A 53,373-nucleotide genomic window follows, 5' to 3' on the forward strand; every position below is an offset into this window, starting at 1 on the left:
GCGGCCCTCGGCACCCCCGGTCCGCACGTCGCACCGCGTGCCGCGGCGACCGCGGCGGCCCAGCTGGCCGCCGCGAGCGTTCCGGCGGGCGTGACGCCGGCGTCGACGCTGGTGACGGGCCCGGTGCTGCCGGATGAGGTGTCCGCTGCGGCCGACCGCAGCGCGCGGACCGCCGACGTGCTCCGGCGCCTCGACGAGGCCCAGGCCGGCCTGACCGCGCTGCGGCCCGGCCTGCCCGAGCCCGCCGTGCCGAGCGTCGACACGATCCTCACCGCGCTCGGGCGCGGCGGGGCGCCGGCGGCGACCGAGGCGCCGGCGACCGGTGGGGCGTCCGCGGCGGGGGAGCAGCAGCCCGCGGGGGAGACCGCCGCCGAGCCGGCCGCGGCCGAGGACGCGGAGCAGGAGCGGAGCCTGCCCGAGCTCCTGGCCGAGCTCGACGGTCTGGTCGGCCTCGCCCGCGTGAAGGCGGAGGTGCGCCGCCAGGTCGAGCTGCTGCGGGTCGAGAAGCTGCGGGTCGAGGCGGGCCTCACCCGCCCGACGCTGACGCGGCACCTCGTGTTCGTCGGCAACCCGGGGACCGGCAAGACGACGGTGGCCAGGCTCGTCTCCGGCATCTACCGCGCGCTCGGGCTGCTGAGCACCGGGCACCTCGTCGAGGTGGACCGCTCCGAGCTGGTCGCGGGGTACCTCGGCCAGACGGCGATCAAGACCGCCGAGCTGCTCGAGACCGCCGTCGGCGGCGTGCTGTTCGTCGACGAGGCGTACGCGCTGACGCAGTCGAGCACCGGGGCACCCGACAGCTACGGCCAGGAGGCGGTCAACACGCTCGTCAAGGAGATGGAGGACCACCGGGACGACCTCGTGGTCATCGTGGCCGGGTACCCGGTGCCGATGGCTGAGTTCGTCGCCGCCAACCCCGGTCTGCGGTCGCGCTTCTCCACGACGATCCACTTCGAGGACTACAGCGACGTCGAGCTGGCCGAGATCTTCGCGCTGATGGCGGACGCGGCGGACTTCACGCCGACGGCCGAGACGCTCGACCGCGTCGTCGAGATCTGCTCGGTGCAGCCGCGCGACGCGACCTTCGGCAACGCCCGGTTCGTGCGGAACCTGCTCGACGCCGCGATCGCTCGGCACGCGTGGCGGCTGCGCGACGTCGAGCAGCCCACGATCGAGGAGCTGCGCACGCTGCTCCCCGAGGACCTGGTCGCCGGCGACGAGGAGGCCGGCGACGTCGACCCGGTGGTCGTGACGGCGCAGCCCGCACCCGAGACCCGGACCGACCCGATCGCCCCCGAGGAGGACGTGTGACGTCGCCGACGCCAGCACCACCGGTGCCGCAGGCCCCGCCGCAGCCGGGGGCGCCCGCGCCCGTCCCGGTGCCGCAGGGCGCCGTGGTCGCGGCGCCGCAGCCGGCCCCGTCGGCACGGCGCACCGCCGACTCCGCGACCCGCGTGACGCGGCTCTCGCTCGCCGCGACGGTCGCCTGCCTGCTGGCCGCGCTGCTCGGGTTCCTCGGAGCGCAGCAGCAGGCGGGCGGCATGAGCCGCGCCGCCGACGGCGCCGACCGCGTGCTCGCCGTCATGGAGCTGCGGCAGGCGCTGCTGGAGGCCGACGGCGCCGCGACCAACGCGTTCCTCGTCGGCGGGCTGGAGCCGCTGGACCGCCGCGAGCGGTACGACGAGGCGATCGAGCGCGCGTCGGTGCTCGTCGTGGAGCTGTCGCAGGACGCCGGCCGCGACGCCCAGCTGATCGCCGGGCTCAACACCGACCTGGCGACGTACACGAGCCTCGTGGAGGCGGCCCGCGTCAACAACCGGCAGGGCTTCCCGGTGGGTGCGGCCTACCTCGACCAGGCGTCGACGCTGGTGCGGGAGCAGATGCTCGTCGACCTCGACACGGTGCTGGAGATGGCCGCCGACGACGCCGCGGGCGCGTTCCGCGCGGGCGGGTGGGCCGCCCTGGTGCTGGCGGCCGTCGTCGTCGGCGCGGTCGTGCTGGTGCTGGTGCAGGTGCGGCTGGCCGCCATGACGCGCCGTCGCCTCAACGCCGGGCTGGTCGTGGCGACGCTGCTGCTCGTCGTCGCCTTCGTGGGCGGGGCGATGGTGTCGCTGCGGGCCGCCGAGCACGCCGCCGACGTGCGCACCGACGTCTACCGGCCGACGCTGGCGGTCGCGCAGTCGGCCGTGCTCGCGGCGGAGGCGCGCACGCTCGAGTCGTTCACGCTGATCAAGCGGGGCTCGGGTGCGCCCTACGAGGCGCTGTTCGTCGAGCGGACGACGGCCGCCGCCGACCTGCTCGACCGCGAGCGGCAGCCCGGGCAGCGGCTGTCGGCGCTGCTGGAGGACTGGCTCGAGGGTCACGCCGAGATCCGGGCGCTCGACGACGGCGGCGACTGGGAGGAGGCCGTCGAGCTGGCGGTCACCGACGACGAGGGCGGTCCCAGTGCCGCCTACGCCGCGTTCGCCGAGGCGGCGGACGTCACGGTGGCCGAGGGCGCCGCGCAGGTGCGTGCCGAGGTCGGCGGGGCCGGCTCCGACGCGCGCCGGGCCGCGTGGCTGGCCGCGGCCGCCGGCCTGCTCGGTGCGGTCGTGGCGTGGCGGGGCACCGCGGCCCGCCGGGAGGAGTACCGATGAGCCGCCGTCCGCTGCGCAGCCGTCTGGCCCTCGCGCTCACGACCGTCGCGCTGGCGACGGGCCTGGTCGCCTGCTCGACCGGCTCCGGCGCCGACGACCTCGGTCTCGCGGCCGCGCCGAGCGAGGAGCCCACCGAGGAGCCGACCTCGGGGCCGACGGCGCCGCCCGTGGAGTGCGATGACGCGCTCGCCTCCTACGAGCCGTTCGAGACCCAGCCCGCTCCCGACGAGCTCCCGGCCGGCAGCACGATGGCCGAGATCCGCGAGCGCGGTGCGCTGGTCGTCGGGGTGTCCGGGGACACGCTGCTCATGAGCGCGCGCAACCCCGAGACCGGCGTCATCGAGGGCTTCGACATCGACATCCTGCGCGAGATCTCGCGCGCGATCTTCGACGACCCCGACCGCCTCCAGCTGCGCGTGATCACCTCCGCGCAGCGGCTCGAGGTGCTGGAGTCCGGCGAGGTCGACCTCGTCGCGCGTACCTTCACGATCACGTGCACGCGCTGGGAGAGCATCGCGTTCTCCGCCGAGTACCTGCACGCCGGGCAGAAGGTGCTCGTCGCCGAGGGCTCACCCGCGCAGGGCCTGGAGGACCTCGCGGGGCAGCGCGTGTGCGCGCCGCAGGCGACGACGACGCTCTCCCGGCTGGAGGAGTACCCGGTCGAGGCGGTCGCGGCCCCGACCCACAGCCAATGCCTGGCGCTGTTCCAGCAGGGCCGCGTCGACGCGATCACCGGTGACGACACGATCCTGGCGGGCTTCGCCGCCCAGGACCCCTACGCCGTCGTGGTGGGGGAGGCGATCTCCGACGAGCCCTACGGCATCGGCGTGCCTGCCGAGAACGTCGACATGGTGCGGTTCGTCAACGGCGTGCTCGAGGAGCTGGTCGCCGACGGCACCTGGCAGGAGCTGTACGAGACGTGGCTCGGCGTGCTCGGCCCGGCCCCGGAGCCGCCGACCCCGGTCTACGGGCGGGAGCCGTGACGGCGCCGCCCGCGGTGCCGCGGCCCGCCTCCGGTGCGTCCCCCGGTCTGCCGACGCCGCCCGGTCGGCTCGGGCAGGCGGCCGGGCGCGAGGAGCTGCTCGCGTTCCTCGCCGCGCTCGAGGAGTGGCTGGACCGCACGCGCGGCGAGCTCGACCGGCTGGATGACGTCGCGCAGCGCGCGACCGACGTCGCGGCCCACGCCGACGACGTCGTGCTGGCGATGGCGCTGTGGCAGGCGCTGCGCACCCGGACCGACGCGATCCTGCGCGAGTGGGACTCCGGTCGCGCCGACACCGCCGCGCGGGAACGGATCTCCGGGCTGATCTGGGGCCGCCTCGGCTCCGGTGCGCTCGACGTCACGCTCCCGGAGGGTGCGCGGCTGACCGGTGCGCTGATCTCCCAGCTGCGGGAGTGGCTGGCGATCGACCCCTCGACCGTCGAGATGGTCGCGCGGCTGCGTCGCGTGCAGGCGGACCTCGTGCGCTGCGAGGACCTCGCACGCGCGCTCGGCCGCCCCGAGGAGACCGAGCGGGTCGCGGCGCTGCTCGCCCGCCAGCAGCGGCTGCTCGGGGAGGCGTCGCGGGGCGCGGACGTCACCGGGCCGCTCGGCGAGATCGAGGCGGACGCCGCGCGCGCCCACCGGGACCTGCTCGTCGCGACGACGCGCTCGGGAGAGCTGCGACGCGACCGTGCCCGGGCGGCGGAGCTGCGCGACGCCCTCGCGGCGCGCCGCCCCGCGCTGCTGGCGCTGCAGAGCCGCTGCCGTCGGGAGATCCTGCACCCGCCGCGGCTCGCCGTGCCGGACCCGGACCGGCTCGGCGACGTGCCGCAGGACCGCGCGGGCGTCGACGCCTACCTGCACCGCCTCGACGCCGCGGCCCGCGCCGTCGACGCGGCCGAGGAGGCCTATGCGGCGCCGCTGCGTGAGCGGGCGTCGCTGCGCTACCGGCTCGCGCAGGCACAGGCGCTCGCGCAGGCCCACGGCCGCGACGCCTCGCCGACCGTGCGGGCCGGTTGGGCCGAGGCGTCGGAGGCCGTGACGACCACCCCGTGCGACGTCCCGCTGGCGCGCGCCCTGGTCGCGCAGTACGAACGGCTGGCCGCCCCGCTGGACCTCGGTCCGCGGCCGGGCGGCGGAGGGACATCGAGGGGAGAGACCCTGTGACGGCGTGCACCCAACCCGGCTGCACCGGCACGTACGAGGACGGCTGGTGCAACGTCTGCGGCTCGCCCGAGGGCGGTGGCGGCACCGCGACCGCGACACCCGCGGCGACGGGCGCGTCGCCGTCGGCGGTGCTCGGCGCGGGCGTGCCCGAGGCGCCGGGGTCCATGGCCACGCAGCCCGTGCGCGAGCTCCAGCGCGGCTCGACGCGCACCTCCTCGGCGCGGCTGGCGTCGGCGGCGATCGGCTCGGCGCGCACCGGGACCCGCCACACGCGGCGCGTCGGCACCGGCTCGACCCGGCTGCGCTCGCACCGCCTCGGCGCCGGCATCACCACGGTGCCGCCGGCCCCGGTGCCGGACCCGCTGCAGGCGATCATGACGGTGCCCGAGGTGCCGGAGCGCAAGCGCTTCTGCTCCTCCTGCGGCGGCCCGGTCGGGCGCTCGCGCGGCGACACGCCGGGCCGGACCTCGGGGTTCTGCCCGAAGTGCGGTGCGCGTTACGACTTCGAGCCGCGGCTGCACGCGGGCGACGTCATCGGCGGGCAGTACGAGGTCGTCGGCTGCCTCGCGCACGGCGGTCTGGGCTGGATCTACCTGGCGCGCGACCGCAACGTCTCCGGTCGCTGGGTGGTCCTCAAGGGCCTGCTCAACGCCGACGACCCGGACGCCGCCGCGGCGGCGATCGCCGAGCAGCGCTTCCTCGCCGAGGTCGAGCACCCGCTGATCGTCGAGATCTACAACTTCGTCGTGCACGACGGCGCCGGCTACACGGTCATGGAGTACGTGGGCGGCACCTCGCTCAAGGAGATCCTCACCGACCGGCGCGAGAAGAACGGTGGCGTCGTCGACCCGCTGCCGGTCGACCAGGCGCTGGCGTACGTCCTCGAGGTGCTGCCGGCGTTCGCCTACCTGCACGACCACAACCTGCTCTACTGCGACTTCAAGCCGGACAACGTGATCCAGCAGGGCGAGAGCGTCAAGCTGATCGACCTCGGTGGCGTGCGCCGCGTCGACGACGACACCTCGCCGATCTTCGGCACCGTCGGGTACCAGGCACCCGAGATCGCCGAGCTGGGCCCGTCGGTCGCGTCGGACATCTACACGATCGGCCGCACGCTCGCGACGCTCGTGCTCGACTTCCGCGGCAACACCACCACCTACGCGCACGCGCTGCCACCGGTCGCCGACACACCGGTGTTCGCACGCTACGACTCCTTCTACCGGCTGCTGGCGAAGGCCTGCGCACCCAACCCGGACGACCGGTTCGGCTCGGTCGACGAGCTGCGCGTGCAGATGCTGGGGGTGCTCCGCGAGGTCGTCGCGACCGACCGCGGCCCCGGCAGCCCCGCGACCACCTCGGCGGCCTCGGCGCTGTTCCAGGCGCCGACCGTCGACGTGCCCGAGCGGCCGCTGCGGTGGGACGAGCTGCCCCAGCTCGAGGTCGACCCCTCCGACCCGATGGCGAGCTTCCTCGCCGGCGTCAACGTGGCGGACCCGGTGGCGCGGGTGACGGCGCTCAACAAGGCGCCCGAGCGCACGGTCGAGGTGCGGCTGGCGCTGGCGGAGGCGGCCGTCGCCGCCGGCCGTGTCGACGTCGCCCGCAGCGTGATCGCGGAGATCCTCGCCGACGACCCCTGGGAGTGGCGGGCGGTGTGGGTCGGCGGCCTCGCCGACCTCGCCGCGGGCGACGCGAACGCCGCGGTCGCGTCGTTCAACGCCGTCTACGGCCAGGTGCCCGGCGAGCTGGCGCCGAAGCTCGCGCTCGCCACCGCGTGCGAGACCAGCGGCGAGCTCGACGTCGCTGAGTCCCTCTACGTCGTGTGCGCGCGCACCGACGCCAACTACACCGCGCCCGCCGCGTTCGGGCTGACCCGGATCCGCGAGCGGCGCGCCGACCTCGACGGCGTGCTCCGCGCGCTCGACCTCGTCGCACCGACCCGTGGCTCCTACCCGGTGGCACGGCTGCAGCGGGCCCGGGCGCTCACGGCCTCGGGCCGCGGGCTGCCCGCGCTCGACGACGCGCTGCGCAGCCTCGACGGCGTGCAGCTCGGACCGGCCGAGCAGCTCGAGCTGCGCATCCACGTGCTGCACGCGGCGCTCGACGCGGTGCAGCGCGGACCTGCGCCCGTGGGCGCGCACGTCGCGGAGGTGCCGGCCGACGAGCGGCATCTGCGCGACGCCCTGGAGACCGCCTACCGCGAGCGCGCCCGGCTCGCCTCGACGAGGCAGGAGCGGGTCGCGCTCGTCGACCGCGCCAACGCCGTACGGAACTGGACCCTGTGGTGACCGAGACGACCGACCCCGACCCGCGGCCCGTGCACGACGAGCAGGAGGACCCGCCGACCGTGCCGACGGCCCCGGTGCGGTCGGCGACCCACGACCGCGACGCGTCGTCCTCGGCGGCGGATGACGCCGACCCTGGCGGCGCCGAGGGCTCCGGGGACTCCGGGGCCGACGGCGATGCCGAGGGCACCGAGGGCACCGAGGACGCGGCCGACGTCGTGTGCCCCCGGTGCGGCGCCGCAGGCGCCGCCGGGTCCCGGTTCTGCGAGGAGTGCGGTGCCCCGATCGACGGCGAGCCCGACCCTGCAGCGCAGCCCGACGGCACGGGCGCGGCCGACGAGCTGCCCGAGACGCCCTCACGGCCGTGCGTGCGGTGCGGCGGCCGCGTCGCCGACGACGGCTACTGCGAGGAGTGCGGGGCACCCGCGGTCTCCGAGCGCGACCACTTCGAGGTGACGGCGAGCCCGACGGTGGGCGGCGTGTGCGACCGCGGCGTGGTGCACGCGCGCAACGAGGACGCGCTGGCGCTCGGCGAGGCCGGCGGTGTCGTCGCGCTCGTCGTGTGCGACGGGGTGTCGAGCGCGCCGGCCTCCGACGCGGCCAGCCTCGCAGCGAGCGAGGCGGCCCTCGCGACGCTGCTCGGCGGAGCGCCCGGCGGCGAGCGGGAGGTCGACGCCGAGGGCGCCGCGCGCACCAGCGCGTGGGCGGCGCTGCTCACCGAGGCCGCCGAGCGGGCCAACGAGGCGGTCGTGGCGGTGCCGACGACGCACGTCGACGACGCGCCGTCGTGCACCTACGTGGCGGCGGTGGTCGACGGCGCGCGCGTCGTCGTCGCGTCGGTGGGGGACTCGCGCGCGTACTGGCTGCCCGACCGCGCCCGGGCGGTCCGGTTGACCGTCGACGACTCCTGGGCCCAGGAGATGGCCGAGATGGGCGTGCACGTGAGCCAGGTCCGCGGCTCGGCCCACGCGCACGCGATCACGCGCTGGCTCGGTGCCGACGCACCCGAGCTGCGGCCGCGCCACGACACCGTCACGGTCGCCGAGCGCGGCTGGCTGCTGCTGTGCTCGGACGGTCTGTGGAACTACTGCGAGGACGCCGACGAGCTGGGCTCGCTCGTGCGCCGGCACGCCGCCGAGCACGACGGCGACGCGACCGCCACGGCCCGCGCGCTCGTCGAGTGGGCCAACGCCCAGGGCGGCCGCGACAACGTGACGGTCGCGCTGGCACGGCTGGGCGGGTGAGCGCCGCCGGTCCCCGCGACCGACCGGCTAGCCTGCCAGCAGACTCCAGACACCGAACAGGAGAGACGATGGCCCAGTTCACCGCCGAGGTGTTCCAGAACGAGTTCCTCGCCGAGGGGAGCACGGACGTCCACGCCATCGTGCGGATGACCGCCACCGGTGCAGGCACGCCGGAGGCCGGGCCGATCGACGCCGGCGAGGTGATCATGATCGACACCTCGGGCTCGATGGCGGGCGCGAGCTTCGCCGCGGCCCAGCACGCCGCCCAGGTCGCTCTCGACGTCATCGAGGACGGCACCTGGTTCGCCATCGTCGGCGGCAGCCACGTCGCCAACCGGGTCTTCCCGTACCCGAACGCACCCTCGTCGATGGTGCGCATGGAGCCCGCGGCGCGCGCCGAGGCGAAGCGCGCGATCGGGATGATGCGCGCCGGCGGCGGCACCGCGATGAGCACGTGGCTGCAGCTGGCCGACCAGCTGCTCGGCCTGCTGCCGCCCGGCACCAAGCGGCACGCGATCCTGCTCACCGACGGCAAGAACGAGTCCGAGCCCAAGCACCACCTGACCGCGACGCTGGAGCGCCTCCAAGGCCGGTTCCGTTGCGACGCCCGCGGCGTCGGGTCGCGCTACGAGGTGGCCGAGGTCCGCGAGATCGCCTCGGCGCTGCTGGGCTCGGACGAGCTGATCCGCGACCCCTCCCAGATCGCCGACAGCTTCCGGCAGATGCTCGGGGAGTCGATGGCCCGCGGCATCCCGGAGGCGCAGCTGCGGGTGTGGACACCGCAGGGCGCGCAGCTGCTGTTCGTGCGACAGGTCTCGCCCAAGCTCGACGACCTCACGCCCCGACGCACGGTCGTCAACCCGCTCACCGCCGGGTTCCCGACCGGCAGCTGGGGCGACGAGAGCCGCGAGTACCACGTGGCCGTGCGGGTGCCCTCGAAGCCGGTCGGGTCCGAGCAGCTCGCGGCGCGCGTGCAGATCGTCACCGGCGACCAGGTGCGGGCCTCGGGGCTCGTCAAGGCGATGTGGTCCAGCGATGCCAACCTCACCGCACGCATCAGCCCGGAGGTCGCTCACTACACCGGCCAGGCCGAGCTCGCCGAGGCGATCCAGCAGGGCCTCGCCGCCAAGGCGGCGGGCGACGAGGCGACGGCGACCGTCAAGCTCGGCCGCGCCGTCCAGCTCGCGCGCGAGACGGGGAACGAGGAGGCGACCACACGGCTGCGCAAGGTCGTCGACATCGAGAACGAGGAGCAGGGGACCGTGCGACTCAAGCGGCACACGGACAGGCTCGACGAGATGGCCCTGGACACCGTCTCGACCAAGACCACGCGGGTGCGGCGGTGAGCGCGGTCTGCCCCCAGGGGCACATGTCGCAGTCGGAGGACTACTGCGACACCTGCGGCGCGCCGATCGGGGCCGCGACGCCGACGGCCGCGCCCGCGGCGCCCCCGGAGCCGCCGGACCCGCCGCAGCCGCAGGAGTGCCCGCACTGCGGCGCGTCGAACGCCCCCAAGGCGCTGTTCTGCGAGAACTGCGGCTACGACTTCACCACCGGCACCGCGCCGCAGCCGCGCGAGGCCGACCCGCTCGACCTCGGCGCCCCCGGGCCGACGGCAGCACCGGCCGCGGCAGCCCCGGCCGCGGCGCCCGAGCCCGACCGTCCGGAGGAGTCCGCTGCGGCGGCACCGGTGCCAGGGTCGCCGGCCGAGGCTGTCGAGACCGATCCGCCCGAGGCCGGCGAGGAGGAGGCGGACCCGGGTGAGAGCCACTTGCCGACCCCCGCGACGCCGGGTCCCGACGCCTGGGTGGTCGAGGTCTGGGTCGACCCGGACTGGTACGCAGCGCAGAAGCCCGAGGACCTGATGCCGCCGCCGGGCTCGCCGCGCGTGGTACCGCTGCGCGAGGCGAGCGTGCTGGTCGGGCGGCCGTCGGCGTCGCGCAACATCCGGCCGCAGGTCGACGCCGGCGCCGACACCGGGGTGTCCCGGCGCCACTGCCAGCTGAGCACCGACGGGCAGCGCTGGTGGGTCGAGGACCTCGGCTCGGCCAACGGCACCTACGTCGGTGCGACCGGGGCGGCGCTGCCGACCGAGCCGCTCGAGGTCGGCGTCAGGCACGAGCTCGCCGACGACGAGCGCGTGTTCATCGGCGGGTGGACGCGCCTCGTGGTCCGCACCGCGCTGCCCGGCGAGGTCTGAGCGGCGTCAGCGAACCTGCCCGGTGGTGGCGGCCCAGTCGCTGCCGTAGGTGCAGAACAGCCGCGCCTGCTCGGGGTGGGCCGACGCCGCGGTGGCGCGGCTGAGCGCGTCCGCCGAGGACGCGCCGCCCGCGAGGTGGCGGTGGTACGCCGTCATCAGCTCCGCCGCGGCGTCGTCGGCGACCGGCGCGACCGCGGCCACGACGCTGCGCGCGCCGCACGCGAGCAGGCTCGACGTCAGCCCGACCGACTCGTCGCCGGGGCGCATCATCGCGCGACCGGTGTCGCACGCGGAGAGCACGACGTGCGACGCGCGGACCCCGCGCCGCTGCAGCTCGTAGGCGAACAGCGGGCCGTCGTGCATCGCGAGGGAGGAGAACAGGGCGTTCTGCTCGTGGTGGTGGCCGTGCGCGGCCGCGTGCACGACGTCGGCGTCGACGAGCGCGTCGACGAGGTCGGCGCCCGACGCCGGTGCCACGGCGCGCGCGCCGTCACCCCAGCTGCCGGCCACCGCCGCCGCCTCGGCGCCCGCTCGGTCCAGGTCGGGGCCGGCGAGCGCGACGACGGCCGGCGGCACCGCCGGCCGGGGAGCCTCGGCCAGCCACGCCGTCAGCGACGGCGTGACGACCACCGGGCGGTCGTCGAGGCCGGGGAGCAGCCGCCACGGCACCGACCGCAGCACGCGTGTGCCGACGACCAGCAGCCGTGAGCGTGTGCGGGGGACCGGGAGCAGGGCGCCGAGCTCGGCGGTGCGGCGCCGCAGCGAGCGGCGCACGACGGCGTCGAGCCCGCCGGGCAGCCGCCGCCCGGCCATCGCCAGGTCGGCGAGCAGCAGCCGGGTGTGCTCGGCGACCTCGGCGGCATCGGCGAGGTCGTGCAGCCGGGTGCCGTGGGCGTCGATCGTCACCGCGCGCAACCGGTCGTCGGTGGCGAGCAGGCTGAGCACGTCGGTGTCGGTCGCCGCGGCGTGCGCGGCGACCTCCGCGGCCAGGGCGGGCCGCCGGGGACGCACGTCGCGACCGAGGTCGGCGAGCTCCCACTCGCGGTGCCGGATGGCTCGCTCGAGGTCGGCGACCCGGGTGGCGAGCTCGTCGGTGCGGGCGTCGTCCGCGCTCGTGAGCAGCTGGGTGCGCAGGTCCCGCAGCCGTGTGAACAGGTCCTCCAGCTCGGAGTCCGCGTGGGGCACGAGGCTCGGCAGCCGGCTGGTCGCAGCGCGCCACCGCTCGGTGGCGGCGAGCACCTGCTGGGGCGAGCCCGCCTCGAGCGCCATCCCGACGTCGAGCCCGACCAGCCGCTGGGCGTGCAGCGCGAACGCTGTCCGGGCGTCGAGGCTGGCCGGCCTGTCCTGCTGGGCGGCGAGCCGGTCGGCCGCGCGCCTCAGCCGGCGCCGCGCGCTCGCCCGGTCGCCCGCGGCGAGGGCGAGCCGTGCCGCCAGCCAGTCCTGGCGCAACCGCCCCGACGGCGCCGCGGGCGCACGGCGGGCACGGGCGAACAGCTCGCGCGCACGGTCGAGGTCGCCACCGACCAGACTGGCCTCGGTGGCGACGAGCAACGCGTCGAGCCGCACCGACCGGGACTCGGTGGGCAGCCCCTCGAGCCGCTGGGCGAGCCGCCGGGCGGCTGCTGGCGTGGTGCCGCGCGCGAGCGCGGCCTCGGCGCGCAGGATCTCGCTCTGCACCCACCAGCCGTCGGCGCGGCGCCGCCGGAACAGCCGTGCCGCCCGGCTCGCGGCCTCGCGGGCGCGGTCCGGGCGGCCGCGCAGCAGCTCCAGCCGCGCGGTGTCGACCAGCACCTCGCCGACCTCGTGGCGCAGGCGGTGCTCCGACGCGATCGTCAGCGCCTCGTGCAGCAGCGGCGCGGCCTCGTCGGCGAGCCCGGACTCCAGCAGCACGCGCGCGTAGTCACGCTTGGCGGTCGCGCGCGCGACGTCGACGGCCATCCGGTCCGCCTCCGCCATCGTGCGCAGCGCGGTGGGGACGTCGCCGGTGAGGAAGTGGGAGTACCCGAGGTTGTGCCTGGCCTTGAACTCCAGGTCGGGGCAGTCGGCGGCGACCGCGAGCTCGATCGCGGTGCGCAGGTCGGCGATCGAGGCGCGGTGGTCGCCCAGGTACTGGCGCGCGGTGGCGCGGTTGAGGTGGACCGAGACCAGCTGGCGGCGCGTCAGCCACGGGTTGTGCCGGCCGATGGTCGCGAGCAGCTCGACCGCGACCCGCCACTCGCCACCGCGCGCGAGGAAGCCCGCCCGCTGCACCGCGCTGAGGGTGCGTACGCCCTCGCCCTCGGGTCCGTCGAGGAGGGCGTCGGCCTCGCCGAGCACCTCCAGGGCCGGGCCCAGGCCGTGGCGCTCGAACACCGGCGAGGAGAGCGCGACGACCGCGGCGCCGCGCAGCTGCCGCTCCTCGAGCGTCGCGCCCGGGCGGGAGAGCACCCGGATCGCACGCCGAAGCAGCTGCTCGGCGGTGGCCGGACGACCCATCGAGTTGGCCGCGCGGGCCTGCGCGATGAGGTCGGCGGCCGGGGTGTCGGCGGCCATCGGTGCCCTCGTCGTCGGGGTGGTGACGGGACCACCCTAGGCCGCCGGTCATGGCCGCGCAGGGGCGCGACGCGTGGCGTCCGGGCCGGCTGCGCGCGGCGCGACGGCGCGACTCAGACCTCCATCGACGGCGTGATGACGGGCTTCGCGTCGGCGTCCTCGCTGCGGAACACGAACTGCACGAGCCCACGGGGGACGCTCGGGAACGCGAAGCGGCCCTCGTCGTCGACGGCCGCGGTGGAGGAGCGGTCGCGCTCGCGCAGCTCGGCGGTCGTCGCGGGGCCGTCCACCCAGCCGTCGATGCGGGACGTCTCGGCGTCGAGGTGGGTGATCGTGACGACGACGGAGACCGACTCGCTCGTGAACGTGACCGTGTGCACGCGCGTGTAGTCACCGGAGCGGGCGCCGGCGAGCTCGGCGGGCAGCCGCTCCAGCTCGGCGATCTCGGCGCGCAGCGACTGCACGGTGAGCGCGAACTTCACGCGCTCGTCGAGGTCGGGCGGCATCGGGTCGGCGACCTCGAGCGCGCTGCGCAGGGTGTCGAGGATGGCGACGTCGACGTGGTCGAGAGGTGCGCCGAAGGACGAGGCGTTCATGACGGGGCTCCCCAGCTCGCGTCGGACAGCAGGGCCTTGCGGAGCGCGGCGAGGCAGCGGCCGCGCGTGGGTCCGATCGAGCCGACCGGCATCCCGAGCGCCGCGCTGATCGAGGCGTAGTCGGGCCGGTCGGCGAAGGCGATGACCTGCAGCAGGGTGCGGCAGCGGGCGGAGAGGCCGCTGACGTGCCGCCACAGCACCCGCTGGTCGTCGGACATCTCGGCCAGCCGCTCGGGCGAGAGGTCCGGCGCGGGGGTGTCCTCGTCGAGCTCGCTGGGGATCTCGCGGCGGTCGCGCGTGGTGCGGCGCCAGCACTCGCGCTTGACGGTGACCAGCAGCCACTGCAGCAGCGCCTGCGGGTCGGCCACGCGGTCGGCGTGCTCGACCAGCTTCAGCCAGGCGACCTGCACGACGTCGGCCGCGGTCTCCCGGTCCGCGCCTTGGCTGCGCGCGGTGCGCCACAGCAGCGGGTCGAGCAGCTCGACGACCTCGGCCATGCGGCCGACGTCGCCGTCCCGGTAGGCGCGGAACGCGCGTCCGGCGCGGACGGCGAGCGAGTCGGGCGAGGTGTGCGCGGTCATGGTGCCTCCTGCCGTCCGTCCAGCACGGCCGCGACGGCGGCGCGCGCGTGGTCGGGTCCGGTGCCGCCGGCGAGCCAGGCGTCGTCGGCGGCGAGCGCCGTCGCGATCTCGGCCGCGACGACGGGGGCGGCGAACGACGTGCCGCTCCAGATGGCGAACCCGGAGCTGAAGTCGTCGCGGTCGATCGTGCGGCGGTCGCCCACGACGACGGTCGGGGAGAGGCCGCCCTGCAGCGCCGTCGGCACGGTGCTGACGATCGCGGCGCCCGGCCGGTGGGTCGTCACCCACGGGCCGTCGTTGGTGAACAGCGCCACCGAGGTGTTGTCGGGGTTGCGGGCGCCGACGCTGACGATCGGTGGCGGCCCCGAGTCGGGCACGGCGGCGCCGCGGGGGAGCGCGAGCGCGGCCGGGTAGAACGGGTCGTCGACCGCGCTGTTGCCGGCCGCGGCGACCACGGCGACACCGGCCTCCGCGAGCGCGCGGAGCAGGCGGGCGAGCGGGCTGTCCGGCCGGCTGTCGTCGCCGTCCTCGTCGTAGTAGCCCATCGACAGGCACACGACGTCGACCAGGCTGTCGACGTCTCCGCTGCGCAGCGCCTCCTGCTGACGGTGCAGGATCCGGCGCAGCGCGGTGTGGACGAGGTACTCCTCGACGACGCCGTCGGCGCCCAGCACCGGGACCGACAGCAGCCGGGCGCGCGGGCTGCGCTGCCTGACGACGCCGGCGATGAACGTGCCGTGGCCGGCGAGCGGCCCGATCGCGCCGGTGAGCTCGTCGATCACGCCCGTGTCGCGGCCGTCGACGACGAGGTCGTCGAGCAGCGGCTCCCAGCGCTCGACGTCGGGGTCGTCCTCGGGGAACCACGGGTGCACGCCGATGCCGGTGTCGACGACCGCGACGACGGGTGCGCGCCGCGGCTGCGGGGCGTGCGTGCGCGGGTCGGGCGCCTGCCACACCACCGGGGTGCGGCCGCCGACGCCCGCCGACCCGTACTCGGCCAGCCCCTGGCCGCGCCCGCCGAAGGGCACCGGGTCCCAGTAGGGGACCGGGTCCCAGTACGGCACCGGGTCCCAGTACGGGACCGGGTCCCAGTAGGGGTCGGCCGCGGTCATGACGTGGTTGAGCCCGATGCGGCCCTCGAGGTCGGGGTGCTCGGAGAGGACGTGCTGGAGCACGCGCCAGGCGTCGACGCCACCGTCGACCCGGTCGTCGCACGGGGTGAGCGTGACGCGGGTGCTGCGGGGCGCGCGCGCCTCCTGCATGCCCTTGCGTCCGGCACCGCTGGGGGCGGCGGCCTGTTCGCTCGGCCCGTGGCACGAGCAGCTGACGTCGACCTTGCCGGCGAGGAGCCCGCGGAGCGCGACGACGGCGTCGTCCTCCTCGGGCGTGCGGGTCCCGGTGACCAGCAGCGAGTCGCCCACGTACGCCGTCGGGCGCAGCCGTCTGCTGCCGCGGCGCACGGCGCCGGCGGGGTCGAGCAGACGCACCCGGAGGCGCTGGCTCGCGGAGCGGCGCGGCCGGGGGAGCGGGGCTGAGTAGGTCGGGTCGGACATCGTTCTCCGGGTTGCTCGTGGTCCGGCGCCCGCGTGCGGCAGGGCGGCGGGTGACCCCGGCGGCGGGGTCCGTCGGTGAGGAGGAGCGGGTGCTGGTCTCGGTGATACACCAAAGATGCGCGGCGCGGGCTGTATCAGCGTCGCGGGTCGGTGCTCCTTGCCGTTCGAGACAGCAGGTCGGGGACTGTCGGGCCGGTGTGACGACCCGCAGCGACGTCGGGACACAGAGCCGGGGTCGGCACATCCATGGGGCGGGGCGCTCGGAGGGGGCGCCCCGCCCCCGGCACGACCGGGGCGCGTGCGGGTGCGTGCGGCGGGTCGGCCGCCGTCGCCGAGATCACGCGCGCGTGCGCGTGCCGAGGGCAGGAGCACCGCCTCCGCTGCGGTAGGCTCTTCGAGGCCTCACGGGGCCGACGGGCTGTGGCGCAGCTTGGTAGCGCACTTGACTGGGGGTCAAGGGGTCGCAGGTTCAAATCCTGTCAGCCCGACCGATCGGGCCCTGATCTGCTCTCGCAGGTCAGGGCCCGTTGTCGTGTCCGGGCTGGTGCCCCGCCCGGGCACGCCCGACGGACTCAGCCGGTGTACGCCGTCATGCGGATCGACACGAGGAGCCCGGGCACGTCCACGCCCAGCTTGACGCCGTACCGCGCGGGCGGGTCGGAGGGGAACCAGCGCGCCCACTCCTCGTTGAAGCCGGCGAAGTCGGCCGGGTCGGCGAGCAGCACGCCGACCTCGACGACGTCGTCGAGACCGGCGCCCGCCGCCCGCAGGATCGTCTCGCAGTTGGTGAGCGCCTGCCGGGTCTGCTCCTGGATGGTCTCTCCCGCCATGCTCCCGGTGCTCGGGTCGATGCCGACGGTGCCGGACACGAGGACGAACGGCCCCGCCGCGACCGCCTGGCTGAAGAGCGGCGAACCGGGTGCGTCCGGGGTGGCGATGATCTGGCGTGGCATGGGGTCCTCCTCGACCGGTGACAGCACCCCCGGGCAGCGCTCCCAGTCTGCCGCAGGTCCCGTCGGCGTGCCCCCTCCACGGGAAGGCGGCGTCGATCGTTCGGAGGCGGCTGCTCAGCGCTGCCCTCAGCCCGACGCAGGCCGGGAGTGCGGCACCGTCTCGACCGTGCGCCGGAAGGTCGGGACGGCCACCGCAGCGTCACCAGGTGCATGCCGCTGAGGGCGCTGGCTGTGATCACCATGCTGGCGACGGCACCGAGCGCCCAGAACGTCGATCTGGGCCCGGGTGGATCGATCACCGTCCGGCGCGCGCCCCGGACACTGCTGGACCAGCTCGACCTCGTCTGGCTCATCGCCTCGCCGCACGTGCCGCGGTGTGGCGCTGGTCGTAGCGGATCACGAGCAGGCCGTGGGCCGCGAGCGCCTCGCACAGCTCCGGGCGCCACCAGTCCACCGAGCAGGACGTGCCGGCCAGCAGCAGGAGCGGCTCACCGGCTCCGTACGGCTCGACGTCCAGCCGTGCTGGCCCGACGTCGACGAGCTGTGCCGTCCGGTCCATCCGTGCCTCCGCGCGCGTCATGAGCCGACGCGCGTCCGGCGCCGGCTCACCTCCTCCTCGCCACGCGAGGAGCGGGGCGCGGCGACGCGCAGGTGCCGGTCGTCACCTACCGGCGTCGAGATCCTCGGGACGGTCGGTGCCGGCGACGCCGCGCGCACGGCCGAGCAGCGCCGCGACGGCGCCTGCCACCGCACCGACCAGCGCACCGGTCGCGATGCTCGACAGCACGGCGAAGAACCGGATGACGCCCTCCTGCGTCGCCGGGTCGACGTCGGCGAGGTTGCCGCCCAGGCGCGGCGGGTCGCCCTCGAATGCCAGCGGCCACAGCGACTGGTGGATGATGGCCACATCGAGCCCGTAGCAGAGCCCGATCACGACCAGGGTGGCGAACGGACGACGGATCCGCGCGGCCAGCGCGACGACGACCCAGACCAGCGGTGGCACCGCGACCAGCAGCGCGTTGACGAGCGTGCCCTCCTGGACGAGGTCGAGGTCGTGCAGCACGGCCCGCGGCACCCCGAGGAAGGCGAGGCCGGCGATCGCCGCCCAGGACAGCCCGAGGCCGTCGGTCCGGGTACGTGGCGGCGTCGGGCGGTCCTGGGTCATGCGGCGACGGTAGGGGCGGCGGCTGCGGGGCACATCCGCCGGTGCACGACGTCCGGCTGTCGCCTCCTGACGAGCGGGGGCGACGTCGGGAGGCGACAGCGGCGCCGCCGGCCGCCGTCCGTGCCGCCCGTCGATCTCGGCCCCGGGCGGTGGGCGTAGGCGGTGGGCGCCGCAGCTCAGAACGCTGCCGGCGCGTGGTGCGCCGGGAGGCGGCCGATCGGCTCGGGCTCCACGGGCAGGCCGAACGCCCCCGCCACCACCGGCAGCGCGGCGCCGTCGTCGCGGCGCAGGCCGTCGAGGCAGATCGTGCGGCCGTAGCCCGGCACGTCGATCCAGAGCTGCGGGCGGGCGCGCGTGCCGCCCTCCCACGGCTCGTCCCAGACGACGTGGCGCGCCGTGGCCTGGTGGTAGCGGAATCCCGCGAGGCCGCCACGTGCCCGCTCGATCACGACGCCGTCGCTGAACAGGTGCACGCGCGCGCGCCCGTGCCGCGCCCGCGCGACCGCCGCGGCGACGCCGAGCACGCCGAGCACCGCGAAGGCCAGACCCATCACGCCCAGCAGGAGGAACGGGACGAGGTCGCCGTCGGGGCGCCACGGGGCGTGCTGGTACGCCGTCACCAGCGGCCAGGCGGCGGCCGGCAGCAGCGCCACGGCCGTGAGCGCGAAGGAGCGGTCGGCGCCGCCGTTCACCCGCAGCGACTCCCGGTGGCTGCCGTAACCCTGCGCCTCGGCGATGCGGGCGACCCGCGGTGTCAGCTCGGTGCGCCGTGGTGCCGTCATGCTCCTCCTCGCGTCGGCTGCTCCGCAGGCTAGACCAAGCCAAGGTCAAGCGTCTATCTTTGATCGTCCAAGTGCTGGGAGCTGGAAGGAGCCGCGCATGACCACGACGTGGCCCGGGAGCCCGCAGACGTGGTGGGACGACGTCGCCGACGTGCCCTCCGACAGGTGGGTCCCTGGCCCCGAGGACCTGCCGACCTGCCGCACCCCGGAGGAGGTCGGCCGGAGCTACGCGGTCGTCGCGCCGCTGGTGTCACGAGCGGCCATGCCGATCCTCGCCGCCTTCGTGCTCGGGGCGGCCGTGCCGGTGGCTCTCACCAGCCGCATCTGGTTCGACTGGGCGTCGGTCGGTGCCGTCCGCCAGACCGCGGGTGTGCTGCTCGTCGTCCTCCTCGCGCTCGCGACGGCGTACGCGGTCGCCGCCTTCGTCGTCGGCGAGGTACGGCTGCGCTGCGCGCGGCCGGAGACGTTGCGGCGCGTCGCGCGGCAGCTCGAGGGCGAGCGGCGTCCCGTGTGGGGCGTGCTCGCCCGCCGTGTCCGGGTCAGCCGGGGCACGAGCGGCTCCGACACCGGCCCGGACGACCTGCTCGTGGTGCTCGACCTCCGGGTGGCCCGACCGGTGCTGCAGCGCCAGCTCGCCACGGTCGAGGCCTGGCTGGACGCCGTGAGCGCGCAGCCGGCTGCCCCGACGGCCCTCGCCGCGGCGTTCTCCGGCCGCGACGCCGTCCACGCCGTCGAGGCGTTCGGCGAGCCGCTGCGGGGTGTGTGGCTGTGGCGCAAGCGCGCCGTGCTGCCGCGCGAGACGCTGGGGCTGGCGCTCGTGGACCCGCGCGAGGTCGCCGCGTTCACCCGCGACGACGCCGTCTTCCTCCGGCGGACCCCGCGGGAGGTGCTGCGCCGGTCGCGACTCGACCGCGACTGACCGGACCCGCGTGCCGGTGCGGCCCTTCCGAGCGCCGATACTGAGCACAGGTGGCCCGGCGACGCCGGGGCGGGAGGAGGTCGACATGTCGAGAGCCGCAAGCGAGGTGCCGGCGACCGCGCGCTCCCAGACCGACGTCGTCATCGACGCGATCAAGACGATGCTGCGCACGGGTGAGCTGCGACGCGGCTCCCGGCTGCCGATCGAGCGCGACCTCGCGAGCAGGTTCGGGGTCTCGCGCAGCTCGCTGCGCGAGGGTGTCCGCGCGCTGGCCGCGCTCGGGGTGCTCGAGGCCCGGCAGGGCGACGGCACCTATGTGACGTCGCTCGACCCGGCCACGATGCTGAGCCCGATCGGGTTCTTCGCCGAGCTGCACGAGGAGTCGAGCGCCCTCGAGCTGCTGGCGGTGCGCCGGGTGCTGGAGGCCGAGGGTGCGGCACTCGCGGCGACGCGGCTCGGCGAGCCGGAGCTCGCCGAGCTCGAGTCGATCCTTCGCCGTGTCGACGACATGCTGGCCGCCCCCGAGGGGCTCGACCCCGAGCGGACGATCGAGGCCGACGTCGCGTTCCACAGCGTCATCGCCCACGCCAGCGGCAACTCCGCGCTCGCCGGGCTGATCGACATGCTCTCCAGCCGGACCGTCCGCGCCCGGCTGTGGCGCTCGACCAACCACCCGGAGTCGATCCGGACGGCGCACCAGCAGCACCGCGGGATCCTCGCGTGCCTCGTGGCGCGTGACCCGCTCCGGTCCCGGATGCGCATGTCGACGCACCTGCTCGACGTCGAGGACTTCGTCGCCGCGCACCAGGCGGAGACCGAGGCCGCCCACCAGGCGGAGACCGAGGCCGCACCGGCGGGCGAGGATGCCGCTGCCGCCACGCCGGAGGGCGGACACCGCTAGCCCGCGACCTGCTCGGCGCGCGCGCCCGACCGCGCGGACAGCCACCACACGAGGGCGGCGAGGGCGCTGGCCACGGCACTGGTCAGCGGCACCGCGCCGGCGCCGGCCCGCTCGAGCGCGAGGCCGCACAGCAGCGGCCCCGCGACCGCGCCGACGTTGAGGGCCGCGGTCGCGAACGAGCCGCCCAGCGTCGCAGCGCCGTCCGCCTGCGCCATGACGCGTGCGATGAGGACGCTGCCGACACCGAACGACAGCGCGCCCAGGAGCGCGGTGAGCAGCCAGATCGCCACGCCGTCGGTGGACCCGGGCACCATCGCGAGCCACCCGACCACGAGCAGCGGCGTCCCGAGACCGACGGCGGTGCGTCCGTACCTGTCGCCCAGCCGGCCGGCCGCCGTGACGCCGCCGAACGCCCCGACGCCGAAGGCCGCCAGCAGACCCGGCGTGAGTGCCTCGGGCAGCCCGGCACGCGAGGTCGCCAGCACCGCGAGGAAGGTCAGGGTGCCGAAGGTCGCGCTGTTGACGAGGACGGCGAGCGCGAGCGTGACCTGCAGCCGCGGACGCCGCAGCACCGCCAGCTCATCGAGGGCGCGGGCGGGCTGCGCACCGTCCCCGGCGGGGCGGGTGGGGGTGCCGACGGCGACCGCCACCAGGGCGGGTGCGCTCACCGCCGCGATCGCCCACATCGTCGCGCGCCACCCGAGCTGACCGCCGAGGAGCGCGCCGGCCGGTGCGCCCGCGACGAGGGCGAGGGTGACGCCCGCCAGCACGACCGCGAGCCCGCGAGCGCGGCGCTCGGCGGGCACGACGGCCGCGACCGTGGAGAGCGCGACCGCGAGGAAGCCGGCGTTCGCGACCGCGGCCACGACGCGGGTGGTGAGCAGCACCGCGAACGCGTCGGTGACGGCGCCGACGACGTGGGCCAGGACGAACAGCAGGAGGAACGCCGTCAGCGCCCACCGAGGTGAGAGACGACGCGCGAGCGCCGCCATCACGGGCGCGCCGACGACCATGCCGAGCGCGTAGGCCGAGGTCAGGCCGCCGGCCTGGCCGAGTGGGACGCCGAGGTCGGCGGCGAGGGCCGGCAGCAGGCCGGCGAGGACGAACTCCGAGGTGCCTTGCGCGAAGACCGCGAGGGCGAGCAGGTAGAGAAGGACGGGCATGGTCGAGCTCCGGGACGACGAGGGGACGGGTGCGCGGTGGCACGCACGGCGCCTCGGGGCACACGTCGACGTCCCGTCGCGCTGGACGCGCTGGACGGGGGAGCGTGGCGTCGGGCTACCGGCGTGCCGGCAGCCCGCGATCGTCTGACTCGGGCGACCCCATGGGTCCGACCGTACCGAGGTCGTCACCCGAATTTCGCGGCCGTGCCCAGGCGGCGCCTGCCAGCGGCCGGCACCGACTAGTGTCGCGACATGTCGCAGCCGACGACCGTGCGGGTCCGACCGGCCGCGCCGGCGGACGTGGCCGAGATCGCGCGCATCTGGCACGAGGGTTGGGCCGACGGGCACGCCGGTCATGTGCCCGAACAGCTCTACCGGCACCGGACGGCGGCGAGCTACCCGCCGCGCGTGCAGCAGAGGCTGCCCACCACCTGGGTGCTCGAGGTCGACGGCGGCGTCCGGGGGTTCGTCGTCGTGGTCGACGACGAGGTCGAGCAGGTCTACGTCGACGCACCTGCGCGCGGCACCGGGGGAGCCGGGCTGCTGCTCGCCCACGCCGAGAGCGAGGTCGCGGCGGCCGGTCACACGCGCGCGTGGCTCGCGGTCGTCGCGGGCAACGCCCGCGCACGTGCGTTCTACGAGCGTTCCGGGTGGCTCGACGTCGGCCCGGTGGACTACCCGGCCGAGACGGCGACCGGCACGGTCGTCGTGCCCTGCCGCCGCTACGAGAAGACCCTGACAGCCTGACCGGGCGGGCTCAGGTCGCGAGCGTCAGCCCCAGCCAGCCGGCGGCCAGGCACACCAGCAGCATCCCGGCCGCGTGAGCGCCGGCGGCGCGGCCGCGGCCGTCGAGCAGCAGCCGCGCCGCCTCGACGCTCGCGGTCGAGAACGTCGAGTAGCCGCCGAAGAAGCCCACCCCCAGCACGGTGGCGAGCGGGCCGGCGTCGGCCGCCGCGCCGAGCCACCCGGTCAGCAGACCGATCGCGAGGCACGCCGTCACGTTGACCACCAGTGTGCCGACGGGGACCGACAGACGGCTGCGTCGCTCGATCGCCGAGTCGACGAGGAACCGCGCGGCGGCACCGAGGCCGCCGGCGAGCGCGAGCACCAGGACGATCACGACGGCCGCCCCCGCCGTGCGCGCCGCGCCGAGCCGATGCCGAGCACGGCGGCCGCCACCCCGACCGCGACCGACGCCAGCGCGTACGCGACCGCCGTCGGGACGGCGTCGGCGCCCGCCCGGGCGAGGGTCTCGAGCACGAACGTGCTGTAGCTGGTGAACCCGCCGAGCACACCGGTGCCCAGGAGGAGGCGGACGGTGCGGCGGCCCTGCTCGCCGAGATCGCTCAGCACCAGCGTCTCGAGGAGGGCGCCGAGCAGGAACGAGCCGAGCACGTTGATCGCGAACGTCGTCCACGGGAACCCACCGGGCGGGGGAGGTGCGGCGGTCTCGACGAGGGCGCGGACCGTGGTACCGACGACTCCGCCGGCGGCGACGAGCCCGGCCCGCGCGAGGATCGCGCGCGCTCCCGGTGCCGGCGCTCGCCCGGTCGTCGCGGTCATGCCACGTCCCTCCTCCGGAGCATCGGCCCGTGCCGGGTCGCGATCGTAGCGGGCGCACCGCGCGCCGCCGGCGGTGCGGTGCCGCGCCGCTGTGCTTGACTCCGCACGTGCAGCACCACGAGGACACGCTCGCCGCCTACGTGGCCGCGGTGTCCGCCTCGCCGGAGACGGTCGCGGTCGTCGCCACCGGCTCGGCGGCTCGCGGCACCGAGCGGCCGGACAGCGACGTCGACGTCTACCTGGTCGTCACCGAGCCGGCGTTCGCCCGGGCGGAGGCGGCCGAGCGGCTCAGCTACGTCGACGCCGAGGTCGCGACCTACGACGGCGGCTACGTCGACGTCAAGGTCGTCACGACCGACTACCTGCGCCGCGCGGCGGTCGACGGCGACGACCCGGTCCGTGCCTCGTTCCGCGGGGCCAGGGTGGTGTGGACGCGCGTGGCGGAGGTGCACGCGCTGGTCGCGGCGATCCCGGTGCTGCCCGAGGAGGTGTGGGAGGACCGGGCGGCGTCGTTCGTCGCGCAGATGCGGCTCTACGGCGGCTACTTCCTGCGGCAGGGTGAGCAGCTCGGGGAGACCTACCTGCGGCACTGGGCCGCGGTGCACCTGGTCGGCTCGGCGGGACGGGCGCTGCTCGCGCGCGGCCGGGTCCTGTTCCAGGGGCACAAGTACCTCACGACCCAGCTCGCGGCGCTGCCGGACCTGCCCGACGGCTACCTCGCCCTGGCCGAGCGCGTGCTCCACGAGCCGACGGCGGAGCACGGTCGCGCGCTCATGGACGCCGTCGAGGCGCACCACGCCTGGGCGGTCGGCCGCGAGCAGACCTTGTCCCGGTTCGTGCGCGAGAACGAGCTCGCCTGGCTCACGCGCGTGCCGCCGCCGGAGTTCCGCTGAGCCGCAGCACGCGGGCGCCGTCCCGCAGCGCGTCGCCCACCTCGCGCAGCAGCGCCGACGAGCGCCGCCACTGCTGCCAGTACAGCGGGACGTCGACGACGGCCCGCTCGTGCACGTGGACGAGGTCGCCCGCCCGGACCTCGGCGCCGCACTCGATCTCCGGCACCATGCCCCACCCCATGCCGAGCCGGATCGCCTCGGCGAACTCCGCCGAGGCCGGCACGTGGTGCACCGGTGGCTCGACCGCGGCGCGCGTGAGTCGGCGCAGGCACCGGGCCTGCAGGTCGTCCTTGCGGTCGAAGGCGACGAGCGGGGCGAGCGCGAGCGAGGTGGCGTCGACGCCGTCGGCGAACCATCGGCGCGCGTAGTCGGGGGCACAGACCGCGAGGTAGCGCATGACGCCGAGGCGCTCCACCGAGCACCCGGGCACCGCGGTCGGGTCGGTCGTGACCGCGCCGACCGCGACGCCGCGCCGCAGCAGCGCCAGCGAGTGCGCCTCGTCCTCGCGGAGCACCTCGAGCGCGACCCGGTCCGAGACGCCCACCAGCGGCCGGAGCGCCCAGGTGTGCAGGGAGTCGGCGTTGACCACGATCGTCAGCGGGAGCGGGCCCGTCGGCTCCGGCGCGAGCTCGGCGCGGAGGTCGGCGGCCAGCTGGTCGAGCTGACGTGCGAACCGCACCACGGCCTCGCCCGCCTCCGTGAGCTCGACCGGGCGGGTCCGGTGCAGCACGGGTCGCCCGATCTGCGTCTCCAGCGCGCGGACGCGCTGGCTGACCGCGGACGGCGTGACGTGCAGCCGGCGGGCGGCGGCGTCGAGCGTGCCGGTCTCCGCGACGGCGACGACGGTCCGCGCGAGCTCGGGGTCGATCTCCATGAGCGCTCCTTCACGTGCTGCAGGAGCATGAACTGTACTCACGCCCGTGTGGCACGTAGCGTGCTCGCGTGCTCGTCGCCTCCGTCTCCGGCCTCCTCGCGGGGCTCTCCCTCATCGTCGCCATCGGGGCGCAGAACGCGTTCGTGCTCCGTCAGGGGCTGGCACGGCGGCACGTCGGGCCGGTCGTGGCGATCTGTGCGTTCTCCGACGCGGTGCTCATCAGCGCCGGGGTCGCCGGGCTGGGCGCGCTCGTCACCGCGGCGCCCGCGGTGCTGACCGCGGTGCGGTGGTTCGGTGCCGCGTTCCTCCTCGGCTACGCCGTCGTCGCGGGGCGCCGTGCGGTGCGCGGCGTGGCGATGGAGCGTCCCGACGGCGGCGCCGTCTCCGGCCTGGCGCCGGTGCTGCTGACGACGCTCGCGCTCACCTGGCTGAACCCGCACGTCTACCTCGACACCGTGGTGCTGCTCGGCTCGATGGCCGCGACCCACGGTGCCGACCGGTGGTGGTTCGCCGCCGGCGCGATGCTGGGCAGCGTCGTCTGGTTCACGGCACTCGGCGTCGGGGCGCGGCTGCTGGTGCCGGTGTTCCGCCGACCGCGGGCGTGGCAGGTGCTCGACGGGCTGATCGCGCTGGTGATGCTGGCTCTCGCGGTCCAGCTGCTCGTCGGCTGACCCGGCACCTCGCCCGCCCCCGGCGGCCGCCTGCTCAGTGGCCGGCGGGCGCGTCCACCGGCGTCGGGGGCCGGCGCAGCAGGGCGCCGAGCGGGATGGCGAGCGCCGCGAGCACGGCGCCGGCCACCAGCGCGGTGCCCACACCGCCGGCCAGCGCGGCCTCCGCCGTCGCGCCCGAGTCGAGCAGGCTGGCCTGGCGCGTCACCATGAGCACGACGAAGGCGGCCGTCCCCGCCGCTCCGGCGAGCTGCTGCACGGTGCCGATCGTGGCCGAGCCGTGCGAGTACAGCCGCGGCTGCAGCGAGCCCAGGGCCGACGTGAACAGCGGCGTGAAGGTCAGCGCCAGCCCGATCGAGAGCACGACGTGCAGGAGCAGCACGGAGACGGGGGAGGAGCCCTCGTCCAGCCGCGACATCAGGGCCATCGCGGCGGCGACGAGCGTGCAGCCCGGCACGACCAGCGGGCGCGGGCCCCAGCGGTCGAACAGGCGGCCGACGAGCGGCCCGAGCAGACCCATGATCAGACCGCCGGGCACCAGCAGCAGCCCGGTGCTCAGGCTCGCCAGGTGCAGCGCCTCCTGCAGGTAGAGGGGCAGCAGGATGACCGTGCCGAAGAGCGCGCCCATGAGCACGAGCATGAGCATGATCGCCAGCGCGAAGGTGCGGCTGGTGAAGGTGCGCAGGTCGAGCAGGGCGTCGTCGGTGCGCTGCAGCTGCCGCTGCCGGAGCGCGAAGAGCAGGAGCGACACGGCGCCGACCGCGATCGGCACGCCCGGGGAGACCGCGGGCTGCTGGTGCACGGACTCACCGATCGAGGACAGCCCGTAGATGAGGCCGCCGAAGCCGAGCCCGGAGAGCACGACGGATCCGACGTCGAGCCGCAGCCGGCGCGGCTCGGTGACGTTCGGGACCCACCGCAGGCCGACGACCAGCATCGTCACCACGAGCGGCAGCACCACCCAGAACAGCCCGCGCCAGTCCAGCAGCGACAGGATCAGACCGGACACCGCCGGACCGATCGCGGGCGCCACCGCGATGACGATCGAGATGTTGCCCATCACGCGCCCGCGCATCGTCGCGGGCACGAGCTGCATGACCGTCGTCATGAGCAGCGGCATCATGATCGCGGTGCCGACCGCCTGCACGACGCGACCGGTGACGAGCACGGCGAAGGTCGGCGACACCGCGCACACGAGCGTCCCGAGCGTGAACGAGGTCATCGCGGTGAGGAACACGGCGCGCGTGGTCAGCCGCTGCAGCAAGAATCCCGTGACCGGGATGACGACGGCCATCGTGAGCATGAAGGCGGTCGTGAGCCACTGGCCCGCCGTCGCCTCGATGCCCAGGTTGTCCATGATCGGGGCGAGCGCGACGCCCATGATCGTCTCGTTGAGGATCAGCACGAACGCGCTCGCGAGCAGGAGCGCGATCACCAGCCGCGACGAGGCGGGCAGGCGCTCGACGTCGGGGTTCTGTGCGGGGGCGGTGGGCGTTGTCACGGCGGACGAGCCTACGTCCGGCAGGCCCGTCGTCCACCATGCAATATTCGGGTGCCCGCCGCGCGGGACGGCCGGGCCGCGCGGCTAGCGTCGAGGCATGGATCTCCCGGCCCGTGTGGCGCTGCTGCTCGCCGCCCTCGCCGTGGCGGCGGCGCTGTGGTCGCTGCGGCAGCGGGGGAGCGGTCGGGTGCGGGCGGTCGACGCCGGCACCACGCTGCCCAGCGCCTGGACGCCCCGGGACGGCGCCGACCTGACGCTCGTCCAGATCTCGAGCAGGTACTGCTCCTCGTGCGCGCGCAGCGCACGGGTGTGGACGGCCGCCGTCGCCGACCGGCCCGGGGTCGGGTTCGTCGAGGTCGACGCCGAGGACCACCTCGACGTCGTGCGCGGGCTCGGCGTGCTCACCACCCCCACGACCTTGATCGTCGACGCCGCCGGCGCCCTGGCCGGGCGCGTGAGCGGTGCACCCTCGCCGCGGCAGGCCGCCGAGGCGCTCGACCAGCCGATCGGAGCAGCACGATGAGCATCACGCACGGTGACCGGGCCGCGGACGTCGCACCCGCCTCGGGAGGGATCGACCCGCGCGGGCCGCGGTTCGGTGCGGCGCTGACCGCGGTGCTGCTCGTGCTGGCCGTCGTGCTCGGGCCCGGTGCGGGCACGACCGTGCTGGCGGTCGTGGTCGCCTCGTTCGCGCTCGGCGCGGTGCGTGGTGCGCAGGGCACCTGGCAGGGGTGGCTGTTCAAGCGGCTCGTGCAGCCGCGGCTCGCGCCGCCGGCCGAGCGGGAGGACCCGCGGCCACCGCGCTTCGCGCAGGCGGTCGGTCTCGTCATCACGGGTGCGGGTCTGCTGCTCACGGTGCTCGGCCTGCACTGGGCGCTGCCGGTGTTCGGCGTCCTCGCGCTGGTCGCGGCCGTGCTCAACGCGGTCGCCGGGTTCTGCCTCGGCTGCGAGATCTACCTGCTGCTGGCGCGGTTCCGGGGCGCCCGCTCCTGAGCGACCCGCTACCGTCGGCGCATGCGCGAGCGGGTCCAGCACTACGACCGGCTCGACGCGACCGCGGTGCTCGCGACCGTCGAGCGACTGCAGCGGCGTATCGCCGCGCGGTTCCCCGAGCGCAACCTGAGCCGGGTCGCCGAGGAGCTGCAGGCCGTCGTCGCCGACGTCACGGAGCGGGCCGAGTCGCCCGACCTGCTGCTGCGCTGGCTGCGCGTCGCGAGCCGGGTTGCCGTCGCCGGGCTGGTCGTGCTGACCGGGCTCGTGGTGGTCGTGCTCGTGCGCGACCTGCAGCGGGCGCCGGACGAGGTCGACGCGCTCGACTGGGTGCAGGGCCTGGAGGCCGGGATCAACGACGTCGTGCTCGCCGGCATCGCGGTCGGCTTCCTGTGGCTGGTGCCGTCGCGGATGGAGCGGTCCCGTGCGCTGCAGGTGCTCTACCGGCTGCGGTCGCTGGCTCACATCATCGACATGCACCAGCTGACCAAGGACCCCTAGCGGCTCAACGCCGACTTCCGGCGCACGCCCGCGAGCGTCGACACCCGGATGACGGCGATCGACATGGCCAACTACCTCGACTACTGCTCGGAGATGCTCTCGCTGGTCGGCAAGGCCGCCGCGCTGTTCGGCGACCGCACCACCGACTCGGCCGTGCTCGACACCGTCTCCGACGTCGAGAGCCTCACCGACAACATGTCGACGAAGATCTGGCAGAAGGTCGCGCTGCTGCCGCTGGACGACAGCTGGCGGCGTCCGGGGCCGATCCCCGGCCCGGCCAGCTGAGCGCGGCTAGATGAAGCTGCGCTCCCGCTTGCGCTGCCGCAGCCGCTGACGCACCCACATCCCCATCCCGACGAGGATGAGCAGGAACACGATGACGAGCACCGGCACGAGGATCGCGAGCACCGTCATCGTCAGCGACGAGACGTCCTCGACCGTCGAGACCACGGGTGCCCCGGTGCCGGCCGTCGAGAGGTTGACGACGGCCCGTGCGCTGGCCTTCGCGACGTGCGTCGACAGCGCCAGCACCACGCCGATGACGAAGGGCCACACGGCGCTGCTGGTGAAGAACGCGCCCGGGTCGGTGATCGCGGGGGTCTCCGACGTCGAGCCGGCCGCGAACACGATGCCGCCGGCGGTCGGGCGGACGAACGTCTGCACCACGTCGTTGACGTGGTCGACGGCGGGCACCTTGTCCGCCACGACGTCGAGCAGCAGCAGCACGCCGAGGACGACGAGCACCCACCCGTTCTCCAGCCACAGCCACTGCGCGGGCAGCTCGACCGTGTCGGTGTAGCGGGCCAGCAGCCCGATCGAGAGCATCGGGATGAACGCGTTGAGACCGGCCGACAGGGCGAGACCGGAGCCGGTGAGCAGCTCGAGCACGTGACCTCCACCCTCCGGCGGAGCCCCTGCGGCCTCCGCGGCAGCCCGATTGTCTCACCGGGCGGGCCGGTGCGGGCGGCGCCGGTGCCCCGGCGCGCGACGGGGCCCGCCTCGGTGCCGATCACCTACCCTGTGCGTGTGGCCGAGGCGGAGCGTGAGCAGATCGACACCGCACCCGACCGGGTGCTCACGATCCCGAACCTCATCTCGCTCGTGCGGCTGCTCATGGTGCCGGTGGTGCTGGCGCTCATCCTCACCGAGCGCGACGTCGCCGCCGTGGTCGTGCTCGTCGCCTCCGGCGTCAGCGACTGGGTCGATGGCGTCATCGCCCGCCGCTTCGACCAGTCGTCCCGGCTCGGCCGGTTCCTCGACCCCTCGGCAGACCGGTTGTTCATCGTCGTCACGCTCGTCGGGATGGCGGCTCGCGGCCTGATTCCGTGGTGGCTGGTGCTCGTCGTGTTCCTGCGCGACGTCGTCGTCGGCGCCCTGCTGCCGTTCATGGTGCGCCGCGGCTACCCGGGCTTCCCGGTCCACCTGGCCGGCAAGGCCGGCACGTTCGCGCTCATGTACGCCTTCCCGCTGCTGCTGCTCGCCCACCTCGACGGCGTGGTCGGCGAGGTCGCGTGGGTGGTCGGCTGGGCCGCGGCCGGTTGGGGCGTGTTCCTGTACTGGTGCGCCGCCGCGCTGTACATCGACCAGTTCCGCCAGGTGGTCGCGGCCGACGCGAGGGCGAGCACGGCGACGCGATGAGCGAGCGCATGCTCCCGACGGCGACCGTCGAGCCGCGGCCCGACGCGTCGATGACGCTGCTGCGCGAGGTCATGGAGCGCCCGCTCGACCCCGGCTACGACGACGCCGCGCGTCGGCGGGCGGCCGGTGGCGGCTCGCCCGTGCGGCCGGCACGACGGCTCGCGGGCCAGCTGCTCGTGCTGCTGCTCGCCGCGGCGATCGGGCTGGGCGGCGTGTGGGCGGCGCGGTCGCTGCGCAACCCGCTGCCCGAGCTCAACGCGCGACAGGTCCTCATCGAGCAGATCCGGGAGCGCACCGAGATCGGCGACGCGCTGGCGGAGGGCAACGCGGCCCTGCGCGAGGAGATCCAGGACCTGCAGGAGCAGGCGTTCGGCGACACTGCCGCCGCCGCGGTCGCCGAGGCCCGGCAGCTCGGGGTGTGGGCCGGCACGAGCGCCGTCGTCGGGCCGGGCGTCGTCATCACCATGCAGGACTCCGACCGCGCGCAGCGCGGCGAGCCCGGGACCGAGGAGGAGCGGGTCACCGACTTCGACCTGCAGGTCGTCGTCAACGCGCTGTGGGCGTCCGGGGCCGAGGCGATCGCGATCAACGGCATCCGGCTCACGGGGGCGACGGCGATCCGGTCGGCGGGCGACGCCGTCCTCGTCGACCTGCGGCCGCTCGTGACCCCGTACCGGATCGAGGCGATCGGCGACCCGGACGGCATGCGCACGCGCTTCGCCCAGACGTCGGCCGCGGGGCACCTCAGCTTCCTGAGCTCGCGGTGGCAGATCGGCAGCGAGATGGTCGTCGACCGCGACCTGTCGCTGCCGGCGGGCTCGTCGCCGCGGCTGACCGTGCTCCAGCCGTCGGAGGACGGGTGAGGGGCGCGGCGTATCGCGCGGGCGGGCGTCGGTGTGCGTGCGACACTGGCCGGGTCCGGCCCGTACCTGCGGCAGGGGAGGGGGTGCAGCGATGATCGCCGTCATCGGGCTCGCGATCGGGGTCGTGCTCGGTCTCGTGCTGCAGCCGAGCGTGCCCCCGGAGCTGCAGCCCTACCTGCCGATCGCGGTCGTGGCCGCGCTCGACGCGCTGTTCGGCGCCGTCCGGGCGCGGCTGGAGCAGAAGTTCGACGACCGCGTGTTCGTCACCTCGTTCCTGTTCAACGTGCTGGTGGCGGCCTTCATCGTGTTCCTCGGCGACCAGCTCGGCGTCGGCGCGCAGCTGAGCACCGCGGTCGTCGTCGTGCTCGGCATCAGGATCTTCTCCAACGCCGCCTCGATCCGACGGCACCTCCTCAAGGCATGAGCGAGCAGGAGCGCGCGCAGCCGCTCTCCGGGCCGGACGAGACGGCGCCGGACGGGACCCGCGCGTCCGAGCCGCCGCCGTCCGCCGCGGACGGCCCCGTCGCCGGCACCGACGGTGCCAGCGGAGCGGAGGGCGCCACCGCAGCGAGCGAGCCGACGGGCAACCGTGGCCGCGGCTGGCGCAGCCAGCTGCTGGTGGCGACGCTGTGCCTGCTGCTGGGGTTCGCGATCGTCGTCCAGGTGCGGCAGACGCAGGGCGACGAGCTCGCGGGCCTGCGCCAGAACGACCTCGTCCGGCTGCTCGACGAGATCACGCAGCGCAACGAGGCGCTGGCGCAGGAGGCGAGCGAGCTGCGCGAGGACCGCGCCGCCCTGCTGAGCGGCTCCGACGCGAGCCGCTCCGCCGAGGACTACCTCGAGGTGCAGCGGATCCTCGCGGGCACCGCGCCGGTCGAGGGACCGGGCGTCGTCGTCACGGTCGCAGGCACGGCGTCGCTCACCGCGCAGGAGATGGTGCACATGCTCGAGGAGCTGCGCAACGCCGGTGCCGAGGCGATCGAGCTGTCCGGCGTGCGCGTCGTGACGTCCAGCTGGTTCCTCGAGCAGGACGGCGCGCTGGTCGTCGACGGCACGACGCTGCCGACCACGCACGAGTGGCGTGTCATCGGCGACCCTGGCACCCTGGCAGGAGCCCTCGACATCCCGGGCGGAGCGCTGGCGGCGTTCCGCAGCAAGGGTGCCGAGGTCGAGGTCACCGAGCGGGAGCTGGTGCAGATCACGGCCATCCGCGAGGTGACCGTCCCCGAGTACGCGAGCCCTGCTCCCGAGGACGGCTGAGGACCTCCACCTCAGCCTCAACCGGAGGGTAAGGTTCTCGACACGAACCGATCGCCGTTGTCCCAACCCCTGAGGCCATCCCGATGAGTACCGAGGACCCCGACGCCTTCTCGCTCGGCCACACGACGGCGAGCTTCGACCGCATCGTGCCCGGCGAGCCCGAACCCGCTCGTGTCGGCATGGACGCGAGCGACCGTGCGGCCGTCGAGGCGCTGCCGCCGTCGTCCGCGCTGCTGATCGTCCAGCACGGGCCCAACGCCGGTGCGCGCTTCCTGCTCGACGCCGAGCGCGTCACCGCCGGTCGCGACACCAAGGCCGACATCTTCCTCGACGACGTCACGGTCTCCCGCAAGCACGCCGAGTTCCTGGTCGTCGACGGCGAGTTCACCGTCCGCGACGTCGGCAGCCTGAACGGCACCTACGTCAACCGGGAGCGCATCGACTCCGCGCGGCTCGTCGCCGGTGACGAGGTGCAGATCGGCAAGTACCGGCTGACCTTCCACCCGAGCCCGAACCGGCCCACCCCGAGCTCCCCGGCCGAGCCCGAGTCGTGAGCGTCACCCCCGCCCGGGAGCACCACGAGGAGGAGTGCTGGCCGTTCGGGGTGTCCCGGACCCCGACCATGAGCATCGGGTCGGCACTGGGTCTGCTGCAGCAGGAGTTCCCGGCCGTCACGATCTCCAAGATCCGGTTCCTCGAGGACCAGGGGATCGTCCGGCCGCACCGGACGCCGTCCGGCTACCGCACCTACAGCCAGGCCGACATCGAGCGGTTGCGGTTCGCGCTGGCGGCTCAGCGCGACTCCTACCTGCCGTGGGCGAAGATCCGCGAGCGGCTCGACGAGCTCGACGCCGGCGGCGCGGGCGTGCCGGCGCCCGGTGCGCGCGTGGTGACCGAGGACGGCGAGCTCACGCCGGCCGTCACGCGCAGCCGGATGACGGCGGCCCAGCTCGCCGAGGCGGCGAGCGCCGACCCGGCGCTCGTCGAGGAGCTCACCGATGCCGGGCTGCTGGTGACCGACGCGGGCAGCAAGTACCCGCCGGGCTCGGTCGAGGTCGTGCGCGCTGCCGTCGAGCTGGCCGAGCACGGTGTGCAGACGCGGCACCTGCGCGCGCTGCGGGCGGCCGCCGACCGGCAGATCGACCTCGTCGAGGCGATCGTGGCGCCGGTGCGCTCCCACCGCAGCGGGCCCGGCTCGGCCGGCTCGCGCGCGAAGGCCCACACGCTGGCGACCGACGTCTCCGAGAGCTTCGCTCGGCTGCACACGGCGCTGCTGCGCGCGGGTGTCGAGCGCATCGTCTGAGCAGCGGTCACGGTACGGTCACGATCAGCCGTCTGTCTCGATCGTCGGTCACGTTCCCGTGTGCCGAGCCGGTGCTCGGCGTAGCGTTGTCGCGTGCGGAAGATGGGCGTGCTGGGCGTCCGGGTGCGCGTCGCCGACCCGGACCACGACGTGCTCGTCGTGCTCTCGGAGGCCGAGGGCAACCTCTCGCTGCCCATCGTCATCGGGCCGCACGAGGGCGTCGCGATCGCGACCGCGCAGGCCGGCGTCACGATGCCGCGGCCGGGTCCGCACGACCTGCTGCTCACGACGCTGGAGGCGACCGGCGTCGGGCTGGAGTGCGTGACGATCTCCGAGCTCCGCGAGGGCACGTTCATCGCCGAGCTGGTGCTGACCAACGGCAAGCGCGTGGACGCCCGGGCCTCCGACGCGATCGCGCTGGCGCTGCGGGCGGCGGTCGACGTCTGGTGCGCCGACGACGTGCTCGAGCAGGCGGCCGTGGTGCTCACGGGTGAGGACGCCGACGGCGAGATGCACGTCGAGATCTCGCGCGAGGACCCCGAGGTCGAGGAGGACGCGGTCGAGCAGTTCCGGGAGTTCCTCGACCGCGTGGAGCCGGCCGACTTCGAGGACCCGGAGGAGCGTCGCGAGGGGTGACGACGCTGGTCCTGACACCGAGTCTCGACCTCAGGTCGAGGGTGAGACACACCTGCGCGACACGCCGACACGCTCCTGCGCCCGACGTCGTTGACCGACCCCCTCGGGGGCCCTACCGTGGTGCGCAGACGACAGGGGAGCCACCGGCGGGTCACCTGTGGCACAGCAGGGGCTGGGCGTAGAGTAGGCCCCGTTCGCACGAGGAGAGTAGGTAGGCGTGACCGGCACCGAGAACGCAGGCGCGGCCGGCGCCGCACAGGCCGCCCCCGGCGTCCCGCAGCGGGCGCAGGGCCTGCTGTTCGGGGACACCCTCCCCGACCTCGACACCGACACCGGCTACCGCGGCCCGACCGCGTGCCGCGCGGCCGGCATCACCTACCGGCAGCTCGACTACTGGGCGCGCACCGGGCTCGTCGAGCCCTCGATCCGCCCCGCGAGCGGCTCGGGCACGCAGCGTCTCTACAGCTTCCGCGACATCCTCGTGCTCAAGGTCGTCAAGCGCCTCCTCGACACCGGCGTCTCGCTGCAGCAGATCCGTTCCGCCGTCGAGCACCTGCGCGACCGCGGCGTGGACGACCTCGCCAACATCACGCTCATGAGCGACGGCGCCTCGGTGTACGAGTGCACCTCCGCCGACGAGGTCATCGACCTCGTGCAGGGCGGTCAGGGCGTCTTCGGCATCGCCGTCGGGCGGGTCTGGCGGGAGGTCGAGGGCAGCCTCGCCGAGTTCCCGACCGAGCGCGCCGCCGACGACGCGGCGCCGGCGAGCGAGGACGAGCTGGCGCAGCGCCGGCGCGCCCGCCGCATCGGCTGAGCCACCGCCTCGCCGATCACCTGAACGCGGCCGACGGTCGTTCTACGCTGGCCGCATGGCCAGGTACCTCGACGTCCACCCGGTCGACCCGCAGCTGCGCGCGATCGCGCAGGCCACCCAGATCCTGCGCGACGGCGGGCTGGTCGCCTACCCGACCGACTCCTGCTACGCGATCGGCTCCTCGCTCGACAACCGTGACGGCAAGGAGCGGATCCTCGCCCTGCGCGGTCTCGACGAGCGCCACCACTTCACGCTCGTGTGCGCCGACTTCGCGCAGCTGGGCCAGCTGGTGCACGTCGACAACGCGACGTTCCGCAGCATCCGTGCCGCGACACCGGGTTGCTACACGTTCATCCTGCCCGCCACCAAGGAGGTGCCGCGCCGCCTGCTGCACCCCAAGAAGAAGACGGTGGGGGTCCGGATCCCCGATCACCCGGTCGTCAAGGCCCTGCTCGCGGAGATGGGGGAGCCGATCCTGTCGAGCACGCTGCTGCTCCCTGGCGAGACGGAGCCGCTGACCGACGGCTGGGAGATCAAGGAGCGGCTCGACCACCAGCTCGACGCGGTCATCGACTCGGGCGAGTGCGGTGCGGAGCCGACGACGGTCGTCGACTTCTCCGACGGCGCGCCCGAGGTCGTGCGGGTGGGCGCGGGGGACCCGGCCCGGTTCGCCTGACCCCCGCGCCCCTGGCGTCAGCGAGCGAGGAACTCCAGCAGGGTCCGGTTGACGAGGTCGGTGTGGCTCGCGAGCAGGCCGTGCGGCCCGCCCTCGACGACGACCAGCTCGCTGCCGGCGACCTGCTCGTGCAAACGCTTGCCGGAGACCTCGAACGGGACGATCGCGTCGGAGTCGCCGTGCACGATCAGCGTCGGCACCGACAGCCGCGCGACGTCGTCGGTGAACCGCGACGTCCAGAGCACGATGCAGGCGGCCGCGGCGTCGCCGTTCGCCTGGGCCGCGAGCTCGAGCGCGCGCTGGCGCTGCTCCTCGGTGACGACCAGCTCGCCGTCGACCGAGAAGAATGTGGTGAGGAAGCCGTCGAGGAACGCCTCGCGGTCGGCGCGGAACGACGTCTGCATGCCGCGCGCCGTCTCCATGTCGAGGCCGCCGTCGGGGTTGTCGTCGCTCTTGAGCAGCCACGGCGGGATGGCGCCGATGAACGCGACGCTGCGCAGCCGGGACTCGCCGTGGCGGCCGACGTAGCGCGCCACCTCGCCGCCACCCATCGAGAACCCGACGAGTGTGACGTCGCTGAGGTCGAGCTCGTCGAGGAGCGCCGCGAGGTCGCCGGTGAGGAGGTCGTAGTCGTAGCCGCCGGCGTCCGACCAGCCGGAACGGCCGAAGCCACGGCGGTCGTAGGTGACGACCCGGTAGCCGGCGTCGCGCAGTGCCGGGACCGTGTCCTCCCAGGACTCGCCGGACAGTGGCCAGCCGTGCACCAGCACGACCGGGCGCCCGTCGCCGCCGTGGTCGGTGTAGTAGAGCTCGATGTCGTCGCGGGGCAGGGTCGCCATCGTGACTCCTCTCGGTGGTCGGGTCGAAGGGCCGTCGAGTCGACGCTAGCCGGGCGCACTGGTGCCTGCAGGGGATCGACCGCGCGGTCACGGCGTCGACGGCGCGCTCTCGACCACGACGGCCGGCTCCGCCATGCTGGGCCGGTGGCCGAGGTCGAGTTCAGCGGCGAGGTGGTCGAGTGGCGCGGCCCGGCGCCGTTCCACTTCCTGGTGGTGCCCGCGGAGGGCAGCGAGGTGCTGCGCCGCGAGAGCGCCGTCGTCAGCTACGGGTGGGGCATGATCCCGGCCGACTGCGAGATCGGCGAGGTGCGGTGGCGCACGTCGCTGTGGCCGAAGGACGGGCGCTACCTGATCCCGCTCAAGGACGCGGTCCGGCGGGCCGCAGGGATCGCGCTCGGCGACGAGGTCGAGGTCCGGGTGCGAACGGCGGGCCCGTGTGGTCCCGCCGACCGTGACGCGCTCGTCGCTCTGGTCCGGCGGATCCAGGCCGGCGAGGCGGCCACGGAGGCGGAGGAGGACTGGCTCGCCCGGCTCGAGCGGAGCTTGCCGGGTTCGCGCGTCGTCGACCTGGTGCTCCTCGGCGACCCGGAGCTGGGCGCGCTGACGCCCGAGCAGGTGGTCGACATCGCGACGGCGCGGCGCGCCGGGGGCTGACCCCGCGCGTCAGTCGGTGCGCGGGACGTCCTCGGCCGCCGCCGCGACCGGTGCGTCCTGCGGGTCGTCCAGGGTGACGTCCCGAGCGTCCGGGTCGCCGTCGTCGCCGCCGGCGTCCTCGGGCACCGCCGCGTCGGCCTTGCGGGTCGTCGCGGCCTTGGCGCTCGCCTCGGCGTCGGGCGAGATCTCGTAGCGCTTCATGTACAGCTCGAAGATCGTCGTGAGGGTGGCCGCGACGGGGACGGCGAGCAGACCGCCGGCGACGCCGAACAGCTGGGCGCCGAGCAGGACCGACGCGAACGAGACACCGGGGTGCACGTCGACCGCGCGCGAGCTGACCCGCGGGTCGAGGATGAGGTTCTCGAACTGCTGGTAGCCGATCGCGAAGGCGACGATGAGCACGCCGTCGAGCGGCTGGTCGCTGGTGAGGCCGACGAGGGCGGGCAGCACGATCGCGATGTAGGTACCGATCGTCGGCACGAACTGGGAGATGACGCCGACCCACAGGCCCAGCGCGAGCCAGTAGTCCATGCCGATCGCGACCATGAAGATCGAGTGCGCGGTGGCCGAGCAGAAGGCCATGATCAGGCGGGCGGTGACGTAGCCACCGACCTTGGTGACGAAGACCTCCCAGACCGTGAGCACCACCGACTGGCGGGTGGGCGTGAACAGCCCGGCGATCCAGTCGCGCAGCTTGGGCATCGAGGCCGACATGTAGGTCGTGAACAGCAGGATCGCGAAGGCGTTGAAGACGCCGCCGAGGATGCCGGTCAGGACGGCGAAGACGCCGCCGGAGACCTGGCTCGCCCAGGTGGCGACCCGGCTCGGCGTGAGCTCGAACTGGTCGAGCAGGTTGTCGGTGCTGTAGTCGGTGCCGAAGGTCGAGTTGGCCCACGCGACGGCCGACTCGATCGCGTCCGGCGCCGAGACGATGAGCAGCTGGATCTCGTTGACGAGCAGCCCGCCGAACGCGGCGACGAAGCCGGCGAAACCGAGGATCGCGCCGACGAGCACGATCGCGGTGGCGAGCCCGCGCCTCATGTAGCGGCTGAGGAGCTTGACGGCGGGCTCCATCGCGACGGCGAGGAAGGCCGAGATCACGAGGTTGAAGATCAGCCCCCCGCCACGCGTGACGACGAACCAGAGCATGAAGACGCACAGCCCGACGCCCACGAGGACCCAGCCCGCGCGCCACACCGAGCGCGGCGCCAGCGTCACCACGTCGGTGCTCGGCGCGGGGCCGGACCGCGCGACGAGGGTGGTGGTGAGGTCGGCACGATCGGATCGCTCGGCGGGGCGCGTCTTGCGGGGTCGCTTCATGCGGGAGAGCCTGCCACCTCGCGCGCCGCTCTCCTCACAGGGCGCGCGCGGGGGCGAGGGCTTCGAGCTCGAGCTCGTTGCCCTCCGGGTCGACGAGCGTGCGGTCGTCGAGGCGGCGACCGCCGTGGGCGAGCGCCGCGTCGACGCGCGCGGCCACGCCGTCGGCGGGCAGCCGGAGCAGGAGCCGGATGCGGTTGCGCTGGCGGCGACGCTCGGGCTCGTCGGCGAGGTCCTGCAGGAACACCACCGGGTCGAGGTCGTGCGGGTCGAGGAGGTCGGTGATGCGGGGGTCGGCGGCCTCGTCGTAGCCGAGCACGGCGCCCCAGAACGCCCGGACCGCGGCGATCTCGGCGGCGTCGAGGCCGACCTGCGTGAACCGCAGCCGGCCGGGTTCGGCGGTCAGCCCCAGCGCGCGGGCGGCCGCCTGCACGCGGGCGGCGAGCGGGAGGAAGCCGGGCTGCTCCCAGCGGTCCTTGCCGGAGTCGAGCACGACGCCGTCGGGCCGGACGTCCACCAGCAGCGGAAGACCGGCCTCCTCGGCGTGCGCCGCAGCCGCCTCCGCGAGCCGCGCCGCCTGCTCGGCGGTGGCGCCCAGGTAGCAGGTCATGCCGCCGAAGAGGGCACGCCAGTCGGCGACCTCGGGCGCGTCGTCGAGCGGACCGCCCGGCACGAGGTCGACCTCGTTGCCGTCCGGGTCGCCGATGGTCGAGTACCACTCGCACGCGAACCGCTCGGTGCCGCCGGTCGCGAGGGCGGAGGCGATCGCCTCGGTCACGGGCCCGGGGTGCCCGACGTCGAGGTGGAACCGGTCGCGCAGCGGCCCGACCTCGTCGTCGGACGCCAGCAGCAGGTCGGGACGGCGGGTGAGCGGGTCGGCGAGCCGGCGCCCGCCGCCGCGCAGGTCGTGGTGGAGCACGGTGCGCCAGAAGGGCGTGAGGCGGTCGGGGGAGCCGGACCGGACACGGACCGCGAGGGTGCGGGCGCCGTCGGGCGAGGGCACGAGCCCGAGGCCCCCGGCCGCCGTCGAGATCGTGCCGGCGAGACCGGCGGCGTCGGGTGTGTGGGCGGACAGCCGTACGCGCACCCCGGTCCGGCGGACGTCGAGGGCGGGCCACGGGTGGTCGCCTCCCGCGGCCTCGAGCGCAGGGGCCACGAGCGTCGCGGCGTGGGTGTGCGACGTCGCCGCGAACCACGCCAGCAGGCCGTCGCCGGAGTCGTACCAGCCGTCGAGCCCGGAGAGGCGTGTGCTCATCGGGTGAGCGTGGCACGGCTGCGTCGTTCGCGCCATGGGCACCCCGCGCACGTGTGCGGGACGCGAGAGGTCGGTCAGCGGGTCGCGTCGCGACGCTCGACGAGGAACGCGACCTCGGCGGCGTTGTCGGTGAGCCCGATCGCGGCGTCGTAGGCGGCTCGCGCCTCGTCGTCGCGGCCGAGTCGGCGCAGCAGGTCGGCGCGGGTGGCGTGGAACGCGCGGTAGCGGTCGAGAGCGTCCCGCAGCGGCTCGACCGCGGCGAGGGCGACCTGCGGTCCGTCCACCTCGGCGAGCGCCACCGCGCGGTTGAGGAGCACGACGGGGGAGCGGTCGATGCGCACGAGCTGGTCGTAGAGCGCGAGCACCTGTGCCCAGTCGGTGGCCTCGGCGCTGGGCGCCGACGTGTGGACCGCGTTGATCGCGGCGAGGACCTGGTAGCGGCCGGGCGGCTCCCCGGTGACGAGCCGCTCGCGCACCAGCTGGTGCCCCTCGGCGACGAGGCGTCGGTCCCAGCGGGTGCGGTCCTGCGCCGGGAGCGGCACGAGCCCGCCGTCCTCGTCGAGCCGGGCGAGGCGGCGGGCCTCGACGAGCAGCATGAGCGCGAGCAGCCCGGCGACCTCGCCGTCGTCGGGGAGGAGCTGGCGCAGCAGCCGCACGAGACGGATCGCCTCGCCGGTCAGCGCCGGCCGGATGGGCTGGGTGCCGTCGTCGGTGCTGCTGGCGAGGTAGCCCTCGTTGAAGATCAGGTAGAGGACCGCGAGGACGCCGTCGCGGCGGGCGGGCAGGTCCTGCGCCGTCGGCACCCGGTAGGGGATCCGGGCCTGTGCGATCTTCGCCTTGGCGCGCGTGATCCGCTGACCCATCGTGGTGGGCTGGACCATGAACGCGTGCGCGATCTCACCGACGGTGAGCCCGCCGACCATGCGCAGCGTCAGCGCGACGCGCGCGGGCATCGCCAGCGCCGGGTGGCAGCAGGTGAAGAGCAGCCGCAGCCGGTCGTCGTCGACGGCGCCCGTGGGTGCGGGTGGGCCGGCGTCGGTGAGCACGAGCGCCTCCCGGTGCTTGTCGTCGCGGACCCGCTCCCGCCGGAGCCGGTCGATGGCCTTGCGGTGTGCGGTGGTGGTGAGCCAGCCGCCCGGGGCGGGCGGGACGCCGTCGGCCGACCACCGCTCGACGGCGGTGGCGAACGCCTCCGCGGCCGCCTCCTCGGCGAGGTCGAGGTCGCCGTACCGGCGCGCGAGCGTGGCGACCACCCGCGCCCACTCCTCGCGGTGGGCCCGGGCGAGGGCCGTCGCGACCTCGTCGCCGGCCGCTCCCGTCACAGGAACGGGCGTACCTCGATCTTGCGGTGGCACGCCTTCGACGCCTCCCGGGCGAGCCGGAGCGCGACGTCGAGGTCGGGTGCCTCCAGGATCCAGAAGCCGACGACGAACTCCTTGGTCTCGACGAAGGGACCGTCGACGACGAGCCCGGCGTCGTCGCGGTTGTCGATCGTGGTGGCGACGTCGGGGCCGCCGAGCCCGCCCGCGAACACCCAGTGACCGTCGGCACGGAGCTGGTCGTTGAACGCGTCGATGGCGGCCATCTCGGCATCGGTCGCGAGGTCGGTGCCGTCGTGGATCACCGAGAGGAGGTACTGCATGGCGTCATCTCCTGACTGTCGGGACGCCCCCGGTGGGCGCCCTCCCGTCATCTCCACGAACGGGCGCGCCGGGTTTCGACACCGGTCACCATCGGTCGTGCACCTGTGGCCGGATCCGGGTGTCGTAGAGCTCGCGGACGGCGTCGAGGGTGGTCTGCGGCAGCGGGGCGAGGTCGGCGGCCGCGGCGTTGGCGCGTGCCTGCTCGGGGTTGCGGGCGCCGGGGATGACGGTGGTGACGCCAGGCTGCTGGAGGATCCAGCGCAGCGCGGTCTGCGCGGGGGTCGCGCCGGCGGGGGCGAGCGCGGCGAGCTCGGCCGCGGCCTCGACACCGGCGCGGAAGTCGACGCCGGAGAAGGTCTCGCCCTGGTCGAAGGCCTCGCCGTGCCGGTTGTAGGTGCGGTGGTCGTCCGCGGCGAAGGTCGTGTCGGCGGTGTAGCGCCCCGAGAGCAGCCCGCTCGCCAGCGGCACGCGGGCGATGATGCCGACGCCGGCCTCGGCCGCCGCCGGGAGCACCCGCTCGAGGGGCTTGAGCCGGAACGGGTTGAGGATGATCTGGACGCTGGCCACGCCGGGTCGGGCGATCGCCGTCAGGGCCTCGTCGCAGGTCTCGACGCTGACGCCGTAGCCGGCGATGCGCTGCTCCTCCACCAGGGTGTCGAGGGCGTCGAAGACGACGTCGGAGGAGTAGACGGGGGTCGGCGGGCAGTGCAGCTGCACGAGGTCGAGGCGGTCGACGCCGAGGTTGCGCCGGGACCGGTCGGTCCAGGCGCGGAAGCTCTCGAGCGTGTAGAGGGCGGGGTCGAGCGCGACGCGGCGACCCATCTTTGTGGCGACCAGGACGTCGAGGTCGGGGCGGTCGCGGAGGAAGGCGCCGATGACCTGCTCGCTGCGGCCGTCGCCGTAGACGTCGGCGGTGTCGAAGAAGGTGACGCCGGCGTCGGCCGCGGCCCCGAGGACGGCGCGGGCGTCGTCCTCGGGGACCTCGCCCCAGTCGGCGCCGAGCTGCCAGGTGCCGAGGCCGATCACCGAGACCTGGCGGTCGAGGCGGGGGAGGGGGCGCTGCTCCATGGGGTCCTCACGTCGTCGGGGCGGGTCTGGTCCGGAGCCCATCATGCCCCGCCGGTGACGCTCAGACCGTGACCGCGGGCTCGTCGGCGTAGGCGGCGTGCAGGAGCGGGACGAGGGTGTCCGCGGGGGCGAGCACATGCTCGCCGATCCGGGCGACGGCGACGGCGGGGCTCCAGGAGTTCATGACGACGGCCTGCATGTCGGCGGTGAGGTCGTCCTCACGGATCTCGCGGGTGCGCTGCGGGACGCCCTGCGCCTCCAGCCGGCGCGCCAGGACCTGCATGGTCACGCCCGCGAGGACGTCGGCCCGCGGCCAGAGCACGGTCTCGCCGTCCCAGAAGGCGAGGTTCCAGATGGTGGCCTCGCTCAGCCGGCCGGCGTCGTCGGCGAAGGCCGCGTCGTCGAACCCGCGGGCGACGGCGCCGCGTACGTAGAAGGCCTTGGCGGCCTCGCCGGTCTGCTTGACGGCGGCGAGGAAGCGCTGGTGCCGGACGACGTCGAGCGCCAGCGGGCCGGCCGGTGGGGTGGCGGCGTCGGTGACGCGGACGACGACGTCGATCTCGGGTCGGCCGAGGGGCGCGAACCCGGGGCCGGGCCGCGGCGCGAGGTAGCAGGTGAGAGAGGCGTCCGCCGGTGCGTCGCGCAGCGCCGCACGGAGATGGCCGCGGATCTCCTCGTCGGGGAGGTGGTGGTCGAACAGGATGTCGCTGGCCTGCCGCAGCCGCTGCAGATGGAGGTCCAGGCCACGGACGCGGTGGTCGCGGACCTGCATCGCGGTGAAGTGCGCGTAGCCGGCGAAGACGTGCGGAGCGAGCTGGTCGGCGGTCGCGGGGCTACCGTTGACGTGGGTGAGGCTGAGAGACGTCATGAGCGGCACGCTAGGAGCTGACACCAGTGGTAGATGCAAGTCCTGACGGCGCGAGGCTGCGCATCGGTGAGCTGGCGGCCCGCACCGGGGTCACGCCACGGCTGCTGCGGTACTACGAGAGCGTCGGGCTGCTGCGGGCGGAGCGGACCGCGGGTGGGCGGCGGCTGTTCGAGGAGTCGGCGGTCGAGCGCGTGCGGCACATCCGGATGCTGCTGGACGCGGGGCTGCCGACACGGGTGATCGCCGAGCTGGTGGACTGCGTCGAGGACACCGACCGGCTGGAGCCGTGCGCCGTGCCGACGCTCGTGGAGCACCTCGACGCCTACGACCGACGGATCGCGGGGCTGCTGGGCGTGCGCGCGGCGCTCCAGGGCCTGATCGACGCGGCGACGCCGCGCTCGGAGCCGGTCGCGGACGGCACGCGCTGACGGCGCCGGCGTGGGGTCGACGGCGGTGCCCGGCCGGCCTGACGGCGGCGTGTCTGGGACAGCGTGGGGGGGTGCGGTTCGGGGGACCGTGCGGACGTCGTCGTGCCGGATCTCGCGGAGGTGACGATCACGCCGGACGGCGACGGTCTCGCCGTCTCGATCGGGGTGCGGGTGGGCGTCGGCGGAGCCCCGGTCCGGCTCAGGTGGCGCGGACGTCGACGCCGCGCTCGGCGAAGGCCTGGAAGTCGCGCATGGCCTGCCTGGACTGGCGGCGGAAGGTGGTGCGCAGGAGGGGCCCGACGAAGCGCATCGGTCCGCCCCCGAAGCGGACCTCGTTCTCGCTCTCCCAGCGGGTGCTGGTCGGGCCGAAGTCCGTCAGGCGGTCGCGGACGGCGGTCCACATGCCGTCGGTGACGATCTCGCGCTCGTAGCGGACGACCACGTCAGGCGTGAGGGTGGACAGATCGGCCGGCTCGCGGCGGGTGATGGTCTCGACGCAGGTGACGCGCTGGCGTCCCGTCTCCAGGACGATCCGCGAGGCGGTGCCGACCTCGCCGGGGCGACCGTGCATCGGTTCGTGGAGGACGAGGCCACGGACCCAGCTGGGGAGGTGGGCAGGGTCGGTGGCGAGCTCGAGCACCGTCGCGCGGGGCAGGGCGATGTCGATCGAGACCGTGTACCTCACCAGCAGCACCCTCTCTCTCGGTGGACGAGGCGCAAGGTACTCGGCGCCGTCGGGCGACGCCAACGGGTTTGGTCCGGATCCGCGTCGGGCTGTGCCCGAGTCGGTATGCGATCGTGCCGGGGGCGCCGTACGGCCGTGGTTGTGGGAGGCGACGAGCTCGCACTGGCCGACGGCCGACCAGGCGCCGGATGTCACGCCCGCGCACGCCGAGCTCGCCCGGCGCTGGCGGGAGATGCCGAGGGTGGTGCTCTCCTCCTCGCCGGTGCCCGTCGACTGGAACACCCGCCTGCACAGCGGCGACGCGGTCGACGAGAGCCGTCGCCTCAAGGCGGCCGACGGCGGCCCCGCTGGCCGCCGCGGCGGTGCGCGCCGGCCTGGTGGACGAGTACGTGGTCGTCACCCACCCCGCGATCATCGGCGGGGGCACGCCGTTCTTCCCCCGCCTCGAGCGGTCGATCGAGCTGGACCTGGCCGAGACGCGGACGTTCCCCGGTGGGGTGGTGCTGACGCGGTACGTGACGAGAGCGTGACGTTGTCGGTCGCCAGCGGCCACGCACCGGGTGATCGGGCACGCCGGCGACCCGGCACGAGCGGGCCGGGTGCGGGGCGGGAGGAGTCAGGGTTCTGGTGCGGCGTCGTCGCCGCGCGCCCGGACATCGCGGTCGGCCAGGTCCGCCTGGCGAGGAGGCGTCATCGGGAGCCCGGCGACGTCGTCGGTCGTCCCTTCCGGGTTGCGTCGCACCCGCAGGCCGTGGGGCGTGCGCCAGAGGACCACGCCGGAGGCGAGCCGCGTGTAGCCGAAGCCGTGGTGGGTCTTCAGCGTGTGATGTCGCTGGCACAGGAGGGCCAGGTTCTCCGTGTGGGTCGGCCCGCCACGACTGGGGTCGCCATGGTCGTAGGGCTCGATGTGGTCGTCCTGGCAGTGCAGACCCGGTGCGCGGCAGCCCGGCAAGACGCACGTCCCGTCGCGCAGGCGGATCTGCTCGCGGAGCCGTTCGGGGACCTCGTAGGAGTCGGCGTGCAGCGAGGTGGCGAGATCGAGGACGGGCCGGGCCGAGAGCCTGGTGCTGCTGTCGCCGCACCACTCCCGGATCGTCTCGGCGGTGACGGGAGCGCCGGTGCTCTCCACACGCCCCACGTCGGTGTGCCTGCCGCCGCGGAGGTCGCTCTCACCGAGGTGGACGTAGAGCACGACCTGGCGGCGCGGCTTCACCTGCCACCGCGGGCCGGCGGCGGTGCGCGGGGCGTCGGCCTCGTCAGGGGACGACACCGAGCCCGATGCTGGGCCGCACGCGGGTTCTGCCGCCGGAGCCGACCGGTGTGCGGCACCGGTGCCGCCCGGATGCGCCATCCAGGTGTCTCCGATCCCCATGGGCGGTGTCTGCTCGCCGTACCAGGCGAGGTGCTGGCGGGCGAGGTCACCGAGGGCGCGGGCTCGCCGGACGTCGACGCTGTCGTCGCTGCCCCACGCGGCGGGCTGCTCGGCGGCGTGCGAGACCGCTGCCTCGAGGTCGAGCGCGTCGGGGAGGTCGATGCGTCCGGTGACCGGCGTGAGCCCGGACAGCGAGGTGTCGCGGACGTCGATGTGGAGGTGGCGAGCCTCGCGCCGCTCCTCGGCGAGGTGATGCGCTGCCACCGGGTCGTGCCGCACCCTCGCGGCATCGACCACGCGGTCGAGCTGAGCACCGCCCACCGGGTCCGCCACGGGCGCGACCTGACGGTCCACCGAGGCGGCGCCGACGTCAGGAAGAAGCCGGGTGGCCTGCGCGCCACGCCGCGCTCGCCACACCGCTACCTCGCCTGCGATCACGCGGGCCCAGAGCCCTGGCAGCCGGTGGGACATCTCGAGCGCGTCACCGATGAGCGCCTGTGCCCCCTGGGTCGAGCAGCCGAGGACGAGGCCGAGCTCGGCGACGGCATTACGGTCGACCTCGGGTACGCCGTCGGCCGAGAGCGGCATCTCCGCAGCGTGCGCACCCGTCGGCCAGGCACGCGTCCGACGGCGGCGTCGCGGGGAGCAGCGGCGGGTTCGCGAGCGCCCACTCGAGCGCCGCCCGGAGCACGCGCACCTCGGCAGCATCAGCCTCCTTGCGTGCGGTGCGCGCGGGCCCCCAAATGTTCACGAGTTGCATCTGTGATCCACGCCACTTCAATGCTACGTTCACGACAGCCGTGGTGCCTGACCGCGGCACAACTGATCGGGGATCACTGTGCGCGAGAGGATCGCAACCGTAGTCGCTCTCGCGGCAGCACTGGCCTTCGGCGGCACGTCAGCGTGAGCGGGCACGACGAACCAGAACTACAGCACCACCGTCGCGTCCTTGGGTGGCTACGGCTATACCGCGTTCCAGACCAAGGCCATCACCGGGACCGCGGGCTACCTGGGATCCGGCACCGTCGGCGGAAGCTACGTCGTGTCCGCCCGCACCAACTCGCCGTCAGGTGTCGGCACGTGGACGGGCTATGTGGTCAGCGACGGGACCACCCACTACCTATACAACTCCCTCGTCAAGGGCGCGGATGTCCGGGCGCAGTTCCGAAACCGGCCGCAGACGACCGTCCAGGTGCAGGTGTCCGGCTACTGGCGCAGCAACTGAATCGAACTTACTCGCATATCACCAAATGATCCACCAACTGCTTGACGAACTGCGGGCGTCGATCCGACGCCCGCAGTTCGTCGTCGTCGCCGCCCTCATCGTGATCGTGCCTCCCGTTTCGGGAGTCGCGTCCCTGTCCGGCTATGCGCTCGACCACTGGATGTCCTACGCCACGATCATGTTCGATGGCCTGGGGCTGCTCTTTCCACTCCTAGTTACACTCTTGACTCAGCCCCGACTCTTGGACGAATGGTCTAACACTTACGCGAATAGCGTGAGGACGCGGGTCGCCCCTGCCCAGTACTTCCGCACAAAGCTCGCGTCTTCGGCGATGCTCGCGGGAGCGGTCTTTCTGACCGCGACCGCCCTTTCTTTGTTGGTCGCGCGGCTGACCTACACGGACCACGGATACGGGGTTGCGTCCGCAGGACCAATCGAGACACGCTTTCCGCTATCTCAGCTCTGGGCCCTGTCACCAGCGCTCTACGTCATCGCATTTTGCCTATGGGTCGGCTTAGTCGCTGCGAGTGTCGGTATCTGGTGCACGCTTCTGACTGCGCTCGTCTCCAATAGATTCGTCGCGCTCGTGGCACCCTTGGTTCTGTGGACTGCCGTGCAGTTCGGCCTTGCGGTAATCGGACTCGAGGAGCTCTCGCTACCTCCTTTTAGGTTTCATTTGATTCAACAACCTATTTGGACCGAGTTTGTCGGCCTCATCGCCATCACCGTTGCCTCAGCCGCAATGCTCTACATCGTGCGCAAGAGTGACTACCAGAGTCCAGGAATCGTGAGGCCGTGAAGACTGCGTCGATAAGCGCCAAGACTTCATATCCGCCATGGATCTTCGTGCTGATCTACCTGACTGGCCTGGCCGGTCATGCCCTGTACACGCGCATGAATCTTTCGGACTTTGCCGGCGGACAGTTGCACGAGTTCGGCTACTGGGAGGTCGTGCTTGAGATCGCGGCCTCGGGCTATGCGTTCAGCTATTGGATCCTCCCGTGTGCACTTTGGTGCATGCTGCGCGACCTACGTGGGCACGCTCGCTACGATGTGCTGATCAGGTTCGGGGCCCGCACCGACTGGGCGCTAGCGCGATTACGGGCCGCGGGTCCGTGGATAGCGGTGCTCGTCGGCGGGCTCATGGTTGTCGCGCTCGTCGGCGGCATGGGGCAGTCTTTCAGCTGGCAGTGGCAGGCCGCCTCGATGGACCCCGTGGTTCTGTCTCACTTCAGCGGCCTGACGCGAACCTTCCCGGTTCCGGTCTTGAGCGCCCTCGTCCAGGGGGTCGCGCTTGCCGTCACCCTCGCCGTGCTGACTCTTTGTGTCGCTGCAAGCGGTGCTTTCCTGGCCCTGCCCTGGATCCCGCCTGTTACTGCCGTTCTACTGCTGATCTGGACGTGGTTTTCCTTCAGGTCAGAGGGTGTACTGACCGCGCTGCTAGGGCCGACGACCTACGTACTGCCCTGGCGAGCTGACTCCGTGCTTGGTCTTGGGCCGGGCGGTGGGGTCATGGTTGCGGTAGTGGCATCAATCCTCGCTATGTCGATCGCTCGTCGTCTTGAGATCAATCGCGCATTTGTTGCGGGTGTCCCCGTCCGAGGCGTCATTGTCGGGGCCGGAATACTCATAGTTGCCGCCTTGTGCTTCGGCACGGTGGATCCGAAATTGCCCTTGGAGTCACAAGCAATATTCCTGCTGCAAGGGGTGGGATTTGAAGCAACTTCGCTTATACATTTTCTCGCGAATGGTCTACTCGTAGCCCTTCCTTCGTTGGTGGTGTACCGGGAGATTGTGGCCGCACTCGATGGTCGCGGCTACGCAGAAATGATCCGCCTGGGGTCACCCACGCGCTGGTATCGCAGACGTCTGATACAGGCGGCGCAGTGGGCGATCGTCTACGCAGGTTTCGTTGGCTTGGCGGCTGGAGCATTGATAGCGCTCCGCACTGGCAGCCTGCCAGATCTCCGCGCCTGGAGAGACATCGGTGCGTGGGGGGTCGCCCTCGCCCTCCAAGTAATGGTGATGCTCCTCCTGCTGGTGCTCGCCGGAATCGTCACCCGCAGAATTGATAGCGCCGCTTACGCCACTGGTGCAGCGCTCGTGCTTGCGTGGCCAGTGGGGGCGCCATCGCGATGGTCACCAAGTGGCCAGGCGTCTCTGGCGCGCTTCGTAGACGACTCAGCTCCCCTTGCAACCACCCTAAATGTTCAGCCACTGTTTATCCTCTTGATCTGGCTCGCAGTCCTCACAACGATAGCTCTCGCTCTAGCAAACCGCAGCCGCGGTGAGCTCAACTAAATAGGGGGAAGGACCCTTCATGTCTGTCGTTCAACTAAAAGGCGTCGAGAAGTCCTACCACGGGCGCGCCTTGTTCACGGGAGTGGACCTCGACGTGCAGCCAGGATCGGCGGTCGGAATCCAGGGCGAGAACGGCTCTGGTAAATCGGTCCTGCTCAAGATCCTCACTCGGTTCACCTCGCCGGACGCCGGCTCGGTCGAGATCGACGAGAAGTACCTCTCCCGCGACCGAGTGTTTCCTGAGGGCTTCGGTGTGATGATTGACCGCCCCGGATACATCCCCAATCAGACGGGATTCGAAAACCTTCAGTCGCTAGCGAGCATCCGGAAGACCATTAGCGCCGAGAAGGTTCGGGACACGATGCTGCTGGTAGGATTAGACCCAGACCTTCCCCAGAAGGCCAAGCACTACTCTTTAGGGATGAAGCAGCGCCTGGGATTGGCACAGGCCATAATGGAAGACCAGCCTGTACTGATTCTCGACGAACCCTTGAACGCGTTGGATGAGGAGATGGCGACGACGATGCGGATGCTGCTGCGACGCTTGGTCGACGAAGGTAGGACATTGGTCATGACGAGCCACCAGCGCGAAGACATAGAGTTCATCTGCGATCACGTATATCGAATTCGTCAGCGCCGTCTGATTGCGGACGAGAAGACAAGCTAGGTCACTGACTCTCGGCCACCCCTTCAGCTATCGCAGCCGGTGCATCGCGACAAGGTGCCGGCGGAGTACGACGGCGTCGTCGGAGAGCGGCATCTCCACGGCGCGCGCACCCGTCGGGCCGGGCACGCGTTCGACGGCGGCATTGTGGGGAGCAGCGGCGGGTTCGCGAGCGCCCACTCGAGAGCCGCCCGGAGCACGCGCACCTCGGCAGCATCGGCATCGTGGCGTGCGGTGCGCGCGGCCGACAGCGCACACCGGGTATCGACCGTGGATGCCGGAGCCGCCGTCGTCGTCATGAGTCGAACATACGTGCGACCACCGACATCCGGGAGAGCCGACGACAGATCTGTGGACAACGCGACGATGGTCGACAGGGGAGAGTGGGCCGTGGACGCACATCCCAGGGGGAGGAGGGCGGAGCTGACCTACGAGCCAGGCGCGAAGGCGACCCCGGCGCTGCTGAGGCATGCTGGAGGGGCCGGTCGACCACCGTGGGTGCGCTCGGTGGGAACCGCGCGCTGACGTCGCCGCCGCGGCTGCGTCGTCCGCCGATCGTTCCGTCGCGTACGGCTACGCGAACGACGGCGGCATCGTCGTCCGGCGCGACGTCGAGCCATCTGAGAGCTGCGGACGTTCGGCGAGGCGACGGGATGGCGGGATGCTCTCAGTGAGCCCGAGTCCCGACGCAGTCGTGCCAGGGGGCTGCGGGGCAGCGTCCATGTCGCCGCCAGCCCTGGGTCGGCAGGTGTCGCCAAGGGGAGCGTCACAACATCGGAGTGGCGGGCCCGGCTCCATGGACTGGCAACGCAGAGTATTGGGCTGAGCATTAATCTCGGACCTGCGGCCGGCGGAACTGCGGCCGGTGTCGCGGTGGGAGGGCGAGCCGAGATCGAACTGGGCTGAGCTGAGAGGCTGCGGCCTGACGGAGGGCAGGACCTGGCGGTGGCGAACCTGGCGACGGCACCGAGGAACCCTGACCACGCCCAACACAGCGCCGAGCGCCGGCCAGGCGGTCGCCGAACCCAACGCGCTCGGAGGGGCGCCTATGGCCAGGCCGCCTCCGACCGGCTCGGCTCCGACATGTCCCCGGGTGCACCAGCCTGCTGCGCCATCAGGCGCTGCTGGCGACCGGCCCGCAAGTTCCGGAGCCGTGCAGCCGGTTGCTACTGGCCCTGGCCGACCCAGAAGGTGCCGATGCGGGTTACACCATCCAACTCGTAGACCGGCACACCTACTGGCCCCTTGTCGTTGGACGCGATCGCTTCTTCGGGTGACGACGGGTCGTCGTTCTCGGCTGCAAACAGCTCCTCGCTGTAGACGTAGCCCTGTTGGCCATCAGGCAACTCGACCAGAATCAAATCGGGAGCGAGGGCGTCCGAAGGTGCGTCTGCTAATGACCCGTAGCTCAGCCCGGAGTCGGAGACCGCGTACTCGGGGGCCTCGGCGGTTTCGCTGTCGGCCGGCTGGGCAAAGATCAGGCCAGAGGCAGAGGCCACGCCCGCGCCCGCCCCTATGCCCAGTGCCGCAGCCGCCACGGTGAGCAGGATGCGTTTGGGGGCGATTCGAGTCTTCATGATCTTCATCCCTCTCAGAAGTTCATCAGGCAGTCTGGTTCGGCGAACGCGGGGCAAAGTAGGCGTTGTACACAGATCCCGTCCAGCCCTTGGTCACACCGTATGAGTAGTAGGCGCTTCCAGAGGAGCCTGTGAAGTAGCAGTTGACCGCGTATCCCTGGGTGGCGTTTGCGTTGTAGTAGTAGCCAGCACTGCACACGAGAGGATCGGTTCCGGTCACGTCTCGATAGCCCCGAGCAAGAGCGCCCACGTACCCCGCTGGGACAAGCCCAGTGCGAGGGTTCTTCCAGACCTCGACGCGCGCGGTGTCGGTCGAACCTGTGGTGATGATTGACTGGTTCGCGTAGGAGTAGCCGCCCACGCTGTAGTAGCCCTTGTTGCCGCTGGCGGTGCCGGCTATTGCGGCGCCTGCGGAGACGGTTAGGCCGAACGCCACAAGGAAGGCTATCGCAGCTGAACGGAACCGGTTGGGACGACCTTCGGCCCGACGGGCGTGGAACTGACCCATCTGATGACCCCTTCGTTGGTGTCGCACCCGGTGAGCAGACGGTACACCTACCCGGGCTTCTCCGACAGAGATTCACCACTGCCGGAGGGATTGACATCAGGCGGCAGGGCGAGGTCCACTGATGCGCTGGCGTCCACGGGAGGATGTCTACTCGGGTTCTCTGGAAACGCCGATGTACTGCGCGTGAGGGGCTGCGATCGCCTGGGCGTGCTTGTTCGTGACCGCGTCGCTGTAGCCGAGCAGGTCTGCGACGATCTGAGCGGGGATCTCCATCACCAGGTCCTGGATGGCGCGATTTCGTGCTGCGAGGTTGCTGATCCCGAGGGCGCGTAGCCGCATGTGGACGGTGTTCGGGTGCAGGTGGCGGCCGGCGCGGGTGCTCGGGAACAGCCAGGGGCTGGCGTGGTTGGCGCCGCGTTGGTTGGGGCGATCTTGGACGTGAGAGATGAGCATCTGTGCGAACGGTTCGGGGATTGGGACGGGATCGGTGCCGAAGGTCAGCGACGGGCCGTCCGGGGTGATCGAGAGGTCGTCGGTGCGTAGCGTGACCAGGCGAGTGATCGGCTGTGCGTAGAGCAGTAGCAGTGTGCCGGTGATGCGGTAGGGCAGGCTCTCGGAGTCTCCGGTGAGGAGCTCGCGGATCCAGTTCAGCCGTTCCTGCTGGGTCAGGCGCGGCTGTCGGCGCGCCTGCCTGTGGGGAAGTGTGAGTCCGGTCTTGGTTCCGGTCTGATTGCACCAGACCAGGAAGGTGCGGAGGTTCATGCGGGTGCTCGGCCCGTCGGCGACGTATGACTCGACGTCGAGTTGGCTGCAGTCCTGCAGGTAGCGGTGGTGGGTGTCTCGGAGCCAGATGAGGAACCGGATCGTCTCTGTGATCTCTTGCTTCGCGCCGTGCACCGGACCGCGGCTGCCGGTTCCCGGCCTGCTAGCTCTGCGGATCCGGGCGAGGTGGTGCCAGCGGGCGAACTGCTCGGCGGGTTGACGGATCTTCGGGTCGTCGACGGCGCCCAGTTTCGCGGTCAGCCATCGCTCGAACAGGGCCAGGTGGTGGTCGCGCTGGGGGAGGAGTTCGTGTGCTTCGAGGATGCTGCGCATGTGCTCGATACGGTTGCTGCGCGGTTCGGCATCAAGGC

Annotated in this window: 58 protein-coding genes, 1 tRNA gene and 1 pseudogene (1 of these 60 only partly in view); 34 read left to right on the top strand and 26 right to left on the bottom strand. The window is 73.5% G+C overall.

Annotated features, from left to right (window positions below; genetic code table 11):
* The 8 genes from GPA02_RS10130 to GPA02_RS10165 all read left to right on the top strand — a co-directional run.
* Positions 1-1,311: AAA family ATPase (locus GPA02_RS10130; RefSeq protein ID WP_240133981.1), on the top strand; the 1,311-nt coding region annotated here is incomplete at its 5' end.
* The gene (locus tag GPA02_RS10135) at positions 1,308-2,636 is read left to right on the top strand and encodes a hypothetical protein (protein WP_156199817.1); all 1,329 of its coding nucleotides are present in this window, start codon (positions 1,308-1,310) and stop codon (positions 2,634-2,636) included. The genes GPA02_RS10130 and GPA02_RS10135, both read left to right, overlap by 4 nt.
* A complete protein-coding gene (locus tag GPA02_RS10140; protein ID WP_156199818.1) occupies positions 2,633-3,619 on the top strand; it encodes a glutamate ABC transporter substrate-binding protein in 987 nt (328 codons plus the stop codon). Before GPA02_RS10135 ends, GPA02_RS10140 begins: the two co-directional genes overlap by 4 nt.
* Positions 3,616-4,785 carry a hypothetical protein gene (locus GPA02_RS10145; protein WP_193567860.1) on the top strand — a complete coding sequence of 390 codons (1,170 nt, stop codon included), beginning with the start codon at positions 3,616-3,618 and terminating at the stop codon, positions 4,783-4,785. Before GPA02_RS10140 ends, GPA02_RS10145 begins: the two co-directional genes overlap by 4 nt.
* Positions 4,782-7,070, top strand: coding sequence for a serine/threonine-protein kinase (locus GPA02_RS10150; RefSeq protein WP_156199819.1), 2,289 nt, complete (start codon positions 4,782-4,784; stop codon positions 7,068-7,070). The genes GPA02_RS10145 and GPA02_RS10150 overlap by 4 nt, the downstream gene beginning before the upstream one ends.
* Positions 7,067-8,311, top strand: coding sequence for a PP2C family protein-serine/threonine phosphatase (locus GPA02_RS10155; RefSeq protein WP_240133982.1), 1,245 nt, complete (start codon positions 7,067-7,069; stop codon positions 8,309-8,311). Before GPA02_RS10150 ends, GPA02_RS10155 begins: the two co-directional genes overlap by 4 nt.
* A gap of 68 nt (positions 8,312-8,379) precedes the next feature.
* The gene (locus GPA02_RS10160; protein ID WP_156199820.1) at positions 8,380-9,657 is read left to right on the top strand and encodes a VWA domain-containing protein; all 1,278 of its coding nucleotides are present in this window, start codon (positions 8,380-8,382) and stop codon (positions 9,655-9,657) included.
* Positions 9,654-10,511 carry an FHA domain-containing protein gene (locus GPA02_RS10165; RefSeq protein WP_156199821.1) on the top strand — a complete coding sequence of 286 codons (858 nt, stop codon included), beginning with the start codon at positions 9,654-9,656 and terminating at the stop codon, positions 10,509-10,511. Before GPA02_RS10160 ends, GPA02_RS10165 begins: the two co-directional genes overlap by 4 nt.
* A gap of 6 nt (positions 10,512-10,517) precedes the next feature.
* On the opposite strand, the gene GPA02_RS10170 is transcribed toward GPA02_RS10165, so the two are convergent.
* The 4 genes from GPA02_RS10170 to GPA02_RS10185 all read right to left on the bottom strand — a co-directional run bounded on the left by GPA02_RS10170 (position 10,518) and on the right by GPA02_RS10185 (position 15,707).
* On the bottom strand, positions 10,518-13,043 hold the full coding sequence (locus GPA02_RS10170; RefSeq protein ID WP_156199822.1) for a CHAT domain-containing protein: 2,526 nt from the start codon (positions 13,041-13,043) through the stop codon (positions 10,518-10,520).
* 113 nt (positions 13,044-13,156) lie between these two features.
* Positions 13,157-13,639 carry a hypothetical protein gene (locus GPA02_RS10175; protein ID WP_156199823.1) on the bottom strand — a complete coding sequence of 161 codons (483 nt, stop codon included), beginning with the start codon at positions 13,637-13,639 and terminating at the stop codon, positions 13,157-13,159.
* Positions 13,636-14,220, bottom strand: a complete 585-nt coding sequence (locus GPA02_RS10180; protein WP_156199824.1) for an RNA polymerase sigma factor — start codon at positions 14,218-14,220, stop codon at positions 13,636-13,638. The genes GPA02_RS10175 and GPA02_RS10180 overlap by 4 nt, the downstream gene beginning before the upstream one ends.
* Entirely contained in the window at positions 14,217-15,707 is a 1,491-nt protein-coding gene (locus tag GPA02_RS10185) for a S8/S53 family peptidase (protein ID WP_156199825.1), read from the bottom strand. The genes GPA02_RS10180 and GPA02_RS10185 overlap by 4 nt, the downstream gene beginning before the upstream one ends.
* 480 nt (positions 15,708-16,187) lie before the next feature.
* Between GPA02_RS10185 and GPA02_RS10190 the strand changes: the two genes are divergently transcribed.
* Positions 16,188-16,261: transfer RNA gene (locus GPA02_RS10190), tRNA-Pro, on the top strand.
* Between the two features lie 84 nt (positions 16,262-16,345).
* Here GPA02_RS10190 and GPA02_RS10195 read toward each other — a convergent pair.
* The 4 genes from GPA02_RS10195 to GPA02_RS10210 all read right to left on the bottom strand — a co-directional run bounded on the left by GPA02_RS10195 (position 16,346) and on the right by GPA02_RS10210 (position 18,673).
* Positions 16,346-16,726, bottom strand: coding sequence for a RidA family protein (locus GPA02_RS10195; protein WP_156199826.1), 381 nt, complete (start codon positions 16,724-16,726; stop codon positions 16,346-16,348).
* Positions 16,727-17,075: 349 nt separating this feature from the next.
* Positions 17,076-17,285 (bottom strand): hypothetical protein, encoded by a 210-nt coding sequence (locus GPA02_RS10200; RefSeq protein WP_156199827.1) that lies wholly within the window; start codon positions 17,283-17,285, stop codon positions 17,076-17,078.
* A gap of 102 nt (positions 17,286-17,387) precedes the next feature.
* Positions 17,388-17,891 carry a hypothetical protein gene (locus GPA02_RS10205; RefSeq protein WP_156199828.1) on the bottom strand — a complete coding sequence of 168 codons (504 nt, stop codon included), beginning with the start codon at positions 17,889-17,891 and terminating at the stop codon, positions 17,388-17,390.
* 176 nt (positions 17,892-18,067) lie between these two features.
* Positions 18,068-18,673 (bottom strand): hypothetical protein, encoded by a 606-nt coding sequence (locus GPA02_RS10210; RefSeq protein ID WP_156199829.1) that lies wholly within the window; start codon positions 18,671-18,673, stop codon positions 18,068-18,070.
* Between the two features lie 97 nt (positions 18,674-18,770).
* On the opposite strand from GPA02_RS10210, the gene GPA02_RS10215 reads away from it, so the two are divergent.
* Complete coding sequence (locus tag GPA02_RS10215) at positions 18,771-19,592, top strand: hypothetical protein (protein WP_156199830.1); 822 nt, start codon at positions 18,771-18,773, stop codon at positions 19,590-19,592.
* Between the two features lie 85 nt (positions 19,593-19,677).
* The gene (locus tag GPA02_RS10220) at positions 19,678-20,493 is read left to right on the top strand and encodes a FadR/GntR family transcriptional regulator (protein WP_156199831.1); all 816 of its coding nucleotides are present in this window, start codon (positions 19,678-19,680) and stop codon (positions 20,491-20,493) included.
* Here GPA02_RS10220 and GPA02_RS10225 read toward each other — a convergent pair.
* Positions 20,490-21,656, bottom strand: a complete 1,167-nt coding sequence (locus tag GPA02_RS10225; protein WP_156199832.1) for a Cmx/CmrA family chloramphenicol efflux MFS transporter — start codon at positions 21,654-21,656, stop codon at positions 20,490-20,492. The genes GPA02_RS10220 and GPA02_RS10225 overlap by 4 nt on opposite strands.
* Positions 21,657-21,908: 252 nt before the next feature.
* Between GPA02_RS10225 and GPA02_RS10230 the strand changes: the two genes are divergently transcribed.
* Positions 21,909-22,403, top strand: a complete 495-nt coding sequence (locus GPA02_RS10230) for a GNAT family N-acetyltransferase (RefSeq protein ID WP_156199833.1) — start codon at positions 21,909-21,911, stop codon at positions 22,401-22,403.
* Between the two features lie 10 nt (positions 22,404-22,413).
* Here the strand turns inward: GPA02_RS10230 and GPA02_RS10235 are convergent, their stop codons facing one another.
* Together GPA02_RS10235 and GPA02_RS10240 are read right to left on the bottom strand one after the other, a co-directional pair.
* On the bottom strand, positions 22,414-22,776 hold the full coding sequence (locus GPA02_RS10235) for a fluoride efflux transporter FluC (RefSeq protein WP_156199834.1): 363 nt from the start codon (positions 22,774-22,776) through the stop codon (positions 22,414-22,416).
* Positions 22,773-23,219 carry a FluC/FEX family fluoride channel gene (locus GPA02_RS10240; RefSeq protein ID WP_156199835.1) on the bottom strand — a complete coding sequence of 149 codons (447 nt, stop codon included), beginning with the start codon at positions 23,217-23,219 and terminating at the stop codon, positions 22,773-22,775. The genes GPA02_RS10235 and GPA02_RS10240 overlap by 4 nt, the downstream gene beginning before the upstream one ends.
* A gap of 107 nt (positions 23,220-23,326) precedes the next feature.
* Here GPA02_RS10240 and GPA02_RS10245 point away from each other — a divergent pair, with 107 nt between their 5' ends.
* Positions 23,327-24,112, top strand: a complete 786-nt coding sequence (locus GPA02_RS10245; RefSeq protein ID WP_162457748.1) for a nucleotidyltransferase domain-containing protein — start codon at positions 23,327-23,329, stop codon at positions 24,110-24,112.
* On the opposite strand, the gene GPA02_RS10250 is transcribed toward GPA02_RS10245, so the two are convergent.
* Positions 24,081-24,986: a LysR family transcriptional regulator ArgP gene (locus GPA02_RS10250; protein WP_156199837.1), complete on the bottom strand. Its 906-nt coding sequence runs from the start codon at positions 24,984-24,986 to the stop codon at positions 24,081-24,083. The genes GPA02_RS10245 and GPA02_RS10250 overlap by 32 nt on opposite strands.
* 68 nt (positions 24,987-25,054) lie before the next feature.
* On the opposite strand from GPA02_RS10250, the gene GPA02_RS10255 reads away from it, so the two are divergent.
* On the top strand, positions 25,055-25,657 hold the full coding sequence (locus GPA02_RS10255) for a LysE/ArgO family amino acid transporter (RefSeq protein WP_156199838.1): 603 nt from the start codon (positions 25,055-25,057) through the stop codon (positions 25,655-25,657).
* Positions 25,658-25,691: 34 nt separating this feature from the next.
* On the opposite strand, the gene GPA02_RS10260 is transcribed toward GPA02_RS10255, so the two are convergent.
* On the bottom strand, positions 25,692-27,155 hold the full coding sequence (locus tag GPA02_RS10260) for an MDR family MFS transporter (RefSeq protein WP_240133983.1): 1,464 nt from the start codon (positions 27,153-27,155) through the stop codon (positions 25,692-25,694).
* Positions 27,156-27,252: 97 nt separating this feature from the next.
* Here GPA02_RS10260 and GPA02_RS10265 point away from each other — a divergent pair, with 97 nt between their 5' ends.
* Genes GPA02_RS10265 through GPA02_RS10280 form a run of 4 tightly spaced genes read left to right on the top strand, consistent with a single transcriptional unit; the run spans position 27,253 to position 28,931 of the window.
* Positions 27,253-27,678, top strand: coding sequence for a thioredoxin family protein (locus tag GPA02_RS10265; protein WP_156199840.1), 426 nt, complete (start codon positions 27,253-27,255; stop codon positions 27,676-27,678).
* On the top strand, positions 27,675-28,148 hold the full coding sequence (locus tag GPA02_RS10270) for a DUF4395 domain-containing protein (RefSeq protein ID WP_156199841.1): 474 nt from the start codon (positions 27,675-27,677) through the stop codon (positions 28,146-28,148). Before GPA02_RS10265 ends, GPA02_RS10270 begins: the two co-directional genes overlap by 4 nt.
* A gap of 21 nt (positions 28,149-28,169) precedes the next feature.
* A complete protein-coding gene (locus GPA02_RS10275) occupies positions 28,170-28,646 on the top strand; it encodes a hypothetical protein (RefSeq protein ID WP_156199842.1) in 477 nt (158 codons plus the stop codon).
* A 48-nt stretch (positions 28,647-28,694) separates the two neighbouring features.
* Positions 28,695-28,931, top strand: a complete 237-nt coding sequence (locus GPA02_RS10280; RefSeq protein WP_156199843.1) for a hypothetical protein — start codon at positions 28,695-28,697, stop codon at positions 28,929-28,931.
* A 6-nt stretch (positions 28,932-28,937) separates the two neighbouring features.
* Here the strand turns inward: GPA02_RS10280 and GPA02_RS10285 are convergent, their stop codons facing one another.
* Complete coding sequence (locus tag GPA02_RS10285) at positions 28,938-29,534, bottom strand: DUF4126 domain-containing protein (protein ID WP_156199844.1); 597 nt, start codon at positions 29,532-29,534, stop codon at positions 28,938-28,940.
* A gap of 138 nt (positions 29,535-29,672) precedes the next feature.
* Between GPA02_RS10285 and GPA02_RS10290 the strand changes: the two genes are divergently transcribed.
* The 9 genes from GPA02_RS10290 to GPA02_RS10330 all read left to right on the top strand — a co-directional run bounded on the left by GPA02_RS10290 (position 29,673) and on the right by GPA02_RS10330 (position 35,836).
* Positions 29,673-30,284 carry a CDP-alcohol phosphatidyltransferase family protein gene (locus GPA02_RS10290; RefSeq protein WP_324227706.1) on the top strand — a complete coding sequence of 204 codons (612 nt, stop codon included), beginning with the start codon at positions 29,673-29,675 and terminating at the stop codon, positions 30,282-30,284.
* Entirely contained in the window at positions 30,281-31,147 is an 867-nt protein-coding gene (locus GPA02_RS10295) for a DUF881 domain-containing protein (RefSeq protein WP_156199845.1), read from the top strand. The genes GPA02_RS10290 and GPA02_RS10295 overlap by 4 nt, the downstream gene beginning before the upstream one ends.
* A gap of 91 nt (positions 31,148-31,238) precedes the next feature.
* Positions 31,239-31,571: a small basic family protein gene (locus GPA02_RS10300; protein ID WP_156199846.1), complete on the top strand. Its 333-nt coding sequence runs from the start codon at positions 31,239-31,241 to the stop codon at positions 31,569-31,571.
* On the top strand, positions 31,568-32,407 hold the full coding sequence (locus tag GPA02_RS10305) for a DUF881 domain-containing protein (protein ID WP_156199847.1): 840 nt from the start codon (positions 31,568-31,570) through the stop codon (positions 32,405-32,407). The genes GPA02_RS10300 and GPA02_RS10305 overlap by 4 nt, the downstream gene beginning before the upstream one ends.
* Positions 32,408-32,490: 83 nt before the next feature.
* The gene (locus GPA02_RS10310; RefSeq protein ID WP_156199848.1) at positions 32,491-32,961 is read left to right on the top strand and encodes an FHA domain-containing protein; all 471 of its coding nucleotides are present in this window, start codon (positions 32,491-32,493) and stop codon (positions 32,959-32,961) included.
* Complete coding sequence (ftsR, locus tag GPA02_RS10315) at positions 32,958-33,710, top strand: transcriptional regulator FtsR (RefSeq protein WP_240133984.1); 753 nt, start codon at positions 32,958-32,960, stop codon at positions 33,708-33,710. The genes GPA02_RS10310 and ftsR overlap by 4 nt, the downstream gene beginning before the upstream one ends.
* Positions 33,711-33,812: 102 nt before the next feature.
* A complete protein-coding gene (locus GPA02_RS10320; protein ID WP_156199953.1) occupies positions 33,813-34,346 on the top strand; it encodes a bifunctional nuclease family protein in 534 nt (177 codons plus the stop codon).
* 217 nt (positions 34,347-34,563) lie between these two features.
* A complete protein-coding gene (locus GPA02_RS10325) occupies positions 34,564-35,160 on the top strand; it encodes a MerR family transcriptional regulator (RefSeq protein WP_156199849.1) in 597 nt (198 codons plus the stop codon).
* 55 nt (positions 35,161-35,215) lie between these two features.
* Entirely contained in the window at positions 35,216-35,836 is a 621-nt protein-coding gene (locus GPA02_RS10330; protein ID WP_156199850.1) for an L-threonylcarbamoyladenylate synthase, read from the top strand.
* 17 nt (positions 35,837-35,853) lie between these two features.
* Here GPA02_RS10330 and GPA02_RS10335 read toward each other — a convergent pair whose 3' ends face one another.
* Positions 35,854-36,675: an alpha/beta fold hydrolase gene (locus GPA02_RS10335; protein WP_162457749.1), complete on the bottom strand. Its 822-nt coding sequence runs from the start codon at positions 36,673-36,675 to the stop codon at positions 35,854-35,856.
* A gap of 144 nt (positions 36,676-36,819) precedes the next feature.
* Between GPA02_RS10335 and GPA02_RS10340 the strand changes: the two genes are divergently transcribed.
* The gene (locus tag GPA02_RS10340) at positions 36,820-37,329 is read left to right on the top strand and encodes a DUF1905 domain-containing protein (RefSeq protein ID WP_156199851.1); all 510 of its coding nucleotides are present in this window, start codon (positions 36,820-36,822) and stop codon (positions 37,327-37,329) included.
* A 9-nt stretch (positions 37,330-37,338) separates the two neighbouring features.
* On the opposite strand, the gene GPA02_RS10345 is transcribed toward GPA02_RS10340, so the two are convergent.
* The 6 genes from GPA02_RS10345 to GPA02_RS10370 all read right to left on the bottom strand — a co-directional run bounded on the left by GPA02_RS10345 (position 37,339) and on the right by GPA02_RS10370 (position 43,480).
* Positions 37,339-38,649, bottom strand: a complete 1,311-nt coding sequence (locus GPA02_RS10345) for an AI-2E family transporter (protein ID WP_156199852.1) — start codon at positions 38,647-38,649, stop codon at positions 37,339-37,341.
* A 34-nt stretch (positions 38,650-38,683) separates the two neighbouring features.
* Positions 38,684-39,901 carry a VOC family protein gene (locus tag GPA02_RS10350; RefSeq protein ID WP_156199853.1) on the bottom strand — a complete coding sequence of 406 codons (1,218 nt, stop codon included), beginning with the start codon at positions 39,899-39,901 and terminating at the stop codon, positions 38,684-38,686.
* A 74-nt stretch (positions 39,902-39,975) separates the two neighbouring features.
* Complete coding sequence (locus GPA02_RS10355; RefSeq protein WP_204986571.1) at positions 39,976-41,223, bottom strand: RNA polymerase sigma factor; 1,248 nt, start codon at positions 41,221-41,223, stop codon at positions 39,976-39,978.
* Entirely contained in the window at positions 41,220-41,543 is a 324-nt protein-coding gene (locus GPA02_RS10360) for a YciI family protein (RefSeq protein ID WP_156199855.1), read from the bottom strand. Before GPA02_RS10360 ends, GPA02_RS10355 begins: the two co-directional genes overlap by 4 nt.
* An 85-nt stretch (positions 41,544-41,628) precedes the next feature.
* On the bottom strand, positions 41,629-42,612 hold the full coding sequence (locus tag GPA02_RS10365; RefSeq protein WP_156199856.1) for an aldo/keto reductase: 984 nt from the start codon (positions 42,610-42,612) through the stop codon (positions 41,629-41,631).
* 61 nt (positions 42,613-42,673) lie between these two features.
* On the bottom strand, positions 42,674-43,480 hold the full coding sequence (locus GPA02_RS10370) for an aminotransferase class IV (protein WP_156199857.1): 807 nt from the start codon (positions 43,478-43,480) through the stop codon (positions 42,674-42,676).
* Between the two features lie 26 nt (positions 43,481-43,506).
* On the opposite strand from GPA02_RS10370, the gene GPA02_RS10375 reads away from it, so the two are divergent.
* Entirely contained in the window at positions 43,507-43,908 is a 402-nt protein-coding gene (locus GPA02_RS10375) for a MerR family transcriptional regulator (protein ID WP_240133985.1), read from the top strand.
* A gap of 199 nt (positions 43,909-44,107) precedes the next feature.
* Here GPA02_RS10375 and GPA02_RS10380 read toward each other — a convergent pair whose 3' ends face one another.
* Entirely contained in the window at positions 44,108-44,593 is a 486-nt protein-coding gene (locus GPA02_RS10380; protein WP_156199858.1) for an SRPBCC family protein, read from the bottom strand.
* Between GPA02_RS10380 and GPA02_RS10385 the strand changes: the two are divergent.
* A pseudogene (locus GPA02_RS10385) lies at positions 44,574-45,123 on the top strand (dihydrofolate reductase family protein). The gene GPA02_RS10380 and the pseudogene GPA02_RS10385 sit on opposite strands and share 20 nt — an antisense overlap.
* An 86-nt stretch (positions 45,124-45,209) precedes the next feature.
* On the opposite strand, the gene GPA02_RS10390 reads toward GPA02_RS10385, so the two are convergent.
* A complete protein-coding gene (locus GPA02_RS10390) occupies positions 45,210-46,553 on the bottom strand; it encodes an HNH endonuclease signature motif containing protein (protein WP_156199859.1) in 1,344 nt (447 codons plus the stop codon).
* Positions 46,554-46,914: 361 nt separating this feature from the next.
* Here GPA02_RS10390 and GPA02_RS10395 point away from each other — a divergent pair, with 361 nt between their 5' ends.
* The 4 genes from GPA02_RS10395 to GPA02_RS10410 are packed head-to-tail and all read left to right on the top strand — an operon-like array spanning position 46,915 to position 50,158.
* Positions 46,915-47,190 carry a hypothetical protein gene (locus tag GPA02_RS10395; RefSeq protein WP_156199860.1) on the top strand — a complete coding sequence of 92 codons (276 nt, stop codon included), beginning with the start codon at positions 46,915-46,917 and terminating at the stop codon, positions 47,188-47,190.
* Between the two features lie 25 nt (positions 47,191-47,215).
* The gene (locus tag GPA02_RS10400) at positions 47,216-47,989 is read left to right on the top strand and encodes a hypothetical protein (protein ID WP_156199861.1); all 774 of its coding nucleotides are present in this window, start codon (positions 47,216-47,218) and stop codon (positions 47,987-47,989) included.
* On the top strand, positions 47,986-49,491 hold the full coding sequence (locus GPA02_RS10405; RefSeq protein WP_156199862.1) for a hypothetical protein: 1,506 nt from the start codon (positions 47,986-47,988) through the stop codon (positions 49,489-49,491). Before GPA02_RS10400 ends, GPA02_RS10405 begins: the two co-directional genes overlap by 4 nt.
* Positions 49,492-49,510: 19 nt before the next feature.
* The gene (locus GPA02_RS10410) at positions 49,511-50,158 is read left to right on the top strand and encodes an ATP-binding cassette domain-containing protein (RefSeq protein WP_156199863.1); all 648 of its coding nucleotides are present in this window, start codon (positions 49,511-49,513) and stop codon (positions 50,156-50,158) included.
* Positions 50,159-51,321: 1,163 nt separating this feature from the next.
* Here the strand turns inward: GPA02_RS10410 and GPA02_RS10415 are convergent.
* The 3 genes from GPA02_RS10415 to GPA02_RS10425 all read right to left on the bottom strand — a co-directional run.
* Positions 51,322-51,741 carry a hypothetical protein gene (locus tag GPA02_RS10415; RefSeq protein ID WP_156199864.1) on the bottom strand — a complete coding sequence of 140 codons (420 nt, stop codon included), beginning with the start codon at positions 51,739-51,741 and terminating at the stop codon, positions 51,322-51,324.
* A gap of 16 nt (positions 51,742-51,757) precedes the next feature.
* A complete protein-coding gene (locus GPA02_RS10420) occupies positions 51,758-52,240 on the bottom strand; it encodes a hypothetical protein (RefSeq protein WP_156199865.1) in 483 nt (160 codons plus the stop codon).
* A gap of 147 nt (positions 52,241-52,387) precedes the next feature.
* Positions 52,388-53,373, bottom strand: partial view of a hypothetical protein gene (locus GPA02_RS10425; RefSeq protein ID WP_240133986.1) — the 3' portion only. The gene runs 70 nt beyond the window's last position; 986 of the gene's 1,056 nt are visible here — the last part of the coding sequence; the start codon falls outside the window, past its right edge; it ends in the stop codon at positions 52,388-52,390.

Origin of the sequence: Actinotalea caeni, from assembly GCF_009733795.1 — a bacterium.
In the GTDB taxonomy this organism is placed as follows: Bacteria; Actinomycetota; Actinomycetes; order Actinomycetales; family Beutenbergiaceae; genus Pseudactinotalea; species Pseudactinotalea caeni.

What these genes read in the sequence shown, in the direction of transcription:
- GPA02_RS10140 (WP_156199818.1), top strand. Translation starts at nt 2,633, where the DNA reads ATGAGCCGCCGTCCGCTGCGCAGCCGTCTGGCCCTCGCGCTCACGACC.
- GPA02_RS10160 (WP_156199820.1), top strand. Translation starts at nt 8,380, where the DNA reads ATGGCCCAGTTCACCGCCGAGGTGTTCCAGAACGAGTTCCTCGCCGAG.
- GPA02_RS10170 (WP_156199822.1), bottom strand. Translation starts at nt 13,043, where the DNA reads ATGGCCGCCGACACCCCGGCCGCCGACCTCATCGCGCAGGCCCGCGCG.
- GPA02_RS10175 (WP_156199823.1), bottom strand. Translation starts at nt 13,639, where the DNA reads ATGAACGCCTCGTCCTTCGGCGCACCTCTCGACCACGTCGACGTCGCC.
- GPA02_RS10180 (WP_156199824.1), bottom strand. Translation starts at nt 14,220, where the DNA reads ATGACCGCGCACACCTCGCCCGACTCGCTCGCCGTCCGCGCCGGACGC.
- GPA02_RS10195 (WP_156199826.1), bottom strand. Translation starts at nt 16,726, where the DNA reads ATGCCACGCCAGATCATCGCCACCCCGGACGCACCCGGTTCGCCGCTC.
- GPA02_RS10200 (WP_156199827.1), bottom strand. Translation starts at nt 17,285, where the DNA reads ATGGACCGGACGGCACAGCTCGTCGACGTCGGGCCAGCACGGCTGGAC.
- GPA02_RS10205 (WP_156199828.1), bottom strand. Translation starts at nt 17,891, where the DNA reads ATGACCCAGGACCGCCCGACGCCGCCACGTACCCGGACCGACGGCCTC.
- GPA02_RS10210 (WP_156199829.1), bottom strand. Translation starts at nt 18,673, where the DNA reads ATGACGGCACCACGGCGCACCGAGCTGACACCGCGGGTCGCCCGCATC.
- GPA02_RS10215 (WP_156199830.1), top strand. Translation starts at nt 18,771, where the DNA reads ATGACCACGACGTGGCCCGGGAGCCCGCAGACGTGGTGGGACGACGTC.
- GPA02_RS10220 (WP_156199831.1), top strand. Translation starts at nt 19,678, where the DNA reads ATGTCGAGAGCCGCAAGCGAGGTGCCGGCGACCGCGCGCTCCCAGACC.
- GPA02_RS10225 (WP_156199832.1), bottom strand. Translation starts at nt 21,656, where the DNA reads ATGCCCGTCCTTCTCTACCTGCTCGCCCTCGCGGTCTTCGCGCAAGGC.
- GPA02_RS10230 (WP_156199833.1), top strand. Translation starts at nt 21,909, where the DNA reads ATGTCGCAGCCGACGACCGTGCGGGTCCGACCGGCCGCGCCGGCGGAC.
- GPA02_RS10240 (WP_156199835.1), bottom strand. Translation starts at nt 23,219, where the DNA reads ATGACCGCGACGACCGGGCGAGCGCCGGCACCGGGAGCGCGCGCGATC.
- GPA02_RS10250 (WP_156199837.1), bottom strand. Translation starts at nt 24,986, where the DNA reads ATGGAGATCGACCCCGAGCTCGCGCGGACCGTCGTCGCCGTCGCGGAG.
- GPA02_RS10265 (WP_156199840.1), top strand. Translation starts at nt 27,253, where the DNA reads ATGGATCTCCCGGCCCGTGTGGCGCTGCTGCTCGCCGCCCTCGCCGTG.
- GPA02_RS10270 (WP_156199841.1), top strand. Translation starts at nt 27,675, where the DNA reads ATGAGCATCACGCACGGTGACCGGGCCGCGGACGTCGCACCCGCCTCG.
- GPA02_RS10275 (WP_156199842.1), top strand. Translation starts at nt 28,170, where the DNA reads ATGCGCGAGCGGGTCCAGCACTACGACCGGCTCGACGCGACCGCGGTG.
- GPA02_RS10280 (WP_156199843.1), top strand. Translation starts at nt 28,695, where the DNA reads ATGACGGCGATCGACATGGCCAACTACCTCGACTACTGCTCGGAGATG.
- GPA02_RS10295 (WP_156199845.1), top strand. Translation starts at nt 30,281, where the DNA reads ATGAGCGAGCGCATGCTCCCGACGGCGACCGTCGAGCCGCGGCCCGAC.
- GPA02_RS10300 (WP_156199846.1), top strand. Translation starts at nt 31,239, where the DNA reads ATGATCGCCGTCATCGGGCTCGCGATCGGGGTCGTGCTCGGTCTCGTG.
- GPA02_RS10305 (WP_156199847.1), top strand. Translation starts at nt 31,568, where the DNA reads ATGAGCGAGCAGGAGCGCGCGCAGCCGCTCTCCGGGCCGGACGAGACG.
- GPA02_RS10310 (WP_156199848.1), top strand. Translation starts at nt 32,491, where the DNA reads ATGAGTACCGAGGACCCCGACGCCTTCTCGCTCGGCCACACGACGGCG.
- GPA02_RS10320 (WP_156199953.1), top strand. Translation starts at nt 33,813, where the DNA reads ATGGGCGTGCTGGGCGTCCGGGTGCGCGTCGCCGACCCGGACCACGAC.
- GPA02_RS10330 (WP_156199850.1), top strand. Translation starts at nt 35,216, where the DNA reads ATGGCCAGGTACCTCGACGTCCACCCGGTCGACCCGCAGCTGCGCGCG.
- GPA02_RS10335 (WP_162457749.1), bottom strand. Translation starts at nt 36,675, where the DNA reads ATGGCGACCCTGCCCCGCGACGACATCGAGCTCTACTACACCGACCAC.
- GPA02_RS10345 (WP_156199852.1), bottom strand. Translation starts at nt 38,649, where the DNA reads ATGAAGCGACCCCGCAAGACGCGCCCCGCCGAGCGATCCGATCGTGCC.
- GPA02_RS10350 (WP_156199853.1), bottom strand. Translation starts at nt 39,901, where the DNA reads ATGAGCACACGCCTCTCCGGGCTCGACGGCTGGTACGACTCCGGCGAC.
- GPA02_RS10360 (WP_156199855.1), bottom strand. Translation starts at nt 41,543, where the DNA reads ATGCAGTACCTCCTCTCGGTGATCCACGACGGCACCGACCTCGCGACC.
- GPA02_RS10365 (WP_156199856.1), bottom strand. Translation starts at nt 42,612, where the DNA reads ATGGAGCAGCGCCCCCTCCCCCGCCTCGACCGCCAGGTCTCGGTGATC.
- GPA02_RS10370 (WP_156199857.1), bottom strand. Translation starts at nt 43,480, where the DNA reads ATGACGTCTCTCAGCCTCACCCACGTCAACGGTAGCCCCGCGACCGCC.
- GPA02_RS10390 (WP_156199859.1), bottom strand. Translation starts at nt 46,553, where the DNA reads ATGCCGCTCTCGGCCGACGGCGTACCCGAGGTCGACCGTAATGCCGTC.
- GPA02_RS10400 (WP_156199861.1), top strand. Translation starts at nt 47,216, where the DNA reads ATGATCCACCAACTGCTTGACGAACTGCGGGCGTCGATCCGACGCCCG.
- GPA02_RS10410 (WP_156199863.1), top strand. Translation starts at nt 49,511, where the DNA reads ATGTCTGTCGTTCAACTAAAAGGCGTCGAGAAGTCCTACCACGGGCGC.
- GPA02_RS10415 (WP_156199864.1), bottom strand. Translation starts at nt 51,741, where the DNA reads ATGAAGATCATGAAGACTCGAATCGCCCCCAAACGCATCCTGCTCACC.
- GPA02_RS10420 (WP_156199865.1), bottom strand. Translation starts at nt 52,240, where the DNA reads ATGGGTCAGTTCCACGCCCGTCGGGCCGAAGGTCGTCCCAACCGGTTC.